55 protein-coding genes, 1 pseudogene and 2 other annotated features (2 of these 58 only partly in view) are annotated in these 57,671 nt (G+C 42.9%); of the genes and pseudogenes, 8 read left to right on the top strand and 48 right to left on the bottom strand.

All coding sequences use genetic code 11. The annotated features are described in order from the left end of the window. The 12 genes from uvrC to zapA all read right to left on the bottom strand — a co-directional run. On the bottom strand, nt 1-448 hold the start of the coding sequence (gene uvrC, locus ACYP5M_RS09840; RefSeq protein ID WP_230176777.1) for an excinuclease ABC subunit UvrC. The gene continues 1,325 nt to the left of window position 1, outside the view; only the first 448 of its 1,773 coding nucleotides appear in the window; its start codon is at nt 446-448; its stop codon lies off the left edge, out of view. A 103-nt stretch (nt 449-551) separates the two neighbouring features. Next, nucleotides 552-866, bottom strand: coding sequence for a thioredoxin (gene trxA / locus ACYP5M_RS09845; RefSeq protein ID WP_101222840.1), 315 nt, complete (start codon nt 864-866; stop codon nt 552-554). A 186-nt stretch (nt 867-1,052) separates the two neighbouring features. Beyond that, on the bottom strand, nt 1,053-2,030 hold the full coding sequence (locus ACYP5M_RS09850) for an electron transfer flavoprotein subunit alpha/FixB family protein (protein ID WP_098370029.1): 978 nt from the start codon (nt 2,028-2,030) through the stop codon (nt 1,053-1,055). Between the two features lie 71 nt (nt 2,031-2,101). Further along, complete coding sequence (locus ACYP5M_RS09855) at nt 2,102-2,875, bottom strand: electron transfer flavoprotein subunit beta/FixA family protein (RefSeq protein ID WP_101222842.1); 774 nt, start codon at nt 2,873-2,875, stop codon at nt 2,102-2,104. A 125-nt stretch (nt 2,876-3,000) separates the two neighbouring features. Then, nucleotides 3,001-3,774: an enoyl-CoA hydratase gene (locus tag ACYP5M_RS09860; RefSeq protein ID WP_427571797.1), complete on the bottom strand. Its 774-nt coding sequence runs from the start codon at nt 3,772-3,774 to the stop codon at nt 3,001-3,003. 125 nt (nt 3,775-3,899) lie between these two features. Further along, nucleotides 3,900-4,487 (bottom strand): TetR/AcrR family transcriptional regulator, encoded by a 588-nt coding sequence (locus ACYP5M_RS09865; RefSeq protein WP_101222845.1) that lies wholly within the window; start codon nt 4,485-4,487, stop codon nt 3,900-3,902. A gap of 200 nt (nt 4,488-4,687) precedes the next feature. Then, nucleotides 4,688-6,385 (bottom strand): long-chain-fatty-acid--CoA ligase, encoded by a 1,698-nt coding sequence (locus ACYP5M_RS09870; protein WP_427571795.1) that lies wholly within the window; start codon nt 6,383-6,385, stop codon nt 4,688-4,690. Nucleotides 6,386-6,909: 524 nt separating this feature from the next. Next, on the bottom strand, nt 6,910-7,317 hold the full coding sequence (locus ACYP5M_RS09875) for a DUF350 domain-containing protein (RefSeq protein ID WP_034309012.1): 408 nt from the start codon (nt 7,315-7,317) through the stop codon (nt 6,910-6,912). Between the two features lie 65 nt (nt 7,318-7,382). Continuing rightward, complete coding sequence (locus ACYP5M_RS09880; RefSeq protein WP_459734992.1) at nt 7,383-9,737, bottom strand: endonuclease MutS2; 2,355 nt, start codon at nt 9,735-9,737, stop codon at nt 7,383-7,385. A 35-nt stretch (nt 9,738-9,772) separates the two neighbouring features. Continuing rightward, entirely contained in the window at nt 9,773-11,491 is a 1,719-nt protein-coding gene (polX, locus tag ACYP5M_RS09885; protein ID WP_459734993.1) for a DNA polymerase/3'-5' exonuclease PolX, read from the bottom strand. 198 nt (nt 11,492-11,689) lie between these two features. Next, nucleotides 11,690-12,235 (bottom strand): CvpA family protein, encoded by a 546-nt coding sequence (locus tag ACYP5M_RS09890; protein ID WP_101222851.1) that lies wholly within the window; start codon nt 12,233-12,235, stop codon nt 11,690-11,692. Between the two features lie 4 nt (nt 12,236-12,239). Further along, nucleotides 12,240-12,500, bottom strand: a complete 261-nt coding sequence (gene zapA / locus ACYP5M_RS09895) for a cell division protein ZapA (RefSeq protein ID WP_048678967.1) — start codon at nt 12,498-12,500, stop codon at nt 12,240-12,242. Nucleotides 12,501-12,673: 173 nt separating this feature from the next. Between zapA and rnhC the strand changes: the two genes are divergently transcribed. Then, entirely contained in the window at nt 12,674-13,633 is a 960-nt protein-coding gene (gene rnhC / locus ACYP5M_RS09900) for a ribonuclease HIII (RefSeq protein WP_230176771.1), read from the top strand. A 175-nt stretch (nt 13,634-13,808) separates the two neighbouring features. Here the strand turns inward: rnhC and pheT are convergent, their stop codons facing one another. The 3 genes from pheT to ACYP5M_RS09915 all read right to left on the bottom strand — a co-directional run bounded on the left by pheT (nt 13,809) and on the right by ACYP5M_RS09915 (nt 18,396). Then, entirely contained in the window at nt 13,809-16,223 is a 2,415-nt protein-coding gene (gene pheT / locus ACYP5M_RS09905) for a phenylalanine--tRNA ligase subunit beta (protein WP_459734994.1), read from the bottom strand. A gap of 29 nt (nt 16,224-16,252) precedes the next feature. Further along, a complete protein-coding gene (pheS, locus tag ACYP5M_RS09910; protein ID WP_098370018.1) occupies nt 16,253-17,293 on the bottom strand; it encodes a phenylalanine--tRNA ligase subunit alpha in 1,041 nt (346 codons plus the stop codon). Nucleotides 17,294-17,351: 58 nt separating this feature from the next. Continuing rightward, nucleotides 17,352-17,594: a binding site (T-box leader), on the bottom strand. A 43-nt stretch (nt 17,595-17,637) separates the two neighbouring features. Next, nucleotides 17,638-18,396: a TrmH family RNA methyltransferase gene (locus ACYP5M_RS09915; protein ID WP_101222854.1), complete on the bottom strand. Its 759-nt coding sequence runs from the start codon at nt 18,394-18,396 to the stop codon at nt 17,638-17,640. A gap of 122 nt (nt 18,397-18,518) precedes the next feature. Between ACYP5M_RS09915 and sspI the strand changes: the two genes are divergently transcribed. Then, complete coding sequence (gene sspI / locus ACYP5M_RS09920; protein ID WP_057911488.1) at nt 18,519-18,728, top strand: small acid-soluble spore protein SspI; 210 nt, start codon at nt 18,519-18,521, stop codon at nt 18,726-18,728. Nucleotides 18,729-18,744: 16 nt separating this feature from the next. Here the strand turns inward: sspI and ACYP5M_RS09925 are convergent, their stop codons facing one another. The 7 genes from ACYP5M_RS09925 to ACYP5M_RS09955 all read right to left on the bottom strand — a co-directional run bounded on the left by ACYP5M_RS09925 (nt 18,745) and on the right by ACYP5M_RS09955 (nt 27,406). Further along, complete coding sequence (locus ACYP5M_RS09925) at nt 18,745-19,128, bottom strand: general stress protein (RefSeq protein ID WP_101222856.1); 384 nt, start codon at nt 19,126-19,128, stop codon at nt 18,745-18,747. A gap of 393 nt (nt 19,129-19,521) precedes the next feature. Continuing rightward, nucleotides 19,522-20,334, bottom strand: coding sequence for a YflT domain-containing protein (locus ACYP5M_RS09930; protein ID WP_459734995.1), 813 nt, complete (start codon nt 20,332-20,334; stop codon nt 19,522-19,524). Between the two features lie 169 nt (nt 20,335-20,503). Then, the gene (locus tag ACYP5M_RS09935; protein WP_459734996.1) at nt 20,504-21,433 is read right to left on the bottom strand and encodes a YsnF/AvaK domain-containing protein; all 930 of its coding nucleotides are present in this window, start codon (nt 21,431-21,433) and stop codon (nt 20,504-20,506) included. A gap of 245 nt (nt 21,434-21,678) precedes the next feature. Next, a complete protein-coding gene (locus tag ACYP5M_RS09940) occupies nt 21,679-23,004 on the bottom strand; it encodes a (Fe-S)-binding protein (protein WP_459734997.1) in 1,326 nt (441 codons plus the stop codon). Continuing rightward, nucleotides 23,001-24,413 (bottom strand): glycolate oxidase subunit GlcD, encoded by a 1,413-nt coding sequence (glcD, locus tag ACYP5M_RS09945; protein WP_434167522.1) that lies wholly within the window; start codon nt 24,411-24,413, stop codon nt 23,001-23,003. The genes ACYP5M_RS09940 and glcD overlap by 4 nt, the downstream gene beginning before the upstream one ends. Nucleotides 24,414-24,530: 117 nt before the next feature. Then, on the bottom strand, nt 24,531-25,643 hold the full coding sequence (locus ACYP5M_RS09950) for a PucR family transcriptional regulator (RefSeq protein WP_434167523.1): 1,113 nt from the start codon (nt 25,641-25,643) through the stop codon (nt 24,531-24,533). Nucleotides 25,644-25,717: 74 nt separating this feature from the next. Continuing rightward, nucleotides 25,718-27,406 carry an L-lactate permease gene (locus ACYP5M_RS09955; RefSeq protein WP_459734998.1) on the bottom strand — a complete coding sequence of 563 codons (1,689 nt, stop codon included), beginning with the start codon at nt 27,404-27,406 and terminating at the stop codon, nt 25,718-25,720. Between the two features lie 254 nt (nt 27,407-27,660). Between ACYP5M_RS09955 and ACYP5M_RS09960 the strand changes: the two genes are divergently transcribed. The 4 genes from ACYP5M_RS09960 (at nt 27,661) to ACYP5M_RS09975 (ending at nt 31,441) form a co-directional block, all read left to right on the top strand. Continuing rightward, nucleotides 27,661-28,380, top strand: a complete 720-nt coding sequence (locus tag ACYP5M_RS09960) for a FadR/GntR family transcriptional regulator (protein ID WP_101222867.1) — start codon at nt 27,661-27,663, stop codon at nt 28,378-28,380. Nucleotides 28,381-28,571: 191 nt separating this feature from the next. Continuing rightward, nucleotides 28,572-29,288 carry a (Fe-S)-binding protein gene (locus tag ACYP5M_RS09965; protein WP_101222868.1) on the top strand — a complete coding sequence of 239 codons (717 nt, stop codon included), beginning with the start codon at nt 28,572-28,574 and terminating at the stop codon, nt 29,286-29,288. A 24-nt stretch (nt 29,289-29,312) separates the two neighbouring features. Beyond that, a complete protein-coding gene (locus ACYP5M_RS09970; protein WP_230176764.1) occupies nt 29,313-30,743 on the top strand; it encodes a LutB/LldF family L-lactate oxidation iron-sulfur protein in 1,431 nt (476 codons plus the stop codon). After that, on the top strand, nt 30,737-31,441 hold the full coding sequence (locus tag ACYP5M_RS09975) for a LutC/YkgG family protein (RefSeq protein WP_434169704.1): 705 nt from the start codon (nt 30,737-30,739) through the stop codon (nt 31,439-31,441). Before ACYP5M_RS09970 ends, ACYP5M_RS09975 begins: the two co-directional genes overlap by 7 nt. 62 nt (nt 31,442-31,503) lie before the next feature. Here ACYP5M_RS09975 and ACYP5M_RS09980 read toward each other — a convergent pair whose 3' ends face one another. Both ACYP5M_RS09980 and ACYP5M_RS09985 read right to left on the bottom strand, forming a co-directional pair. Further along, entirely contained in the window at nt 31,504-32,589 is a 1,086-nt protein-coding gene (locus ACYP5M_RS09980) for a M42 family metallopeptidase (RefSeq protein WP_459734999.1), read from the bottom strand. Nucleotides 32,590-32,653: 64 nt separating this feature from the next. Then, nucleotides 32,654-33,142, bottom strand: coding sequence for a dUTP diphosphatase (locus ACYP5M_RS09985; protein WP_230176856.1), 489 nt, complete (start codon nt 33,140-33,142; stop codon nt 32,654-32,656). Between the two features lie 108 nt (nt 33,143-33,250). Between ACYP5M_RS09985 and ACYP5M_RS09990 the strand changes: the two genes are divergently transcribed. Continuing rightward, on the top strand, nt 33,251-33,631 hold the full coding sequence (locus ACYP5M_RS09990; protein ID WP_101222875.1) for a sigma-w pathway protein ysdB: 381 nt from the start codon (nt 33,251-33,253) through the stop codon (nt 33,629-33,631). Nucleotides 33,632-33,685: 54 nt separating this feature from the next. On the opposite strand, the gene ACYP5M_RS09995 is transcribed toward ACYP5M_RS09990, so the two are convergent. The 13 genes from ACYP5M_RS09995 to speD form a co-directional block, all read right to left on the bottom strand. Further along, nucleotides 33,686-34,255: a TVP38/TMEM64 family protein gene (locus ACYP5M_RS09995; protein ID WP_101222877.1), complete on the bottom strand. Its 570-nt coding sequence runs from the start codon at nt 34,253-34,255 to the stop codon at nt 33,686-33,688. A gap of 60 nt (nt 34,256-34,315) precedes the next feature. Next, entirely contained in the window at nt 34,316-34,591 is a 276-nt protein-coding gene (locus ACYP5M_RS10000; protein ID WP_101222879.1) for a DUF1294 domain-containing protein, read from the bottom strand. 68 nt (nt 34,592-34,659) lie between these two features. Continuing rightward, on the bottom strand, nt 34,660-35,019 hold the full coding sequence (gene rplT, locus ACYP5M_RS10005) for a 50S ribosomal protein L20 (RefSeq protein ID WP_034309067.1): 360 nt from the start codon (nt 35,017-35,019) through the stop codon (nt 34,660-34,662). Nucleotides 35,020-35,054: 35 nt separating this feature from the next. Then, nucleotides 35,055-35,255: a 50S ribosomal protein L35 gene (rpmI, locus tag ACYP5M_RS10010; RefSeq protein ID WP_034309070.1), complete on the bottom strand. Its 201-nt coding sequence runs from the start codon at nt 35,253-35,255 to the stop codon at nt 35,055-35,057. Between the two features lie 34 nt (nt 35,256-35,289). Further along, nucleotides 35,290-35,790, bottom strand: a complete 501-nt coding sequence (gene infC / locus ACYP5M_RS10015; protein WP_034309072.1) for a translation initiation factor IF-3 — start codon at nt 35,788-35,790, stop codon at nt 35,290-35,292. Nucleotides 35,791-35,888: 98 nt separating this feature from the next. Then, nucleotides 35,889-36,025, bottom strand: a sequence feature (ribosomal protein L20 leader region). Nucleotides 36,026-36,150: 125 nt separating this feature from the next. Next, nucleotides 36,151-36,645: an N-acetyltransferase family protein gene (locus tag ACYP5M_RS10020; RefSeq protein WP_459735000.1), complete on the bottom strand. Its 495-nt coding sequence runs from the start codon at nt 36,643-36,645 to the stop codon at nt 36,151-36,153. A gap of 53 nt (nt 36,646-36,698) precedes the next feature. Further along, nucleotides 36,699-36,869: a hypothetical protein gene (locus ACYP5M_RS10025; protein WP_157831018.1), complete on the bottom strand. Its 171-nt coding sequence runs from the start codon at nt 36,867-36,869 to the stop codon at nt 36,699-36,701. 106 nt (nt 36,870-36,975) lie between these two features. Further along, complete coding sequence (gene thrS, locus ACYP5M_RS10030; RefSeq protein ID WP_101222884.1) at nt 36,976-38,907, bottom strand: threonine--tRNA ligase; 1,932 nt, start codon at nt 38,905-38,907, stop codon at nt 36,976-36,978. Between the two features lie 389 nt (nt 38,908-39,296). After that, nucleotides 39,297-40,157, bottom strand: a complete 861-nt coding sequence (gene ytxC / locus ACYP5M_RS10035; RefSeq protein ID WP_101222885.1) for a sporulation protein YtxC — start codon at nt 40,155-40,157, stop codon at nt 39,297-39,299. Between the two features lie 121 nt (nt 40,158-40,278). Further along, the gene (gene dnaI / locus ACYP5M_RS10040; protein WP_101222887.1) at nt 40,279-41,217 is read right to left on the bottom strand and encodes a primosomal protein DnaI; all 939 of its coding nucleotides are present in this window, start codon (nt 41,215-41,217) and stop codon (nt 40,279-40,281) included. Further along, on the bottom strand, nt 41,204-42,622 hold the full coding sequence (locus tag ACYP5M_RS10045; RefSeq protein WP_230176760.1) for a replication initiation and membrane attachment family protein: 1,419 nt from the start codon (nt 42,620-42,622) through the stop codon (nt 41,204-41,206). The genes dnaI and ACYP5M_RS10045 overlap by 14 nt, the downstream gene beginning before the upstream one ends. Nucleotides 42,623-42,680: 58 nt before the next feature. Further along, nucleotides 42,681-43,142: a transcriptional regulator NrdR gene (gene nrdR / locus ACYP5M_RS10050; RefSeq protein ID WP_057911467.1), complete on the bottom strand. Its 462-nt coding sequence runs from the start codon at nt 43,140-43,142 to the stop codon at nt 42,681-42,683. A 270-nt stretch (nt 43,143-43,412) separates the two neighbouring features. Then, nucleotides 43,413-43,793: an adenosylmethionine decarboxylase gene (gene speD / locus ACYP5M_RS10055; RefSeq protein WP_034311443.1), complete on the bottom strand. Its 381-nt coding sequence runs from the start codon at nt 43,791-43,793 to the stop codon at nt 43,413-43,415. A gap of 566 nt (nt 43,794-44,359) precedes the next feature. Here speD and ACYP5M_RS10060 point away from each other — a divergent pair. Beyond that, nucleotides 44,360-44,572, top strand: a pseudogene (locus ACYP5M_RS10060) (IS5/IS1182 family transposase); the annotation flags it as partial. Between the two features lie 127 nt (nt 44,573-44,699). Here the strand turns inward: ACYP5M_RS10060 and ACYP5M_RS10065 are convergent. The 11 genes from ACYP5M_RS10065 to icd form a co-directional block, all read right to left on the bottom strand. After that, nucleotides 44,700-45,737, bottom strand: a complete 1,038-nt coding sequence (locus ACYP5M_RS10065) for a glyceraldehyde-3-phosphate dehydrogenase (RefSeq protein ID WP_034309085.1) — start codon at nt 45,735-45,737, stop codon at nt 44,700-44,702. Between the two features lie 158 nt (nt 45,738-45,895). Beyond that, entirely contained in the window at nt 45,896-46,495 is a 600-nt protein-coding gene (gene coaE / locus ACYP5M_RS10070; RefSeq protein WP_452444565.1) for a dephospho-CoA kinase, read from the bottom strand. A gap of 21 nt (nt 46,496-46,516) precedes the next feature. Further along, nucleotides 46,517-47,149 (bottom strand): sporulation membrane protein YtaF, encoded by a 633-nt coding sequence (gene ytaF, locus ACYP5M_RS10075; protein ID WP_034309090.1) that lies wholly within the window; start codon nt 47,147-47,149, stop codon nt 46,517-46,519. Between the two features lie 79 nt (nt 47,150-47,228). Then, nucleotides 47,229-48,059, bottom strand: coding sequence for a DNA-formamidopyrimidine glycosylase (mutM, locus tag ACYP5M_RS10080; RefSeq protein WP_230176758.1), 831 nt, complete (start codon nt 48,057-48,059; stop codon nt 47,229-47,231). Nucleotides 48,060-48,078: 19 nt separating this feature from the next. After that, nucleotides 48,079-50,703: a DNA polymerase I gene (polA, locus tag ACYP5M_RS10085; RefSeq protein ID WP_434167527.1), complete on the bottom strand. Its 2,625-nt coding sequence runs from the start codon at nt 50,701-50,703 to the stop codon at nt 48,079-48,081. Between the two features lie 127 nt (nt 50,704-50,830). After that, complete coding sequence (gene hflC, locus ACYP5M_RS10090; protein WP_459735001.1) at nt 50,831-51,763, bottom strand: protease modulator HflC; 933 nt, start codon at nt 51,761-51,763, stop codon at nt 50,831-50,833. Continuing rightward, nucleotides 51,760-52,794, bottom strand: coding sequence for an FtsH protease activity modulator HflK (gene hflK, locus ACYP5M_RS10095; protein WP_230176855.1), 1,035 nt, complete (start codon nt 52,792-52,794; stop codon nt 51,760-51,762). The genes hflC and hflK overlap by 4 nt, the downstream gene beginning before the upstream one ends. 447 nt (nt 52,795-53,241) lie before the next feature. Continuing rightward, nucleotides 53,242-55,020 (bottom strand): two-component system histidine kinase PnpS, encoded by a 1,779-nt coding sequence (gene pnpS, locus ACYP5M_RS10100; protein WP_230176755.1) that lies wholly within the window; start codon nt 55,018-55,020, stop codon nt 53,242-53,244. Beyond that, nucleotides 55,017-55,736, bottom strand: a complete 720-nt coding sequence (locus ACYP5M_RS10105) for a response regulator transcription factor (RefSeq protein ID WP_101222903.1) — start codon at nt 55,734-55,736, stop codon at nt 55,017-55,019. Before ACYP5M_RS10105 ends, pnpS begins: the two co-directional genes overlap by 4 nt. 242 nt (nt 55,737-55,978) lie before the next feature. Then, a complete protein-coding gene (gene mdh, locus ACYP5M_RS10110) occupies nt 55,979-56,914 on the bottom strand; it encodes a malate dehydrogenase (RefSeq protein WP_101222904.1) in 936 nt (311 codons plus the stop codon). 122 nt (nt 56,915-57,036) lie between these two features. Further along, nucleotides 57,037-57,671 carry the 3' end of an NADP-dependent isocitrate dehydrogenase gene (gene icd / locus ACYP5M_RS10115; protein ID WP_402940129.1) on the bottom strand. It continues 682 nt past the right edge of the window, so the window shows 635 of its 1,317 coding nt (coding positions 683-1,317); the start codon falls outside the window, past its right edge; its stop codon occupies nt 57,037-57,039.

Here is a 57,671-nt window from a genome sequence, read left to right on the forward strand (position 1 = left end):
TTCTTAGGGGATAGATGCGGTCGAGCAATTTTTTCGTTTCGTTAGCTGCAAATGCATTCGGATAAGGACCGAAATATTTACCTTTGTCTTTTTTGACTTTTCGCGTAATGATTAGACGTGGGTGGCGTTCCGCAGTCAGCTTTATGAAGGGATACGTCTTATCATCCTTCAGCATGACATTATATTTTGGGTCATGTTTTTTGATTAAGTTCAACTCTAAAATAAGAGCCTCGATATTGGAAGAGGTGACAATATATTCGAAATCCTCAATTTCATTCACGAGCCGGAATGTTTTTCCGTCATGAGATCCCGTGAAATAAGAACGGACACGATTTTTCAACACTTTCGCTTTGCCTACATAGATGATCGTTCCCTGACGATCTTTCATTAAATAACAACCAGGTTGATCGGGAAGAAGGGCAAGTTTATTCTTTATTTGTTGATTCATGCATTCAGCCTCCTGTTCTCCCTTTTTTACAATTATTATATATCAAGATAGCGAAAAAAGCTTCAAGTCCGCAGACTTGAAGCTTTTTTTAGCTAACCTACTATTACGCGTGTTTTGAAATAAGTTCAGCAAGTGCTTCTTTAGGTTGGAAACCAACAACCTTATCAACCACTTCACCGTCTTTAAGCACGATTAATGTCGGGATGCTCATCACACCAAATTTTCCAGCTGTTTCTTGGTTTTCATCCACATCCACTTTTACGATTTTTGCTGTATCGCCAATTTCAGTATCAAGCTCTTGAAGAACAGGAGCGATCATTTTACAAGGTCCGCACCATGGAGCCCAAAAATCTACAAGAACGACACCTTCGCTAGTATCTGTTGTGAACGTTTGGTCAGTTGCATTTATAATTGCCATATATATTTCCTCCTCAAATTTACTCAAATAACTAAAGACAGTATATCATTGTTGCTCGAATCGATGCTAATATTTTGCTTCAGTGGTAGGATGTCCAAAAAAAGAGTAAATATGCAGGCCAAATAAAGGGGCAAGACATGTATCGGCTTATGCCAAATGTCTTGCCCCTCATCTGTATTATTTCTATTACGCGTTAACTTTAAGTTTTTTGAATTCTTCCGTTAGTAACGGAACGACTTCGAAAAGGTCTCCGACAATTCCATAATCCGCCACATTGAATATGTTAGCTTCCGGGTCTTTATTGATCGCAACGATAACCTTGGAGTTGGACATCCCAGCTAAATGCTGGATCGCACCGGAAATTCCGCAGGCGATATAAAGGTCAGGTGTTACGACTTTACCCGTTTGCCCGATTTGCAGAGAGTAATCGCAATAATCCGCATCACATGCTCCGCGGGAAGCTCCTACCGCTCCGCCAAGAACTTGTGCCAGTTCCTTTAATGGTTCAAAACCATCTTCACTTTTCACGCCGCGGCCACCAGCGATGATTACTTTCGCTTCTGAAAGGTCGACCCCTTCACTGGCTTTTCTTACAACATCTTTAATGATTGTACGTAGATCCTTGATATCCACACTTAATGTAGAAACATCACCAGAGCGGGACTCATCTTTCGCTAATGGTTCGATATTGTTCGGACGGATTGTCGCGAATATCACGCCATCTGTTACAATTTTCTTTTCAAATGCCTTACCGGAATAGATCGGACGGGTGAAAACGATATTTCCGCCTTCTTCTTCAATGGATGTAACGTCAGAGATCAATCCTGATTCAAGCTTTCCAGCCAATTTTGGTGCAAGGTCTTTTCCTAGGGCCGTATGTCCAAAGAATATTCCTTCTGGTTTTTCCTGTTCGATGACGGCAAGCAAGCTTTGCGCATAACCATCTGAAGTATATTGTTTCAATTGATCATTTTCGACTGCAACAACCCGGTCTGCCCCATACTGGATCAATTCATTTCCGAAATTTTGAACACTGTCACCAACCAAGACACCTACTATTTCCCCGCCATCTGCAGCAAGTTTAGCCGCACCGATAGCTTCAAATGATACATTTCTCAGTGAACCGTCACGAACTTCGCCCAATACAAGAAACTTTCTAGCCATTTATAAAAACCTCCTGTGCACTATTTTATCTTTTTGTCGTGTGTTGTTATTTTGAAAAAGTACCGTTTCGATTAAATCACTTTTGCTTCGCTTCGTAATAATTGAACAAGTTCGCTTACTTGATCACCGATTTCGCCGTTTAATACTTTTCCAGCTTCTTTTTTAGCAGGAAGGTAAATTTCAATCGTTTTTGTTTTTGCCTCAACATCTTCTTCTTCCAAATCCAGGTCATCCAATTCCAATTCTTCAAGCGGTTTTTTCTTCGCTTTCATGATTCCCGGCAATGATGGATAACGTGGTTCGTTTAGCCCTTGCTGAGCCGTTACCAACAACGGAAGGGATGCTTCGATCGTTTCAGAGTCCCCTTCGACATCACGGATAACGCTTACATTTCCATTTTCGATGTCCAGCTTAGTAATGGTAGTAATATAAGGAATTTCTAAAATTTCGGCCACGCGTGGTCCCACTTGACCAGAACCGCCATCAATTGCAACGTTCCCTGCAATGATTAAATCGGCATTTTTATCTTTTAAGTATTCGCCTATAATTTTGGCAGTCGTGAATTGGTCGCCATTTTCAATATCGTCTTCTATATTTATCAATACGGCTTTGTCAGCACCCATTGCCAGCGCCGTACGTAATTGCTTTTCAGCCTCTTCGGTTCCGACGGAAATAACCGTTACTTCGCCGCCTTGTGCATCACGCACCTGGATTGCTTCTTCAACTGCATACTCATCGTATGGATTAATGATGAATTCTGCTCCATCCTCATTAATTTTCCCGTTGGATAGAGTAATTTTTTCTTCTGTATCAAATGTTCTTTTCAGCAGTACATAAATGTTCACGATAATACCTCCCGAATGATTTGAGTTTTGAAGATTATGAATTTTATTGATATATAGTATTGTATTCTACAGATTTCATCAAAATCCTGCATGATATATAAAAATAGTTATTTATACTCGAATCATCATTTCCCTGTGAATACAGCTTCCCTTTTTTCAATGAAAGCGCCGATTCCTTCTTGTGCATCAGCAGTATCGAAAGCTTGGCCAAAGAGGGCTGCTTCCCTTTCCACACCTTTATGGTAGGCATCATGCTTGGAATAATTTAATAACTCTATGGCCGACTTTAAAGCAAGCGGGCTTTTCTTGGCAATTTTATTGGCTAGTTCTTTAGCTTTCGGAATCAATTCTTCATCCGTGAAGGCATGATTCGCCAATCCGCATTGTACAGCTTGGGTACCTGAAATCGGTTCACTTGTAAACAGCATTTCAGCTGCCTTTGCCATGCCCACATAACGAGGAAGACGTTGGGTCCCAGCAAATCCAGGGATTAAGCCCAACTGCAGCTCAGGCAAACCCAGTTTAGCCCTTTCGGTTACCAAACGGATGTGACAGGCCATGGCCAGCTCCAATCCTCCGCCAAGGGCCGCTCCATGGATGGCTGCAATGACCGGTTTTGGGAAAGATTCGATTTTCTCAAAAACAGATTGCCCGTTCTTGGTCAGCTTCTCGAAAGCTTTCCCGTCTTTCACTTCCGTAAACTCCTTAATGTCTGCTCCTGCAGAGAAGAATCTTCCTTCACCATGAAGAAGGACAACCCGTACGGCGTCATCATTCTCAATTTGGTCGAAGGCCTGTGACAGCTCTCCGATGATAGCCGAAGAAAGTGCATTTGCAGGTGCATGATCAATCGTTATAAAAGCCACATGATTTTCGACTGAAAGCTTAAGATATTCCATTTCAATCCCTCCAGGCATACTAGTCAAACTTTTTCGAAAATTAAATATGTATCACTTCCCGATAAAGCTGGAAGCAGAATTAACCGATTCTTTCGAGGATGGCTCGCCATCCTCTATTTAAATCGTTAACTTTTCAGGCCACAGCCGCCAATCAGAAGGCGGTGAACATCAGGTGCAAGGTCTGGGAGCGAATACTTTTGCTCGTTCATGACCCAGGTCGTCACTGTTTCGTCAATCGTTCCAAAAATCATCTGCCTGGCAAGTAAATTATTTAAATCAGGCAGGAATTCGCCGTTTTCTTTTCCTTCTATAATGATTTGATCGATTAAATTTAAATACCCTCTTAACACATCATTAATTCTTAGGCGCAATTCTTTATTCGACTGTCTTAATTCCAACTGAGTGACAATTGCTAAATTCACGTCTTCTGAAAGGTTTTTAAAATGTTTTTGGATGAGCACATGCAGTTTATCCGAAGCAGTGGTCTTTCCTTTTAGCTCTTCTTCGATCTGTTCCACAAAATAGCCCATCTTTTCATGGAATAATGATATTAGGATATCTTCTTTATTTTTAAAATAAAGATATATGGTGCCATCCGCTACCCCTGCCTGCTTGGCGATTTTGGATACTTGGGCTTGATAGTAACCGTTTTGGGCAATGACGATAACGGCCGCATCAATAATTTGATTATACTTAGGTCTGTTGCTTTTCACTGGATGTCCCCTTTCAGAAAATGAATGAACCATCATTCATATTTCTATCATAAAATGATGACCCTTTACTGTCAAGCAAAACTTCTAAGGGGCCTGACATTCCACTTCTGTTCATTGTACAGTCCCCATCCATAGGTTGTCCAGCCGTTTTGCAAAACACGGAGCTCTCTTCCGCTGCTCCGTTAAAAGGGGGTGCATGTTTAAGCTTCTTTTCTTTCCTCGGATATTTTTTTCTTTTCCTCCTCGATTAGGACCCTTCTCAGGATTTTTCCTATCGTCGTTTTTGGAAGTTCATTCCTGAATTCATAGCTGCGCGGCACCTTATAGGAAGCCAGGTTCTTTCTGGCAAATTCATTCAATTCCTCTTCTGTGACCCTCGCATTTTTTTTCAGTACGACATAGGCCTTGACGGTTTCCCCGCGATATGGGTCAGGGATACCTGCCACAACCACTTCCTGTATGGCCTCATGCTCGTATAGCACCTCTTCCACCTCACGTGGATATATATTGAAACCGCCTGCAATGATTGTATCCTTTTTCCTCTCGACTACATAAAAGAACCCCTGCTCATCCATGTAACCCAGATCGCCAGTAAGCAGCCAGCCATTTTTAAAGGTTTTTTCCGTTTCATCCGGACGATTCCAATATCCTTGCATCACCTGTGGTCCTTTTATTGCAATCTCTCCAATTTCATTCGGAGGAAGCTCTTCAAAGTTTTCCAGGGACAGAATCACCGAGTCGGTATCTGGCCAAGGCAGTCCAACGCTTCCTTTTACACGCGGCTGATCCCAAATGAAATTAGCATGTGTCACCGGTGAGGTTTCTGAAAGCCCATAGCCTTCAACAAGCTTTCCGCCAGTAATTTTCTCAAACTGCTCCTGGACCTCTAAGGGCAATGATGCAGAACCGCTTATACAGGCATTGATGGAAGAAAGGTCATATTTGGCGATATCCGGATGGTTCAAGAGGCCAATATACATCGTGGGTGCTCCTGGAAACATGGTCGGTTTCTGTTTTTGAATGGTTTTAAGCGTCGCTTCGACATCAAATTTTGGCATGATGATCATGGTGTTCCCTTCCATGACGGATAAAACCAAAACTGTAGTCATACCGTATACATGGAAGAAAGGCAGAATCGCAAGGATCCTTTCCTCACCACGCTTATTTTTATAAAGCCATGCATTGCACATTTTCGTATTTGCCAGCATGTTCTTATGGGTAAGCATGACCCCTTTGGGAAAGCCTGTTGTCCCACCTGTATATTGCAAAAGCGCAAGGTCATTATCCACATCGATTGGCACTGTGACTTCTTCAGTGATCTTTCGTTTCATGATTTCGGAAAATAAATGATGATTCCCTTCATGCTCCACATTGATGACAATGCCGTATTGCTTTTTTTGGATAAAAGGATAGATAAGATTTTTCGGGAATGGTAAATATTCCTTGATAGCGGTTACAATTATATGTTCTATATCCGTTCTTGATGCCACTGCTGTGACACGGGGAAATAAAATATCCATCGCTAAAATTATTTTCGCTCCGGAATCTTTCATTTGATATTCTAATTCACGTTCCGTATAGGTTGGATTCGTTTGAACCACGACTCCGCCGGCCATCAAAATCCCAAAAAAGCTTATGACACCCTGAGGGCAGTTTGGAAGCATGACGGCAACGCGTTCACCTTTTTGAAGACCGATACTTTTTAAATAGGCTGCAAACTTTAAAGCCGATTCATGCACTTCCCGGAAAGTTAATTCTTTTCCCTGGAAATGAATCGATACTTTATCAGGGAATTCTTCAGCTGATTCCTTCAAAAAAGAATAAAGAGGTTTATCTTCGTACGACAAAACAGCGGGTATCTGTTCCGGATAAATAGCTTGCCATGGCTTATTGCTCATTTGCCCCCTCCTTCTGAATATTCTCAATACTCTTAATCATTATAATACAATCGGGATTTTCTTACAATTGCCGAATTTCAGAGTATAAAGACCTTATGATGAGAAGCAGACCAGTATATATCCTATGCCAACCACAGGGAACGAAATACATTAAAAGAGAGAAAAAAAAGGAGTGGATCCACTCCTTACAGACTGTAGACAAATTAGGGTAGAACCAGTTTACCTTCAATTCTAGTGAAGGTTTCATCTCATATAAGTTTGCATGCACGGTAAAGCATTAAGCGATAATGCTTCAATCTTTTGTATCAATTTGGAGTGAGCCATATTTCTCTTCCTTTGCCGTAAAGTCTATTTGACCAATGTTATTTCTAACTTTTGTAAGAGTTCAAATAAAAGAAGCGGCACAATGGCCGCTTCAATTGAAGAATGTCATATAAATGATTCCAAACAGAAAAAAGATACCGCAACAAACAATTAATACTTTTGCAAGTTTCTCCACAGCTTACTCCCTCTCATGAAGGGCATTAAGAAATTCCGGCGCCGATGACAAAAGATAATGCGATTGATATGATCATCGATAGGAATCCAACTGCCCGATTATCTTTTTGTATTTCTTCATCTATTTTAAATCCAGGAGTCATAAATTCAAAAATGAAATACCCGATTAACAGCAGGACAAATCCGTATACGCCCCAGCCAATCATGGTAAGAAGCGAATTCTGATGGAGAATGGACTGTTGGAATACATAGGCGATCCCAAATATTTTACCACCTGTTGCCAATGCGACAGAAAGGTTTCCCTGTTTGATTTCCTCCCAGTTCTTGTACTTTGTGACAAGTTCAAAAATGGCTAAAAAAACAATCATGCACAAAATAACGACACTGTAACGAGCAGCTATATATACATATTCATTTTCCCACATGTTCTCCATGGTCCAACTCCCGAATGGTAACTAGCCACCCGGCTTGGCTAAATAGCCGGAGTGACCGCTTTCCTTTATTTAAATTCCACCACCGTAACACCTGTTCCGCCTTCACCGGCTTCCCCGAAGCGAATCCTATTGACAGAGCGGTGATTTTTCAAGTATTCCTGGACTCCGGACCGAAGAGCGCCCGTTCCTTTACCATGAATGATGGAAACACTCGAATAACCGGCCAAAAGAGCATCATCAATGTACTTTTCCACTCTTGAAATTGCATTTTCAAAGCGTTCTCCACGGAGGTCAAGTTCCACGCTAACATGATAATCGCGGCCTTTGATTGTGGTAAGCGGCTTTGTTTCTTTTACTTTTGTGCTCTTGATGAATTCCAGGTCAGACTCCTTCACCTTCATCTTCATGATGCCGATCTGAACCTGCCATTCATTATTTGAGACCTTCTCAATCAAGTGACCTTTTTGACCAAAGCTTACTACCTTAACTTCATCTCCAGGTTTCAAGCTTTTATCCAGCGGCTTAGCAGCTTTATTTGACGTTTTTTTCACTTTAGGCGCTGCTTCTTCAAGCCGCTTTTTGGCATCGATCAGTTCATGCTCTTTAACATCGGCATGCTTTTCCAGTCGCAGTTTACGTAAATCGGCAATGATCGCTTCCGCTTCCTTTTGTGCATTTTCAACGATTGCTGCTGCCTGTTTTGCTGCCTTTTCGACCATCGCATCCCGTTCTTCATGGTACTCATCAATTTGCCTTTGAAGGTCTTTATGAAGAATTTCCGCCTCTTTCAGGTGATTCTTGGCTTCCAGCTCCTCTTCTTCAGCCTTCTTGCGGCTGTCCTCAAGGGATGCTATCATATTTTCAACTTTATTCGTGTCCTCACCAATATGACTGCGGGCGCTGCTTATCACGCTTTCTTCCAAACCAAGACGCTTGGAAATTTCAAAAGCATTACTCCGCCCTGGTACACCGATCAAAAGTTTGTAGGTGGGACTCAAGGTTTCCACATTAAATTCGACGCTTGCATTAATGACGCCTTCCCGATCATATCCATACGCTTTTAATTCCGGGTAATGTGTCGTTGCAATTACACGTGCTCCGCGCTTATACACTTCATCCAAAATGGAAATCGCCAAAGCGGCACCTTCCTGTGGATCTGTTCCCGCTCCAAGCTCATCGAATAAAACAAGGCTGTCATAATCGACATGCTTAAGGATATCGACAATGTTGACCATATGCGAAGAGAATGTACTTAAGCTTTGTTCAATCGACTGTTCATCGCCAATATCGGCATAAACAGAAGAAAACACAGCCGTTTCGGAACCATCCAGCGCAGGGATTTGCAGACCCGACTGGGCCATTAACGTACAGAGGCCTATCGTTTTCAGGGTAACCGTCTTCCCTCCTGTATTCGGACCGGTGATGACGATTGTCGTAAATTCATCACCAAGAAAAATATCATTGGCTACGACAACATCACTCGGAATGAGCGGATGTTTCGCTTTGAATAATTTCACGCGTCCCTCATTATTCAGAATCGGCTTGGATCCTTTTATCGCTTTTGCATATTTTGCCTTGGCAACAAGGAAATCGATTTGTGCAAGCACTTTGACATTATGAAGCAATTCAGGGGTGAACGCACCGACTTTTTCCGATAGTTCAACCAATATCCGTTCTATTTCCTGCGTTTCCTTCACACGGGTTTCCTGCAGGGCATTATTCAGTTGAACAATTGCTTGCGGTTCAATGAACAACGTCTGCCCTGATGATGATTGATCATGAATGATCCCGCCATATACACTGCGGTATTCCTGTTTTACCGGGATGACGAATCGATCATTCCGGATGGTGATGATGGCATCGGATAACATTGTTGATGCATTTGAAGAACGGATCATACTTTCTAGTTTTTCCCTGACGCGACTTTCGTTCGTCCGAATTTGGTTTCTTAGGGTACGAAGCTTGTCGCTGGCAGAATCCATCACTTCGCCATGTTCGCTTACTGCAAACGTAATTTCCTGTTGCAAATCTATCAACGGATGAAGGGAATCGATATATTCAGCTAATAGCGGAACATCAATTTCCTGCTCTGCGAGTTCTTCGAAAAAACGGCTGAGGATCCTGCCGGCACGAATCGTACTCGCAAGTTCCATCAGTTCCATCGGTGAGAGCATTCCGCCAATCTGTGCCCTTTTTGCATGTGGACGGATATCGAAAATCCCGCCCAATGGCAAGTTACCTTTCAACCGGACGATTTTGGCTGACTCATCTGTTTCTTCCTGCCATCTCGACACTTCTTCAAAATCCGTGGAAGGCATTAATTGCTCTGCCTTCTCTTTTCCTATGGATGAGGATGCGTGTGAGATTAATTGTTCTTTTATTTTATGAAATTCCAATGTCTTTAAAGCTTTTTTATGCATGGAGTTAAAGCTCCTCCTTATTTATGGGCAAATAGTTAATCATTTCTCTTTAAAAACGCCAATAATCCATCCGTATCCCTTGCATTAAGAACCGTTGATTCTTTAATCCAGCCCTTTTTGGCTGAGGAGACCCCAACAGGCATATGTTCAAGCATGTCGATGCTGTGGGCATCCGTATTGATTATGATAGGAACTCCCGCTTCTTGCGCCTTGCGCAGATGGGGAGGTGCCAAATCCAATCGGTTCGGATTCGCATTCAATTCCAAGGCGGTATTCGTTTCACGAGCCAGTTCGATCAGCATCTCTATATCCACATCATATCCGGCGCGTCTGCCAATGATCCTTCCCGTTGGATGGGCGATGATATCTACATGCGGATTATTCAGAGCCGTTTTTAAGCGCTCCATGATCGTTTCCCGCGGCTGTGAAAAGCTTGAGTGAATCGATGCGATCACCAAATCCATCTCTGCAAGCAGCTCATCGTCATAATCAAGTGTCCCATCAGGAAGTATATCCATTTCAATCCCTGAAAGAACGGTAAAGTCAGCGTATTTTTCATTAAGTTCATGGATGATTCGTTTTTGTTCTCGTAAACGTTCCGCGGTCAAGCCGTTCGCCACTTTCAGATATTGCGAATGATCGGTGATGGCCATATATCGATACCCTTTTGCACGGCATGCTTCAATCATTTCTTCAATCGTATGAGCCCCATCACTCCATGTGGTATGCATATGCAGATCACCTTTAATGGCCTCTAAAGATATGAGAGATTCATTAGCATCATAATGCTCGACTTCCGTTCCATCTTCACGTATTTCTGGCGGAATGAAAGGAAGGCCAAAATGGTTATAAAATTGTTCTTCCGTTTCAAACGTCAATACATCACCGGTTTCAGTCACTTCCACCCCATATTCGCTGATTTTCTCTCCGCGATCTTTAGCAAGCTGGCGCATCCGCACATTGTGATCCTTCGAACCTGTAAAATGATGGAGTGTCGTGATGAATTCCTTATCCTTAACGATTCGGAAATCAACAGAAATATCATATTCATAATCAAGCACGACCGATACTTTTGTATCACCGGCCGCAATTACCTGCTTTATCCCTTTTATTGCTAGCAGTTGATTTTTAACCTCTTCGGGATGATCTGTCGAAATGATGAAATCTAGGTCCTTGATCGTTTCCCTCATGCGCCGGATGCTGCCGGCCCTGGAAGAACGGATGATGTATTCCATGTTAGCAAGGGCCGTTTCAATATCAGCCGCAATCGGCCTCATGAAGGCAAGGGGGAGTCGATCGGGCCTTGAACCCGCCTCGGCAATTGCAGACAGGATCTTCTCTTCCGTTTTTTTGCCGAAACCGGCAAGCGCCGCGACCCTGCCTTCTTCACAGGCGATTTTAAGATCATTCACATCTTTGACATGCAGCTCTTTATGAAGCTTGGCAATTTTCTTCCCGCCCAAACCTTGAAGCTGCAAGAGCGGAATCAATCCTTTTGGCACCTGCTCCTGAAGCTCTTCAAGTACAGTCGATTTCCCCTCATTTATATACTCTTCGATGACGGATGCCGTTCCTTTCCCGATTCCATTTAAAGCGGTAAAATCTTCGATCTCCGACAGGCTCCGGTCATCCGTTTCCAAGGCGCCTGCTGCCTTTCGGAAAGCTGAAACCTTGAACGGGTTCTCTCCTTTTAATTCCATATATATTGCAATTTTTTCTAATAATTTAATGATATCTTTTTTATTAATAGTCATTTAATTCACCGCCGGAAAAATTAGTAGGGTCTCCCATGTTCACTTTCTTAAAGATACCTTTCTTGGAGGTAAAGTACAAGCAGTCCGATTCTTAACTTAGGGGGAATTACATGCTGCTACATAAAAAGGGGCCTCCCCCGTTCAAAGTATAGGAATCCAGGACTTTGAGAAAGGGAGGCAGGCCCACTTATACTGACATTAAGATTGTTTTAGATCATGAAACCAAAGTTCCTTCACCTGCTCGGATAGGAACGGCGTATGTTTCACGATCGATTCTGCCAGAAACGAGCCCGTTAATGGTTTCTGGATTGAATCCATTGGCAGCATGGCAGCTATATATAATATAATAAACATGATAAGATAGACTTCGAGAAAGCCCAATATCCCTCCACCCCAGCGATTCAGCTGCTTTAATATCGGAAGATGGGTAATGAAGTTGAGCATGGATCCTATCATTTGCCAAAGAATCTTGGCAGCAAAGAAAATGATTGCAAAGGCAATTGCATTGTAATACGCCGTATCAAGCCCGACTGTATCGAAAAACATATTAAGGGTCGAGGAATCTCCCATCGTTGGAAAAGGAATCCACAATTTCAAATTGGGAGCAAGATCTCCGTAAAATACATAGGCGACGATGAAGGCTACTATGAACCCTGTCATATGAACCGTTTGTAAAATGAAGCCACGCTTTAAACCGATTAATAAACCGATTAAAAGAATGGCCAGAATTGCTAAATCAAGCATGTACTCAGTCCTTCTCTCTCTTTAATTCCAGTTGAAGCTGGTCTAATTCATCTTTTAATTTAATATATTCGTGGATGGTATTCACGGCCGTTAGCACCGCTAGCTTACTTGTATCCAAGTATGGATTTTTCATCCTGATCTCTCTCATTTTTTCGTCAACCATCGAAGCGACCAGGCGCATATGACTTGCGCTTTCTGTGCCGACGATTGTATATGGTTGTCCGTATATATCAACTGTTGTTTTATTTCGTTTATCGTCTGACAAAATGATGCCCCCAATCTAAACAATCCTAATTCTATCATATCACGAAGTTTTTCGTCATGAAAGAGAGTACATCGTCATTTCTCGCATAAAAATTTCAATAATTTGTCAAACGAAAACGAATTTTAGGAAGAGGATTACCTAATAAACAAAATGAAGTTAGGAGCTTACCCATTATGTCCCATGTTGTTTTACTTATCAGCCCTGAACAAATAAAGGCTATGAAGTCCCACTATTCTTCATCCTTGGCCGCCAAGCTGCCGCCCGGGAGCATCTTTTCCGCCAAACCGCCGTTATGTACGGTGACCGCCTATAAATCTGGAAAGGTGCTTTTTCAGGGTAAAAATGCCGAGCTAGAAGCAGTAAAATGGCAAAATGGCACCACTGCTGCTGCTCCAAAGAAAAAAACGACATCCTCTGCATCAGTCAATGTCCATCGATATTCGCCGCCTGCAAATATCGGAACCATGTCTGTGATTGGATCCGATGAGGTCGGAACAGGAGACTATTTCGGCCCGATCACCGTCGTAGCCGTATATGCAAAAAAGGAACAACTAGCCCTATTAAAGGAGCTTGGTGTCCAGGATTCCAAAAATCTCAAAGATCCACAGATCATCGAAATCGCCAAACAGATTAAGGATGTAGTGCCATTCAGCCTGCTCACATGCGACAACCCGAAATATAATGCGCTCCAGGCAAAGGGAATGTCACAAGGAAAAATGAAGGCACTCCTCCATAACCAAGCAATCAAGAATCTCATGCAAAAAATCCACCCGGAACAAGCGGAAGCGGTCCTTATTGATCAATTCGCCCAACCAGAGGTATTTTTCAATTACCTTAAAGGGCAAGAACTATTTCAAGCCAACGCCACCTATCTATGCACAAAAGCGGAAGGCATACACCTTGGAGTAGCAGCCGCATCCATCCTGGCCCGATATGCATTCGTGAAACGCTTTGACTTGCTGAGTGAAAAGGCCGGATTCAAAATCCCTAAAGGAGCCGGATTTGCAGTCGATGAAGCGGCCGCAAGATTGATTCATGAAAAAGGAATCGATTCATTAAACGAATTCACGAAAACCCACTTCGCCAATACAGAAAAAGCGAAGCGACTATATCAACAGAAATATCATAAATAGAAGAAAGCGGCTGATCTTTTGGAAAAGCCGCCTTTTTCTCATGAGTTCGCGCTTTTTACTGTGAGTTTGCGCCATTTACTCGTGAATTATCGCAATTTACTCGTGAATTTGCACTATTTACTCGTAAAATCCTAAAAGACAGCTCCCCAAGATTCAGGGAGCTGTCTTTTTGGTTTTATCCTCTTAGCTCTGCGCCAGCTTTTTCTTTAACGGCTTCAAGCACTTTATCATGTGCTTTTGTAATGTCCTCGTCCGTTAGAGTACGTTCCGGGTCGAAGTATTTCAGTGAGTAGGCAATGGATTTCTTGCCTTCCTCCATTCTTTCACCTTCGTATAAGTCGAAGATGCTTACTTCTTTCAGCAATTTGCCACCGGCTTCTTCAATAATTCCCTGAATGTCCCCGGCTTTCGTAGCTTGATCCACAACGAGCGCGATATCGCGTGTGGTTGATGGATAGCGCGGAATGGTTTGATAAGCAATCGGCGCGACTTCGGCTTCTGCCAATGCTTTTAAGGAAAGTTCGAAAATGTATGTTTCTTTAATATCCAAGTCTTTTTGGACAGTTGGGTGCACTTGGCCGATAAAGCCAATCACTTCACCATTCAATAGTACTTCCGCTGTCCGTCCTGGATGCATGTCGTTGATTTCCGCTTGGCGGTAACTGATTTGATCAGCTAATCCAAGTGTGTCGAATAATGCTTCGATCACGCCTTTGGCTACAAAGAAATCCACTGGTTTCTTTTCACCTTGCCATAGATGTGACTCCCATAGGCCTGTGATTGCTCCAGCAATATGTTCTTTTTCTTCAGGCAGCACTTGTTCGTCACGCTTAAAGAATACCGAACCGATTTCATACAGTGCCAGTGAATCAATTTGGCGGGCATTGTTATATTTCACGACTTCCAGCAATTGAGGCACGATGCTTAAACGCAGCTGGCTCCGTTCTTCACTCATTGGCATTGCTAATCGTATGGATTCTCTTGCTTCCAATGCAAATTGGGACGCTTTTTCCTGGCTTGTCAGTGAATAGGTCACCGCTTGATAAAGGCCTGCGCCTTCAAGTGTACGGCGTGCCTTCCGCCGTTTAATTTGATAGTCAGTCAATTGGCCTGGGGTAGCAGAGCCGATTGGAAGTGTAGCGGGAATGTTATCATATCCATATAAACGTGCAGCCTCTTCGACTAAATCAGCTTCAATCGTAATATCACCACGGCGCGTCGGGACTGTGATTGTGAATGTTTCATTGTCAAGTTCAACGCCGAATTGCAGACGTTTGAAGATTGATTCCACAACTGATACGGTCATGCTTGTGCCAAGAAGTGTGTTGATTTTTTCAAGAGTGATGCTAATGACTGCAGGTTCCATTGTCAATTCGTCAACTTCTGCTGCTCCTTGTAAGACTGTTCCGCCTGCATATTGCGCAATCAATTGTGCAGCACGTTCTCCAGCTTCACGTACACGTGCTGGGTCGACGCCTTTTTCAAAGCGGGCACTGGCTTCACTGCGTAATCCATGGTCCTTCGATGCTTTACGAACTACTGTACCTGCAAAATATGCACTTTCAATAATGATGTTCGTCGTATCATTTTTAACTTCGGAATCAGCTCCGCCCATCACACCAGCTATCGCAACAGGCTCGCTGCCATTTGTGATCACTAAATGGTCAGGTGTCAAAGTGCGTTCAGTTTCATCCAATGTTACGATTTTTTCAGCATCCTTCGCTCTGCGGATGACGATCTCCTTTGAACCAAAGCGGTCATAATCAAAGGCATGGAGCGGTTGGCCGTATTCAAGTAAAATGTAGTTCGTGATATCCACGACATTATTATGAGGTCGGATACCTGCAGACATCAACCTAGTCTGCATCCAAAGCGGTGAAGGGCCGACCTTTACATCCTTGATGATTTTAGCCATGTATATCGGGTTATCTTCTTTCGCTTCCACTTTGACACTGATATAATCAGTTGCTTTTTCAGGTGCCTCTTCTTTCTCGACAACCGGCCATTTCACTTCCCGGCCTAGAATGGCTCCCACTTCGTACGCAACACCAAGCATGCTCAAAGCGTCGGAACGGTTTGGAGTCAGCCCAAGTTCCAGCACTTCATCACTTAAACCAAGTTCCTCCAATGCATCTTTCCCTACTTCCACATCATTAGGAAAGACGAAGATACCTGTAGCATAGTCCTTGGAAACGAGCTTGGATTCGAAGCCCAATTCCTGAAGCGAGCAAATCATCCCGTGCGATTCCTCTCCGCGAAGTTTCGCTTTCTTGATTTTGAAATTACCTGGAAGGACCGCGCCAACAGTAGCGACTGCGACTTTTTGGCCTTTATCGACATTCGGTGCTCCACAGATGATCTGAACGGGATTTTCAGCCCCGATATCAACTTGGCATTTATTCAATTTATCCGCATTTGGATGCTGTTCACGTTCTAGGACATGCCCGATGACGACCCCTTTTAGCCCTTCACTTTTCTTTTCTACCCCTTCAACCTCAATGCCGCTTTTCGTGATTTTGTCAGCTAGCTCCGTCGCATTGATGCCTGAAAGGTCAACATAATCTTGTAACCATTTATATGACACAAACATGGTAGGTCCTCCTTTTTAAAATAAAAAATTTATGCTTCGTGATGGTTGAATTGTTTTAAGAATCGGACATCATTCGTATAGAAATGACGGATATCGTCCACGCCGTACTTCAACATGGCAATCCGTTCCACACCGATTCCAAATGCGAATCCAGAGTATTTCTTGGAATCGAAGCCAGCCATTTCAAGGACGTTCGGATGAACGATTCCACCGCCAAGCACTTCGATCCAGCCTGTTTGTTTACAAACGCTGCAGCCTTTACCGCCGCAGATTTTACAAGAAATATCGACTTCGACGGAAGGCTCGGTAAATGGGAAGAAACTAGGGCGAAGACGGATTTCACGGTCTTGCCCGAATACTTTTTTCGCAAATACGTCTAGTGTTCCTTTCAGATCGCTCATGCTGATGTTCTCATCGATGACCAAGCCCTCAATTTGCTGGAATTGATGGGAGTGTGTCGCATCATCGTTATCACGGCGGTATACTTTTCCTGGGCAAATGATTTTAACAGGACCTTGACCTTTATGTTTTTCCATCGTTCTTGCTTGAACAGGTGACGTATGCGTACGCATCAGGATTTCATCCGTGATGTAGAAGGAATCCTGCATATCACGTGCCGGATGGCTTTTTGGCAAGTTAAGTGCCTCGAAGTTGTAATAGTCGCTTTCAACTTCAGGACCTTCCGCGACGGTATAACCCATACCGATGAATAAGTCTTCGATTTCTTCCACGACACGCGTTAAAGGATGAAGGTTCCCCTTGTTTACCGGACGTCCTGGAAGTGTGACGTCAATCGTTTCAGTTGCTAGCTTTGCATTGACTGCCGCAGTTTCAAGTGCTTTTTGTTTCTCCTCGATCTTTGTTGCGATCGCTTCCCGTACATCATTGGCAAGTGCCCCGATTTTCGGGCGTTCTTCGGCAGATAATTTACCCATGCCGCGCAATACCTCAGTGATTGGCCCTTTTTTCCCTAAATAAGCAACACGGACTTCATTCAGTTCTTTTAATTCGGAAGCGGCGGCAACTTTTTGCAACGCTTCTTCCTGCAGTTCTAGTAAACGTTCCTGCATCATGTCTTCCTCCTTTATTTTCCTTTTGTAAAAATGAACACAAAAAAACCCCGATCCCTAAAGGGACGAGGTTTATGTATCGCGGTACCACCCTTATTAGTGCACAAAACAAAAAAACTTCTGCACTCACTTCATTAAAAATAACGGCTCTTCACCGGAACATTTTTCAGACATCCTGTCTTCCCAATGCCAACTCGAAAGGTGAATTCACTTAAGCAGTGCCATAAAAATGCTTTCAGTCAAGGCATTTTCTCCCTGGATATGGTTAACTAAAGCTACTAGTCTTTGTCATCGTCGTTTCATTATAAAATTCTGTTTTATTATATTATAATTCTTCGGCCGTTTCAAATCGATTTTCGTAAATGGTACATTAAAATCCCGGCAGCAATACCCACATTCAATGATTCGCTTTTTCCGTAGATGGGAATATAAAGGTTTTTAGTCGTTTTCACCAATAATTCCTTTGATACCCCTTGGCCTTCATTACCGACCAGGAGGGCAAAACGAGAAGACTTTTCCACTTCCTCAAATGGCGATGCGCCTTCTAATGCCGTGCCATAAACCGGTGTGCCACCTTGCTTCAGCTCATCGATGATTTCGGAAAGGTTCCCTTTAATGACAGGCATATGAAAGAGGCTTCCTTGCGTCGAACGGACCACTTTGGGATTATACAAGTCGGCACACCCTTCGCCAAGTATGACCGCATCGATTCCAGCAGCATCCGCTGTCCTGATCATCGTTCCAATATTACCCGGATCTTGAACGGCATCGATCAACAATAGCTTATCCGGATTGATGGACGCCATGCTCGTTGATTTCTGTTCACAAACCGCGGCAATTCCCTGCGGGGCTTCGGTATCGCATATCGCCTTCATAATATCATTTTTCACATAAATGAGTTCTGTGCCTTCCACCTTAAAATGGGCAGGCATTTCAGTTTCTTCATTTATTATCACTTCCAAGACGATTTCTTCTTTTAAGGCTTCTTCAACTAAGTGAAAACCCTCGATTAAATATTTACCTGTTTTATCGCGTTCTTTTTTGGTCAAAAGTTTTTTCCAATGCTTAACTTGCGGGTTTTTTACGGATTCGATATATTTCAAGGGTAAACGCTCCTTTAACTTCACACTGATTTTCCTATTATAACGCAATTCGCATACATATTGCATGCGAGTTTGTGAAATGCTATTAATGTCAGTCATTATGTGTTAGAGGAGGAATAATTATGAATTTAAACTTACGTAATGCGATCATCCAAAATGTATCTGGAAATTCGCAAGAGCAGCTGGAAGACACGATTGTCGATGCCATACAAAATGGCGAGGAAAAAATGCTTCCTGGATTGGGAGTATTATTCGAGGTCATCTGGCAAAATTCATCCGAGCAGGAAAAACAGGAAATGATCACTGCCCTCGAAGCAGGATTAAAAAAATAACAGCCTTAGCAGGCTGTTATTTTTTTGATTTCGCTTCGCCAGCCTTAAGTTTTTCGATGGAGACTTCTTCATCAAGCAGCAAGATGAGTTTTTTTGAGCTCACTTCTTCAAGCATCGCTTTTGTCTCAGCAAAAGAGTAGCCATATTTCGTGAAAAAGCTGCGTAAATCTCCAGATCCTTCATCTGTGAAGTAATGGAAAATTTTCAAGAAAAGAGTGTCCTCCTTATCCTGATTGGCAATGATCAGTATATCCGTATGTTCATTTCCAAGCTGCACGTGATTTTTTATATCAGCTGCCACTGTCATTTGGGTGCCAGATATGCCTTTAGCTTTTAAGTCTTGAATTGCAGCAAGTATTTCCGGATTAGAGTCAAAAACACCATATACGTTTTTTTCCATGTTTCTCCCTCTCCTTGTTACTCTACTAAAAATAAAATTCCTTAGTCATTATACCTTGTGGCTTTAACATTAAACAAGCAAATAGTATAGCGGAAATTCGCAACTAATGAACGGGAAAACCCTTTGCCTAAAGGATTTTTAAAAAAAAGCCTGTAGACAAACTAGATGAAGAATCGAGTTTGCCTGCAATTTCTTTATGGCTTGTACAACTTGGACGTTGATTTCCATTCCAGGCACCCGCTCGCTCCAATCAACTATATCAAACCGGAGGATATAAGATGTTGCTTTGGGTCAGATTTTTCGGGAACATAATTTGATGAAAGATATATTTTCCGAAACCCTCTTTATCCACAAACTGAAGAACAGCCTTGTGCAGGCTGTTCTTTTTGCGTATTACAGATTGTCGGTATTGATTCTATTTTTGATGTATTCTTCTTGCAAGCCTTCCTCTTGCTGTCCGCTCGCATTCGGGCTCAGAGTCTGATCCAGTGATCCTTGGGCATCGAGGGCTTTGTCAGTATCGGCAGAAAACGGGTCTGCATGAGGGTCGCTTGCCAGTGTTCCTTCATGATTACCTGGTTTTTGCTTCTTGAATTTTTCCGTGGAGTTCCCCCAGATTTCCCTTTCTTGAGCTCGCTTCGTACCCAGTTCTTCATTTTCAAAGATGTTAGCTGAATTCCCGTGAAGCTCTTCATTTCTTCCTGGCTGTGCTTCCACTTCTCCTGATTGATAGGCATTCGCTGTTGTTTCAGGAAAAAGGTTAGGGTCCGGATTGTTCACCACTCCTGTTTTAAGCGGATTCTCTGCAGGTTCGTCCGTATCCTCGATGTGGTTGGAAGTTATGTTCTCTCGTGCTGATACGGTTTTCGATTCATCTAAAAGAATCAGGAATTTTCCAGCCTCCACTTCATTTATATAAGCAGTGGCTTCACTATCGGCAAGCCCTAACTCACCTAGTCGGTTCCTTATATCTTCAGAACCCTCGTTCAGGAAAAAATGTTTCATCTTATCAATGAAGGAATCCTCATTTAAGTTAGTAACGACTTCGACATCCGGATCACGCTTTTCATTGACGAAATCCAAATCTTCTTTCCTATCAGCCATTACCGTTATTTCTCCTTCATGGACCCCCTTTCCCTTGAGGGATTGTATAGCCTGGATTAGTTCTCTTTCCGTATTAAAAACACCATATAATGTTTTTCCCATGCTTCTTCCTCCTCCTATTATTCCGATATTTCTTCTTATGTGTATTTATACCCTGATGGGTGCTAATTAAACAAAAAGGTTTGCCTTCCCTAGGCTCGAACCTTTAATAAGTCTCTAAAAATCAAAAAGAAGCCTGCAGTTTTAAAACTGCAGGCTTTTTCCTTCAAGCTTAGAAGCGGTCGGTTCTATGTTCAGTTGCCTTTTTCTCATTCACGATCGAATCATCTGTACTATCAAGCTGAATATCTTCCTTTTTAAGAGTATCCTGAACTTGTTCCGTTTCTTGTACAGCATGTTTCTTGATGACAATTTCATCAGTGACGACCGGTTTTTTCGAAACTTCCAATTTTTCTTCAACAACAGGGATCCTGATTGTTTCCCCATCTTCAATGCTCCCGGTTTCCAGATTCGCTTCACGTCCTGAAACTGATCTATGCTCGACTGTCACTTCTTCGTGTTCAACAGGGACATTTATCGTTTTATGCTGTTCATTGACTTCTTTGTTAATGACGACTTCACCTGTCTGAACTTTTTCTTTATCGATGTTCAGCTGTTCTTCGCGTAGTGTAAGCGTCCTTTCATCCTCTGGCAATTCACGGCCGTATCCGTTGACTCCATATACATCTTCTTTATTTAATGCATCGGTTTTTTCAGTGCCGTTAAATAGTTGGTTAGTGGAGTTTGTATCAAGCCTTGTACCGGCAGTGTCCATTGTTCCGGTCGTGAATTTATCTTTTGCCGTTCCAAGATGGCCTTCACCTTCTTCAACCAGAACCAGGACTTTTCCGTTCTCTACATCAAAGACATGTTCAGCCGCTTCACTATTCGAAAGGCCTGCATTCGCCAATCTTGTTGAAAGATCTGCCGTATCTTCCGGCATGAAGAAACGTGCCACCTTGTCCATAAAAGATTCGTCGTTAGGAACATTCGTCATTGTATGAACATCCGTTTCGCGTTTGTGGTTCGTGAAATCCAATGTTTCTTCCTTGTCCGCGACGACAGTAATATCGTCCCCTTCAAAACCCTTTGCCTTAAGTGCATTAATTGCTTGGATCACTTCTGCGTTTGATTCATAAACTCCATATACTGTTTTATTCATTTTACATTCCTCCTTAGGTTTTGTTGTTTCGTTTAGTGGATGCTATATATAAACACTACCCGCCATGGTCCTAAGTAAACGAGGAATCAATATTTCTTTTTTGTTATAACATTTACAATTCGTTCTCAGCACAGAACGCATTTTTTTCTAAAATCCAGACTTTACAAGGGATTCCTCATTTATTAAAATGTAATGTTTAACCAAATAATTACATTTATTTTCTATTTACATTCTTTTTTCTTCTATTATAAAGCCACAGCCTTTATTAGCAGGTCTGCAATATGCACTGCTTTCGTACAATCCCCCAAGTTTTCCCTCTCGATCCCCAATTGCATTTGTAACAAACAGCCAGGGTTTGCCGTTACAACAATATCGGCGTGTGTCGATTTCGTGTTCTCCATTTTAGAGTCAAGAATATTCATGGACATCTCTGATTCAACAATATTATAAATCCCTGCGGATCCGCAGCACCGATCCGCATCCTTCATTTCCCTGAAGTCGATTCCTTCTATCGATTGAAGGAGAACTCGCGGAGCCAATGAGGTGTTCATCACATTCCGTAAGTGACAGGAATCCTGAAAAGTTACCGATTGAGCCGGCAATTTCAAGCGAATCTTTTCCTGGAAACGCAAATCAACAAGTATCTCGCTGATATCTTTCAACTTATTTTTAAATGCGATTGCACGGTCGTGCCATTCTGGTTCAGCTTGGAGCAGATGGTCATAATCTATGAGAAAAGCTCCACAGCCGCCGGCATTCGTAATAATATAATCAACTTCCTCTGCTTCAAAAGCTTCTATATTACGCTTGGCCAGTTGCTTAGCACCTTCTTTTTCGCCACTATGCCCGTGCAGCGCCCCGCAACATGCCTGGGATTTCGGAATCACGATATCACATCCGGCCAGTTGAAGAAGCTTTAATGTGGCCTTGTTCGTTTCCAAAAACATCGTATCCATCAAGCAGCCGGAAAAGAAAGCCACCTTTTTGAGCGGCGTTCCGGTTGCAGGCAGCTTGGTCGGCCTATTTTTCATTTCTGATTTTTTCGGGACTTTCGGCAGCACTTTTTCCATGGTTGCCAAATTTTCCGGAAGCAGGCTGAGGACTCCCGTTTTACGGGCAATGTATTGCAGTCCTGATTTCTGATAGAAGCCAAGCAAACTCGTCATGGCCTGCATTCGCTCCTGGTGTGGGAATAACCCACTAAAGACGGCCTTGCGAATCGTTTTTACAGGGTAACTGTGTTTTTTATTCTGATGGATGATATCCCTTGCTTCTTCGAGAAGATGTCCATATTTGACACCTGAAGGACACACAGGCTCACAAGCCCTGCAGCCGAGGCAAAGACTCAACGAACGTTCTACATCCTCATCAGGCTCAATCACACCATCCGCCACCGCTTTCATAAGTGCGATCCGGCCCCTTGGTGAATGGGATTCCTTTAGCCCCGATTCTATGTATGTCGGGCAATGGGGTAAGCAAAAGCCGCAGCGCATACAATTCAACAATTCATCTTCATTCATTTTTTCCGCGAATTGAATGGCAATGGTTTTCCTTTCCTGAACTGTCGTCATGAAGTAACCACCACTCTTTTCCTGGTTTCCTTGGCAAATACTTTGCCGGGATTCATGATGTTATTGGGATCGAAAGCTTGTTTAATCGCCCTCATTGCGTCAATCCCTTCTTTCTTCAGCTTCCATTCAAGATACGGGGCCTTCATCGCTCCTACACCATGTTCACCGGTAATCGTCCCGCCAAGGTCGATAGCCGCGGCAAAAATGTCGGCAAAAGCGAGCTCCACCCTCTCCATTTCCTCATGATCACGAGCGTCGGTAATGCACGTTGGATGCAGGTTCCCATCCCCAGCATGACCAAAAGTGCAAATATCCACGTCATGCTTGTCTGCGATTTCATTAATTGCTTTAACCATTTTGGCAATTTCCGAGCGGGGAACGGTGGCATCTTCCAAAATGGTTGTCGGCTTGAGGCGTGCCAGTGCGGAAAGGGCTGTCCGTCTTGCTGTTTTCAAGGCGACAGCGTCAGATTCCGTTTCGGCAATTTCCACTGAAACCGCCTTCTCCTCTAGACAGATATCGGCCATCCTTTTCATATCACGTTCCACCACTTCAGGCGGCCCATCCTGTTCAATCAGCAGGACCGCTTCCACATTGGTGGGCAAACCGATTTTCGCGAAGTCTTCAACAACTATCAAAGTCGGCCGATCCAGAAATTCCAATGTAACAGGAATGATTTTATTTGAAATGATCTTGGCCACTGACTGGGCTGCAGCATCCAGATCTTGATATAAGGCAAGCATCGTCTTTGTCGTTTCCGGCATGGGGATCAGCTTTAGGATCGCTTCCGTAACGATTCCCAAGGTCCCTTCCGATCCGACAAATAGTTTCGTTAAATCATATCCGGCTACGTCTTTGGCAAGCTTGCCCCCTGTTCGAATGATGTCCCCTTTCGGAAGGACAACTTCAAGCCCGATGACATAATCACGGGTGACTCCGTACTTTAATCCTCGCAGTCCGCCAGAGTTCTCATTAATGTTGCCGCCAATCGTGGAGATTTTCATCGAACTCGGATCCGGCGGATAAAACAATCCTATCTCTTCAACTGCTGAAATCAAGTCCAATGTGATGAGCCCAGGCTGTACGGTAGCCGTTAAGTTCTCCTCATCTATTTCAAGTAATGAATTCATTCGATTGAATAAAAGGACAAGCCCACCCTCTGTCGGGCAGGTGCCTCCGCTCAAATTCGTCCCAGACCCACGTGGAACGATCGGAACATTATATTCGTTACAAACTTTGACGATGGCTGCGACTTCAGCTGTGCTGCCCGGTTTAATGACAGCATCCGGCATCGCTTGAAAGCCTGGCGTTGCATCATATGAATAGACTAGACATTCCACTTTCGAGTCATCGTAATTCTCCTGACCGACGATGGTAAGAAGTAGCTGCTTAACCTGTTTTGTTAACATGTACATCCTCCTCATAAACATAGGAAATTTCGAGATTTTTTATATGTTGTAAGTATAAGAAAAAAAACACTTGGCCTTCTATGTATGAATATATAGAATTTAGTGCTTTCCAGAGAATTATTTTGTATGTTTATCCAATACTCTTACCGCTAGATACATAGTGACTAAATCGGCTAGCTTCCTAGGGTTCAGTCGGGTCAAATCTTCTATGCGCTTAAGCCTGTAATGAAGGGTATTGATATGGATGTGCAGGGCTGCGGCTGTTTCCTTCAAAGATAGATCACATGCAAAATACATGGAGAGGGTTTTAAGCAGCTCCTCATTAGGAAGCAGCTCCTGAATTGTCCTGGATAAATATTCCTGTTTTGTTTCAGCGGTAACTTCATCAAACAGGACCTCAAGCTTCAAGTCCTCGTCAAATATGATCCCTGATGAAGGACACGCGATTTTCAAGGAACGTTCCGCTTTAAAAAACGCCGACCTGAAAGCGGATCCTGATGCACGCGAACTAACTCCTGCACACACTTTATAACCCGAACTCTCCTCCAGCTTTTTTTGCAGTTTACTTAGTTTCTTATATTGCTGGTTTTTTGAACCGATGAAATCGGCTATTGAAAGAATGACGAATTGGTTCCTCCCCCAACGGACTGCGATGTCATTGGGATGCTGCTGGCTTATGTAAATCTGAAGCGTTCTCCATACATGAGGTTCAATGATTTCCTCAGTCTTGAATTCCCCAAGAGTGATGATTCGGTCTGCATGAACATCGACCCCAAGCAACTTGGCCTTCTGAAGGAAATGTTCATTGAACGTCTGCAGCTGATGCCATTCAAATACAAAGAATTCCATCAGACGTGATTGGGATTCTGCTTGTTCGAAATGATAGCTTTCCTGAATGAACATCTCCGTCATCTTTTTTAATAGTTCCGCATAAGGGGAAACATGTTTGGGGTCACCTGTAATTCCAATGACACAAACGGCTTCCTGGTTGAAGAAAATAGGTAGGTTTATACCTGCCTTCACTCCTTTCCAACTTCGTTCATCCTGTTTGTTGATGATCAATTTCTCACGATTGTTGAAAGCGTGGATGGCTCCTTCATGATAAGATCCAATACGGCTGCTGTCGGTGCTGGCGATAATTGTGCCAGCATTATCAATAATGATGATTTCCTCTTCAATCAGTTTCCGAACCTCATGAACCAATTTCCCTGCCACAGCTGCCAATTGCATTATATGTCCTCCTTTTTTGTATGGGCTTGAAAAATATTTCGAGGCTCCCCTATGAAAAGGGAGCCTCATTCTACTTATGGAATCATCCAGGAAAGGACGCCATTTTGCAAGAAGGTAATCACACAAACAAGCAGCAATAAGAAAAGACTATGTTTGAGCGTGAATCTCAATAATTCCGATTCCCTGCCCGCCAAGCCTACGGCAGCACATGCAATCGCTATCGATTGTGGTGAGATCATCTTTCCGGTGACCCCTCCGGAAGAGTTCGCCGCCAGCGCCAGCACCGGTTCCATTCCAACTTTTAGAGCGGTCACTTTCTGCAGACTGCCAAATAAGAGGTTGGCTGATGTATCCGATCCGGTAATGAACACCCCTAGCCAGCCGAGAACCGGTGCGAAGAACGGAAATAAATCACCCGATTTTGCAAGGGTCATCCCTAATGTTGTCGACATTCCTGAAGAATTCGTCACGTAGGCAAAGGCCACCACGGTAGAAATCATCAAGATTGGCTTTGCCAACTCTTTCATCGCTTCAACAAAGGTGCTATAAAAGTCTTTTGCAGACATGTGTGCGATGAACTTCGTTACGATTGCAGCCAGTAAAATGGCAGTCCCGGCTGCCCCGAGCAGTTCTATTTTATAGAAAGCCGCAATCGGCAATCCATTGCTTCCGATTATCTCATTATGCAGACCTGGGACTTCGATTTGGAAGGTTAATAGCTTCCCGATTTCATTGATTGCGCCAAGCAGCACATTGTTGCCTTCATAATGTCCGGAGAGAGCCGGCTTTATTGGGTTCATCCCCCATATTGTTATGAAAAGCGTTAACAGAAGGAATGGTGACCAAGCATGGAATATCTGCCATTTCGTGTATTTTGTCTCCGCTTCGGCTGTATATAAAGGTTCGACAGTGGCTGCCGTTTCCTCGGAGGCAAAGCGAAAGATCGTTTTAGGTTTCCAGAATTTAAGGAAGATCGCCAATGCAAATAGTGACACTAACGCGGAAAGGATGTCCGGTAGTTCGGGCCCAAGAAAATTTGAACTTAAGTACTGTGTGATGGCAAAGGAAAATCCGGAAACCAAAATTGCCGGCAGGACTTCAAGCGACCTTTTCCACCCAGTCATTATTAAAATGAGATAAATCGGAATGAAAGCCGAAAGGAATGGCAATTGGCGGCCGACCATTTTTGAGATCTCCATGGCGGCTATGCCAGTAGGGCCTTCCATGGCGATAATCGGTATTCCAACTGCCCCGAATGCTACCGGAGCGGTATTCGCGATCAAACAAATTCCGGCTGCATATAGCGGGTTAAATCCGAGACCGACCAAAAGCGCAGCCGAAATGGCGACAGGTGCTCCAAATCCCGCGGCACCTTCTAAAAATGCCCCGAAAGAAAATGCCACCAATAATGCCTGGAGACGGCGGTCTTCCGTAAGCGAAAGCACTGAAGAACGAATGATATTGAATTGTCCGCTTTTAACAGTCATTTTGTACAAAAATACGGAAGTGATGATTATCCATCCGATTGGGAGCAGCCCATATACGGCTCCCTGTGAAGCAGACATCACTGCTTTTCCTGCAGGCATTCCATATATCAATACAGCCACTGCAAGAGCTACAAGCAAAGTGGTTATACCTGCAATGTAACCTTTCATACGTTTGATGGTAAGTGCCCAGAAAAAGTAAAGAATTGGAATGAGTGCGGCAAGAGATGATAAAACTAAATTATCGGTGATCGGCGTAAAGTTTTGTGTCCATGTCATTCATTTCGACTCCATTTTCTATAGATTTTTTAAAAAATTCAGAAATCAACCGCTAATTGAAACCCCTTACATACCGAAATATTCAAAGTCATCAGATGACTTGATGAGTACTCATTAAAATTAAATGATTGAAAATATAAAATCAAGATTTTTTTTATTTTTTGTTGATTTTTCACCCTTCTGGAAGTGTCATATAGCATTTGTGTTATATAATATTAATCAGAGAAACTCATAGAAAATAGAGGTGCTACTACTTGGTATATAAAAAAATAAAGCCGAAAAAAATTTATGAAGAAGTCAGCGATGAACTTTATGAAATGATTCGGTCAGGCAGCCTGAAACCAGGTGAACAACTGGATTCGATTCAGCAGCTTGCGGAAAATTTCCAAGTCGGGCGCCCGGCCATCCGTGAAGCATTAAGTGCATTGAGTTCAATGGGTCTTATTGAAATAAAACAAGGTGAAGGAACATTCGTTAAAACCTTCGACCCTGCCATCATGAACCACCCCTTGTCTGCCGCCCTTTTGATGGATCAAGACAATATCAAGCATTTACTGGAAGTTCGGAAAATACTTGAGTCCGGTACGGCAGAAGTGGCAGCGAAAAAAAGAACGGAAGAAAACCTTATCGAACTCAAGGACAGGCTTTTTAATATGGAAAAGGTATCAGATGATGAAGAACTCAGTGATAAAGCGGATATCGCCTTCCATGTTGCAGTGGCAAACGCATCACAAAATGAGCTGCTGATTACATTGATGAACCATGTTTCAGAATTAATGACGGAAAAGATGCGTGATATCCGTCGGGTTGCGCTTTATTCCGAAGAGATGACACTTAAGCAGCTTTATCAGCAGCATGTCAGGATTTATGATGCAATCTTGGCACAGGATGAAGACGGAGCCCGCAGTGCCATGCTGTTTCACCTTCAAAGCGTCGAGGAATCACTGGACCGGGTCATCCAAAAAAATCAGTAAAAGCATAGTTGACCTTTCATTAATTTCAAAAATACCCTATACAAAAAAGGATAAAATTGATATATTATTTTGAAAACGATTATCTCATTTAAAAAATCATGGAAATTGGTATATTCTCTAAACCATTTCCTTTTTCCATTTTCTAGTCATCAGATGACCTGTTAACTTATTTGAAATAGGAGGAGTTCAGATTGAAAGTTACTCTCTTTGCAACATGTTTAGTCGATTTGTTTCAATCCAATGTCGGCAAAGCGACAGTGGAGCTACTCGAGAGATTAGGCTGTGAGATCGATTTCCCGGAATCCCAGATATGCTGCGGACAGCCGGCATATAATAGCGGGTATACGAAGGAATCGAAGGAAGCCATGAAAAAGATGATTAAAACGTTCGCGGATGCTGAATACATCGTAACCCCTTCCGGTTCCTGTGCAGCGATGTTCAAGGAATATCCGGCCCTATTCAAAGGGGATGCCGAATGGGAAAAGAAAGCGGCATCATTAGCGGCTAAAACATATGAATTGACCCAATTCATCGTGGATGTCTTAAAAGTGACCGACGTCGGGGCGACCCTTAAGGGAAAGGCCACTTATCATACTTCATGCCATATGACACGGCTGCTTAAGGTCAAGGAAGCACCTGCCATTTTGTTAAGCCATGTCAGGGGGCTGGAAATGACACCACTTCCGGATGCCCAAAACTGCTGTGGGTTCGGGGGAACCTTTTCGGTCAAGATGGGTGACATTTCCGGGCAAATGGTCGAGGAGAAAGTCTGCAATATTGAAGATACCGGGGCAGATTTTTTAATCGGCGGGGATGCAGGATGTTTGATGAATATCGGCGGGCGGATCCAAAGGAAGGGGCAACCGGTGCAAGTGCTTCATATTGCGGAAGTCCTGAATAGTATTTAAAGAAAGCGAGGAGGGGAAAAAATTATGGCTATGAAAACCAGCTCTGCCAAGTTTAAAGACCGGGTGGATGAAGGAATACATAATGATTTTATGCGATTGGCCGTATCGAGTGCCCAAGAACGATTACACGGACGGCGGCTGACTGCCGTTGATGAATTGGGAAGCTGGGAGGATTGGCGTTCCCTTGGGGAAGAAATCAGGCAGCATGTGCTTAGTAACCTTGATTTCTATTTGCACCAGCTCGCAGAAAATGTTTCGAAAAGAGGCGGTCATGTCTTCTTCGCTCAAACGGCTGAAGAAGCAAGCGGTTACATCAAGGATGTTATTGTAAAAAAGAATGCCAAAAAGGTCGTGAAATCCAAATCGATGGTCACTGAAGAGATCAATTTGAATGCCACTCTTGAGGCAGTTGGCCTCGATGTCGTTGAAACGGACCTTGGTGAATACATTTTACAAGTGGATGATCATGATCCCCCTTCCCATATCGTCGCACCTGCTCTCCATAAAAATAAGGAGCAGATTAGGGATGTTTTTAAAGAAAAGCTTGCATATACGCAAACTGAAAAGCCGGAAGAGCTTACCGCCCATGTCCGGGGCATTCTGCGGAAAGATTTCTTAAGCGCCGATGTGGGCATTACCGGCTGTAATTTTGCGATTGCGGAAACGGGCTCGATCGGTTTGGTGACGAATGAAGGAAATGCAGATTTGGTCACCGCCCTCCCAAAAACGCAAATCACCGTGATGGGAATGGAACGGCTTGTACCTACATTCGATGAATTCGAAGTCCTTGTCAGCTTATTGACAAGAAGCGCTGTCGGCCAAAGATTGACCAGTTACATCACCGCACTTACCGGTCCGCGTGATGAAGGTGATGTAGACGGACCCGAGGAGTTTCACCTTGTGATCGTGGATAATGGACGCTCCTCCATCTTGGGAACTGAGTTTCAATCCGTTCTTCAATGCATTCGCTGTGCTGCCTGTATAAATGTCTGCCCAGTCTATCGCCAGGTTGGCGGTCATTCATATGGTTCAATATACCCCGGACCAATCGGTGCTGTGCTTTCACCTTTACTCGGAGGATATGATGATTTCAAGGAACTTCCATATGCCTCCACTCTTTGTGCCGCCTGTACAGATGCCTGTCCGGTAAAGATTCCTCTCCATGATTTACTGAGGAAGCATCGGGAAGTCATCGTTGAAAAGGAAAAAATGGCGCCGTTTTCAGAAAAGATGGCCATGAAGGCCTTCGGAATTGGTGCGGCATCGCCTATGCTTTATAAATTCGGCTCCAAAATCGCACCATCAGCGATGTCCCCTTTTAAAACGGGGGATATCATCTCGAAAGGACCGGGACCGCTCAAAACTTGGACAGAAAGCCGCGAGTTCCCTGCTCCAGGGAAAGAGAGCTTTCGGGACTGGTTCAAAAATCGGGAAAAAGGAGGGAAACCATCATGAATGGAACCATCCATAATGAAGGGACATTTTTAAACAATATAGCAAAAAACCTGGGAAGGGGTCCTATTACGGAAGGCATCTCCGTTCCGGAATGGAAGCACGCCCCCCAAAAAGAAGTTTTGAAACATGCGACACCAAATGAGCTTGTCGCGGAATTGGAGGAGCAATGTAAACGAGTGCATACTCAATTTCACGTTACCGACTCCAAGGAAGTGATGCATTGTTTAACACAGGTGATCGAGGAGCTTGGAAACGGTCCCTTGATCATCCCTAAGGACGATCGGTTTTCCGACTATGGGTTAGAGGGTATCTTAAAGGAAAAAGATGTCCATATATGGGATCACCAAGCCGGGAAAGAAAATATCGAAAAAGCCGAAAGTGCTAACATCGGAATCACATTCAGTGAGATGACATTAGCAGAATCAGCGACCGTCGTCTTGTTCAGCGACAAGGATCACGGCCGTTCCATCAGCTTCCTTCCTTCTTGCCATGTTTCCATCATTCCAAAAAGCACCATCGTACCGCGAATGACTCAGGCTGCTGCGGCCATCCGTTCAAAAGTTAAACGGGGCGAGGTCGTTCCTTCCTGCATCAATTTCATAACAGGCCCGAGCAACTCTGCTGATATCGAAATGGACCTTGTCGTCGGAGTCCATGGCCCCATCAAAGCGGTCTATATAATCGTCGAAGATAAGTAGAAATAAGAAATAGAAAATGGAGAGGACCTAAATTAGGCCTCTCCATTTTTAATTTCACTATATTATTCGTAAATGATCCGATCAACCGCTTCGCGATCGAGGCGTTTAATCACTTCGACAATGAGCTTAACTGCATTCTCATAATCATCCCTGTGAAGCATTGCTGCGTGTGAATGAATGTAGCGTGTGGCAATCGTGATCGCCAGAGCGGGAACACCATTTGCCGTTAAATGGATGGAGCCGGCATCCGTCCCGCCGCCTGGAATCGATTCATATTGATAAGGAATATTCATTTCATCAGCCGTGTCGGTGACGAAATCGCGCAATCCCTTATGTGCCACCATCGATGAATCATAGATGACGATTTGCGGGCCTTCCCCCATCTTACTCATCGCTTCTTTTTCGGAAACCCCCGGTGTATCACCAGCAATGCCGACATCGACGGCAAAGCCGATATCCGGCTGAATTTTGAATGTGGATGTTTTGGAGCCACGCAGGCCGACCTCTTCTTGCACTGCGCCAATTCCATATACTACATTAGGATGGTCGCTTTCTTTCAGCTGTTTAAGCACATCAATGGCGATTGCACAGCCAATTCGATTGTCCCAGGCTTTGGCGAGAAGCATCTTTTCATTATTCATGACCGTGAATTCAAAATATGGCACAACCATATCCCCTGGCTTGACGCCCCATTCCTTAACCTCTTTTTTGCTGGATGCACCAATATCAATAAACATATCTTTAATATCAATCGGCTTCTTCCTTGCATCGGCTGACAGGATATGTGGCGGCTTGGAACCGATAATGCCAGTTATATCACCTTTACCTGTAACGATCGTCACGCGCTGGGCCAGCATTACCTGTGACCACCAGCCCCCTACCGGCTGAAAACGCAAAAATCCTTTATCATCAATTTGGGTGATCATGAAACCGACTTCGTCCATATGCCCGGTAACGACGATTTTCGGTCCGTTTTCATCTCCCGTTTTCTTGGCAATCAAACTCCCCAGGCCATCTGTCGATATTTCATCCGCAAATGGTGTTATGTATTCGGTCATCACTTTTCTTACTTCACTTTCATTTCCTGCAATGCCTTTAGCATCCGTTAAGTCCCGAAGCATCTTTAACGTTTCATCCAATTGAGTCATTCTTTTACCTCCCTATAACTTACATTACAAGAATAATTATACAGACAATCGATTACATAAACAATCAGTAGCCTTGCTTTTGCCTTTCGTAATTCACTTCATTTTTGCTTACATAAGCTTTTTCCACATCCATTGCCGAAAATCCAAGCAACTCCCCTAAATGTAAATACGCAGCAAATACCTTTTGGAAAGATGACTCTGTCAACTGTGTGCGAAATTCACTGATGTAGCCGTAAATAGCAGTAAATTGAACAGTCAAATCCTCCTGATGCATGGTTGGGGCAGATGGAACTTCCGGTACAAATCCCCGTTCGATCCCGAGTGACAAAATGAAATGAATGCCATCCACGTATTCAGCCAAAATCGTTTCTTTATCAGAGGGGCCTTTAAGACTCCAGAATTTAAAACATCTCGTTTCATTGGCTAGCTCACCAAGCTCCACTAAAAGAGCAAGTATCTTCCGTTCCACCAAGTCTTCAGAACCCAATTCATGCTTTGATTGTATATGCTCATCCAAAGCTGCCTGCATTTCCATTAATTTACCTATGTTCATTTTCATCACTTCTTTCCTTGTCTTCCCCTAAATTATATCAAATAAATGAAACTTATTAAAAACCCATACGTAAATGAAGGGAATCACTCTGTTTAAGGAGGTAGCTCCATGGTATTGATCATGCGGTTCATTCTTTTGGCTCTCATCATTTTCTTAATATATACAGTCATCAAATATCTATTTAATCCGAAAAGAAAATTAGAGCTGGCACATGAACAGAAAAAGTTCTTTCTGCTCGACGATACAGCCAATATACGAAAGAATTTTTTATTGACGTACAACGGGGTGATGTTTGAAGGGGAAAAGTATCTAGGGACGACGGAACGCTCCTTTGAGGTCATCTCCATCTTCATATGGCCCAAGAAAGTGGCCGGCCTAAAAGGCTTGAAGCGAAATGACTTTTTAAAAATCGAGGAAGCCATAAAAAAACAATATCCGGATGCCGTTATTGATTGGAAAAGCCCTGTTAAGGAATTTTTACAAAAATGAAAAAAAATCACACGTAATGAAGAGCCTTGAGAAAAATGTACTCAAGGCTCTATATTAATCATCTGAACGAAAAAATTCCTTCCAGGGAACGACCGTCTGTTTCTCTCTCAATAAATAGAGCAATAAGGTTAAGGATAATAAAATGATGACGATCAGGGTTGGACTGAAATCTGCAATATAGTGGCCAAAAACCGTATATACGAATGCTACAGGGAGATTGGTCATGAAGGATAGATAAAAATAATTTTTCAGCCCTTTATTGGATTCCAATAAGCAAAGCGACAGCAAGTAAAAGTGAATGAACGGTATTAGCCTCAGTACTGCAATTTGCCGGCTGTTTAGCTTTCGGTTTCCAAAAAGCTTATTCTTAAGCCGCAGCAGCCTATCCTTTGTTTTCGGAAATTTGCCTATCACGAAATAAAAGGCCATACTGGACAACGTCAAACCGATTACCGAATAGATGGTTCCAAAAGCTGCCCCGAATAATACTCCTCCAGACATGCAAACCACAATGACGGGAATGAATAAAAATTGCCTTAATAAATGAAAAGTGATAAAAATCAACGGTGCAAACACGCTTCCTGATTGAACGTAGCTCATCACAAGTGTCAGTTTATCATTCATGCTCTCCCTCCAGCTACTCTTTGCTGCTTCTACAAGCATATACATTATAGCGGCTACATATTACAATTGAATGAATATCTTAATCAATAAGCCTATCTGAAGAATCATCAATATCGGCAGGCCCCACTTAAAAGCGGCATGCTTCGTCTTATGGCGGAATTGCTTCATCCCCAAAAAGGACCCAGTCCCTCCGCCTATAACCGCCCAAAACCAAAGTGTCTTTTCACTGATCCGGTACTCCCCATTACGCGCTTTCCTTTTGTCGATTCCCATTAAGGCAAACCCGATGATGTTTGTGATGATCATATAAGCAGCAATGAACCATACTCCTTGCATCCTTATTCCCTCCTTTAAATATGTAAAAAGCCACCCTCTTGAAAAGAGAGTGGCTGTATCAGTCAGACTTATTTGTCTAATTGTTGTTTAGCAGCAGTTGCTAATTGAGCAAAAGCTTGTTCGTCAGCAACAGCAAGATCAGCAAGCATTTTGCGGTTCACTTCGATACCAGCAAGCTTTAGACCATGCATTAAACGGCTGTAAGAAAGACCGTTGATGCGTGCTGCAGCGTTGATACGAGTGATCCAAAGTTTGCGGAAATCACGTTTCTTTTGACGACGGTCACGGAAAGCATAGTTTCCTGACTTCATTACTTGTTGGTTAGCTACTTTGAAAAGAATATGTTTCGCGCCATAGTAACCTTTAGCTAATTTTATTACCTTTTTACGACGTTTGCGAGTAACAGTACCGCCTTTTACACGTGGCATGTTATTTCCCTCCTATTTAACTCGATAAATCGAACTTATTTAATGTTGTCTAGCATATGACGAATACGTTTGAAGTCACCTTTGCTTACAAGGCTAGCTTTGCGAAGCTTACGCTTTTGCTTAGTAGATTTGTTAGCAAATAAATGGCTTGTGTAAGCGTTAGAACGCTTAAGTTTGCCGGATCCAGTCTTTTTGAAACGTTTAGCAGATCCGCGGTGAGTTTTCATTTTAGGCATAAGGTATTCCTCCTCATTACAAATTACTTTACAATTACTTTTCGTTTTTCGGTGCTAAGATAATGAACATGCTGCGCCCGTCCATTTTTGGGTGTTGCTCGATTGTAGCCACTTCTTTACATGCTTCAGAAAAACGAACGAGTACACGTTGACCAATTTCCTTATGCGTAATGGCACGTCCTTTGAATCGGATAGAAGCTTTTACTTTATCGCCTTTTTCAAGGAATTTAATACCGTTGCGAAGCTTCGTATTGAAATCGTGTTCTTCAATCGTCGGGCTCAAACGAACCTCTTTCAGACTGATGACTTTTTGATTTTTACGTGCTTCCTTGTCTTTCTTTTGCTGCTCGAAGCGGTGTTTTCCGTAGTCCATGATCCGGGCTACCGGAGGCTTTGCATTTGCAGCAACTAAAACTAGATCAAGATTTACACGAGCGGCAATTTCCAATGCTTCGAATTTCGTTTTAATTCCAAGTTGTTCTCCGTTTTGGTCAATAAGACGAACTTCACGGGCTCGGATGCCCTCGTTTACCATCGCGTCTTTACTAATAGTTAGCCACCTCCAAAGATATTGGCGAATACGAATATTTGAATAAATTCGGTCACGCTCACAACTCGCTTACAGGATATAATCATAATAAAAAAGTGTGGATGCATGCTGCACCCACACTGATAGACTCATTCAGAAAGATCCAAATAATCAAATCATGACCTGTTAACTGCATTGTTTGCGTCAACCAGGTGAGAAGCGGGTGCTTCTTCTTTTCATCAAACACGTATTCAATTCACTTTAGAAATATATCATAAACACTGATGACTTGTCAAATGCTAATTTATTCGTTTTTCACAACAAAATTAATATTATCAGACATTCAGTTATTTGACAATACGTTTTTTAAAGTAATTTGGACAAAAAATATTCATCATGATACTTCCCATCAAAAAACAATGATTCCCGCTTTATTCCTTCCTTTTCAAAACCCATCTTTCGATATAAGGAAAGCGCAGGGGCGTTGTTTGCAATCACGGACAATTCCAGGCGCCGGATTCCGTTTGTCCGTGCATGCTCCTCCATTTTTTGAAATAGCTTCGTACCAATGCCTTTTCCCCGGTCAGTTTCATTGATGCCGATGACGATTTTGGCTGAATGCCTCGTTCGGCCCATTTGATTGCCCAATAAGATCAGGTAACCATACAGTTCATGGCCGCTAGCAGCAACGAGGAAAACGGAAAGGGGATTTTTTTCGATTTGCTCCATTTGCTTCTCCATTTGTTTCGCTGTCGCTTTTCTTTCCCCAGGGTTGAACAGCATATACCCGGAATCTTCAACATGATTGAACAGAGCAGCCAAGTTATCCGCGTCTTCCCTTGAGACCTTTCTAATCTCCATTTATCCCCACTCCCCCTTTGGTTACAGTCCATACTGACAGAAGCCATCAAATGTTAAGAGTTTTCTTTCGCCTTTTTCTTTTTCTCAATGGCATCCCAAGAAAATAGGGCTATCCAAAATAACAGGACCGGGACGATGGCATATTGTCGATAACCATCCAATAACAATAAGATGATGATGACAAGGAATGTCGGTCCGAATAGATAAGTAAATTTCTTTTTCATGCTGCCCCTCCTTTTCATTGCTGTACATATTTTCACATGATGGTTTCATTTTATCATGCCATAATTAAAAAGAGGGACACAACTATATGTGCCCCTCTTTTTGATGTTAACGGCTTACTTCAGCCTTAATCGCTGAAACGAAATCTTCAAAAGCGATCGTTTCGGATTTTTGTTCACCGTACTTACGTACATTCACGCTGCCTTCTTTGGCTTCGTTGTCTCCAACAACCAGCATGTACGGGATTTTTTGCATTTGCGCTTCACGGATTTTGTAACCGATTTTCTCGTCACGTGTATCCAGGTCGACACGAATGCCTTGCGCCTTAAGTTTTTCCTGTACTTCTTTCGCATAATCCAAGTGCACTTCAGGTGAGACCGGGATCACTTGTGCTTGGATAGGTGCAAGCCAAGTCGGGAATGCCCCCTTGTATTCTTCGATCAAGTAAGCGACAAAACGTTCCATTGTGGAAACGACACCGCGGTGGATAACAACCGGACGATGCTGCTTGCCGTCCTCACCGACGTAATTAAGATCAAAACGTTCAGGAAGCAAGAAATCAAGCTGAACAGTGGAAAGCGTTTCATCTTTCCCTAAAGCAGTACGTACCTGAACATCAAGCTTAGGACCGTAGAATGCCGCCTCACCTTCCGCTTCAAAGTAATCCAGACCAAGTTCATCCATGGCGCCTTTTAACATGCTTTGCGCTTTTTCCCACATGTCATCATCATCGAAGTATTTTTCTGTATCTTGCGGATCGCGATATGACAGACGGAATGAATAATCCTTGATATCGAAATCTTTATATACTTCCAGAACCAGGTTCACAACGCGCTTGAACTCTTCTTTGATTTGGTCGGGGCGGACAAAAATGTGTGCATCATTCAATGTCATCCCACGTACACGCTGAAGGCCTGAAAGGGCACCTGACATTTCATAGCGGTGCATCAAGCCTAGCTCGGCAATCCGGATTGGCAGTTCCCGGTAGCTGTGGATGCTGTTTTTATAAACCATCATGTGATGCGGGCAGTTCATCGGACGCAGGACAAGCTGTTCGTTTTCCATCTCCATGACAGGGAACATGCCGTCCTGGTAATGATCCCAGTGTCCAGAAGTTTTATAAAGGTCCACGCTACCCATTACAGGTGTGTAGACATGGTCATAACCCAACCGTTCTTCCTTGTCCACGATATACCTTTCGATTGTCCGGCGGATGGTCGCTCCTTTTGGCAACCACATCGGCAGCCCTTGCCCCACTTTCTGTGAGCTCATGAACAAGTTCAATTCTTTACCGATTTTACGATGGTCACGTTCCTTTGCTTCTTCAAGGAAACGCAGGTGTTCGGCCAAATCTTCTTTTTTATAGAAAGCCGTACCGTAAATGCGTTGCAGCATTTTGTTTTTGCTATCGCCTCTCCAGTATGCTCCAGCGATGCTCAATAGCTTGAATTCTTTGATTTTCCCAGTTGATGGAACATGAATTCCACGACAAAGGTCAAAAAATTCACCCTGCTCATAAAGCGTTACCTGCTGATCGGCAGGAATTGCATCGATCAACTCCAATTTATACTCGTCGCCTATTTCTTTAAAACGGGAAATCGCTTCATCACGACTTACTTCGATGCGGGAAATTTCCAAGTTCTCGTTGACGATTTTCTTCATTTCTTTTTCAATCAATGGAAGGTCTTCGGGAGTCAATGATTCCTCCAGATCCATATCATAGTAAAAGCCGCCCTCGATGACTGGACCCACGCCGAATTTAGCGTTTTTGTACAAACGTTTGATCGCTTGTGCCATCAAGTGCGCTGTACTGTGACGCAATACTTCAAGAGCATCCGCTGTGTCCTGTGTGACGATTTCGATTGAACCATCTTGTTCAATCGGCCGTTTCAAATCATATAATTCACCATTGAATTTTCCGGCAATGGATTTTTTCCTTAAACCAGGACTGATGGATGCAGCGATGTCTTCAGTTGTTGTGCCTTTAGCAAACTCCTTAACCGCTCCGTCAGGAAAAGATATTTTCAGTAATTCTGACATTGAGTTTCACTCCTTCTTATTGTTCGAACAAATTACAGGTATTTGATTCCATTACAACACAAAAAAGCCCGTCCCTGTATAAAACAGGGACGAGCTTAGTAATAAATATCATTAACCCGCGGTTCCACCCTCGTTCCAGCTTGCTTTTCACGGCAAAATGGCACTTGTAACTTGGTAACGGCAGCTTCCCGTCAGCTCATATTCACAGGATGCCTGCTTTCCGAGCCGAAGTTTAAAGGTGGTAAGTGTTCCATGCGAATAGGAAGCTTACAGCCTGTTGGCTCCCCTCTCTGATAATCGGCGACTAGAATACCCTTGTCCTCATCATAACTTTTAGTTTTTTAATAGTATGTAGGAAATTATAATTTGTTATACGGTGAAAATCAAGGTTAATTTTCTTTTTTCCACGAAAGATCATTCAAATGCATAGAAAATGACGAAAGTGGCAGGATAGTGGCCCGTTCTTCGAAAATCCTTGAAATGGTCTGGATCAGCCCCTCATCCTTGTCATCGGTATAGATACACAAGTTTTCAGGAGCAATCGATAAAAGCGGGGCAAGTATCACCGTATCGAGAAATAGTGAACTTTTGGCAAGAAGCCTCCTGTCGATCATACTATTGATTTTTGGGCGGTCGAGCTTGCTGAACTTCTGATCATAGAAATGAAAACCATCCCGGTTGACCAGGTGAAGCTTTCTTAATTTCGACTCCTGCCCTTGAAGGCAATCACGGAGCGTAGCAATGAAATTTTGATAGTCCTGTTCCAGCTTGTATTCATCAATCGCCTTGACGACATACTTTTCCAACGTGTGCTGAAATGATTTCAAACGGAAGGTCGTAAAAGAATCGAATGAAAAAGATACCTTTCCAGCCAAGATGCTTTGAAGTCCCTCCTCAATCAATCGTTTCTCCGTACTGAATGCTTCATCTTGACTCCTGGTTCTTTCCACCTCGATGATTGATGATGCAATTTCAATGATGGCTTCAATTTCTTCCCGTTCCCTATAAAAAAATTTACCGACTATTATTTGCTCCAGAACAGGAAGCGTCTTTTCTTCCAATAAAAAAGAATGAAATGCATCACGAAGCAGAATTAGCCATTCATCACCTGAAGACTCCGTCATATCCACATACATGCCTTGTTGCGGAAGAAATCGAATATATGCTTGAAATTCTGCCCCCAGTGGATGGACAGAAACGAAATTCAGTAATTTCAATGCCTCTGAATCGTTTTGAAACGAAATTTGCACTACGACATCCCCCCTTCCCCCTTGCTTCTTTTTTCATGTATATGGGGATGGGGACGTGTTTAGAAGTAGGATGAGCCTTGTAAGATGAAAAAAGTGACCTCCATTAAGAGACCACTTTTCTTCATCTTCTCCGATTCATGCCATCAAGCTTGACCGGCTCAGCTAAATATTGAATTCTTTCCAGTACCCTGGCCGCCTTCACTTCTTCCTTCTCACCACGCTGTGAAAAGGTCAGGTGGTTCTCCAGGCCATTCAAGTCAAAATTCGAAGTGAAAAACGTTGGCAGGTTTTCCAGCATCCTGAATTGTAAAATTGGACCAAAAACCTCATCGCGTCCCCAGCTCGTCATGGACTCCGCTCCAATATCATCAAGCATGAGGACAGGTGCCGTTTTCACCATTTCAATTTTTTCATTGACCGTATTATCACCTATCGATCCCTTAAGTTCCCTCAAGTAGTCAGGTACATAGACAATAAGGGAGGAAATTTGCCTTTTTGCAAGTTCATTGGCAATCGCACCTAATAAGTACGTTTTCCCAACGCCGAATTTCCCATAAATATATAAGCCTTTTTGCCTTTTACCTGGCTCATATTCCATAATGAACGACATCGCTTTACTTAAGACAGACAAGCGTTTGTTTTCATTATCCGTTTGGGTAAAGTCTTCAATGCTCGCCTTTAAAATATCCTTCGGTACATACAGGCTGCGGATCAACTTTTCCCGTTTCCGCTTTTCATCCTCTGCCAATTTCCGCGGGCAGACTTCATAATGCAGGTTCAGGGCTTTCCCTTGAACCACCAATTTGGGATAATACCCCTGCATCATATTGATGCAGCCATCCAAGCTCGGACATTTATCACACTTATTGCTTTGTGAAGTGAACTCATAAAGCTTCCCCAAGTTTTTATCAATCATTTCCTTCGTGACCGTCGAGCTGTTGGCATTCATAAATAACCGCACTTGTTCGTTTTCAAAAATCTCCTGTTTCAGCTTTTCATAACGCTGTTGAAATTGATTTGTATTCGCCAATTTATTAAGGGACCTATTAATCTTTTCCATCGTTCATTTCACCTCCTGCTTTCCACTGCTTCCATTTCTCCAGAAGCTCGCGTTTCTGGGCATCCAATTCAGGCTGATCTGCATTCTGCTCCTGCTGTGCTTCTTCTTTTTTCTCAAGCCACTCCGGAACCACTTCTTCACGTATCGCCTTTTTCCGGCCGCCCTTCGCAGCATTCCTGCTTCCTTGAGCCCAGTCCTGATATTTCCTATGTTCATTTTTAGCCAGCTCCATCGCCTCGACCACCGTGGAGACCTTCAGTCGTGCCCAATGGCCTGCCAGCTTTTCGACATAGCCCTTCGTGAACTTCATATCCGTTTTGAGCATGACATATTCAATCAAGACATTGACGACACCCGGATTCAGCTTTTGATTGATCATCACGCCCTCAACGACTTTCAAATCACCGCTTGATGGCTCTGCACCGCCAGACAATTGCATCAGCCGCTCCCTTGGGGAAATCGTCTCCAAATGGCGGATTAACTCTTGTTCCTGTGTTTTCGGTTCCTCTTTTTGCGTCCGTTCACGAATCGGCTGCACCCGATTGACAAGGGAAGGCATATCGGCCTGTCGTTCAATCTGATACCAGTCCCTTGCCGCCTTTCTGAGCACTTCCTCATCGATCTCATCATCCAATGAAACGGCATCCATTACTAGTTTTTGCATTTCAAGCGGATCGATGCCATATAAAAAAGCAAGTTTGGCAATCGTATTTTTTATTTTCGGAGTAAATGCCTTTTTCGGTACGATCGAGGATTTTATCCCGGCAAATAAAAGGTCGAAATCAAATAAGTCATCAAACCCCGATGGCTCGACGCCTTCCGTCCGATCGATGTATTGCTGTTCAGGCATCGGCTGCCATTCATTTTTCGCTTCATCCGTTACATATAAAGAGTCCAAATGATCTGATGAGAATACTTCCGCAAAAGATTTAGTCACACCTTCATATTGATCGGTTAAGATATGGTCATCACAAAAGAATCTCTTTAACCGGTTGAATTGCGCTTTACCGATTTTTTTGTATAAGTAAATATTCAGCATTCCATCCGTGAAAAACTGCTGGGGGGAAAGCGGCGGGTTTAACTCATAGATGAATTCCTTCGTTTCATTTTTCGATTTCTTATATACATTCAACAGACCGATTCCCTCAAGTAAAAGCCGGGCTTCGTAAATATCAGCTAACTTAAGGCCGATGGTATTCATTAATTGATAATGTGAGGAGGTTTCCGACCATAGCCTGTTCTCCTCCAACTCACTCCATAACGTCATATATAGGCTAATGCATATAGGTCCAATAAGAGGTTGATATAGTCGGGTAAGTATTTTCCGATCATAGTCATGAAGCAGCCCCGCAGATGAGACCAAATATGAATCAGCTGGGAGCAATTCTTGCCAATGCTTTGACATCTCCATTCAAACCTTTCAAAAGATGTAGTGAAAAAAGAGCCAAAGTGAATCTTCAGCTCTACTTTCTTTCTTTATTTATCAAATCTTTCAATTCATCGATAAAGACATTGATGTCTTTAAATTGTCGATAGACGGATGCGAACCTTACATAGGCAACCTCATCGACTTCTGCCAGCTTGTCCATCACCATCTCGCCGACATTGTCGCTTTTCACTTCCGATATGCCCTGGTTTCGTAGTTCTTTTTCTACATAACTGGTAATTTGCTCTAGTTCTTTCAAGGGAACCGGGCGTTTTTCGCAAGCCCTGATTAAGCCACGCAGGATTTTATCACGACTGAACTCTTCCCGCGTCCCGCCCTTTTTCACTACAATAAGCGGTGTTTCCTCCACCTTTTCAAATGTCGTGAATCGAAAACCACATGCCTCACATTCACGGCGTCGTCGAATCGATTTACTTTCATCGACTGGCCTGGAATCGAGCACTCTTGTTCCGTTATATTGACATGATGGGCATTTCATCATTATCAGCTCCGTATTTTATGTAGGACTCCCCTATCTAAATGTTCCCCAAGGAATTACTTCTCTATCTTAATCTTATATTAAATGGAACGGCCAGTACAAGTAAAAAGTGTAACTTCCGGCAGCAGGCACTTTTTGTTCTGCCGTTGAAGCACCGTTGTCAAAGTCTTTATGCTGCAAGGGCATCCTCCCCTATAAAGGGAAGCAGACTGCCGATTGATTGCATTAAAAAAGAGATGCACCCATGGCATCTCTGTGTATACGTGTTTTTTATAGGGCACTTATATTGGCTTTTTTCATTTGTACAGGACCTAATCCACGTGGTAATTCTATGTTTTCACGTGTTTGCGCATTCAAAGCTTCTGCAATATAATCTGCCGCAATATTCGGATCCAAGTTACCGCATGTATAGACATCAATGCTCGCATAGCCGTGTTCTGGAAAACTGTGAATCGTTAAGTGTGATTCAGAAATGATGACAACCCCGCTGACTCCTTGTGGAGCAAATTTGTGAAAGGCAACTTCTCGTACCTCTGCACCTGATTTCAAAGCAGCATCAACAAAAATCTTTTCAATTAAATCGATATTGTTCAGTTTTTCAAAGTCACAACCCCAAAGTTCAGAAATGACGTGTCTACCCATAGTTTCCATAGTGTAAGCTGTTTCCATATTAAGCTTCCCCCTTACCATGATTTAAAAATAAGTTCTGATAACTACCACGGGGGAAAGTTAGTCCAAAGAGGTCCTAACCCTTTAAGTAGCCATCATGCAAACCGCTATTGAAGAAGTTCACGATTCATAGTATATATGGTTTGAATTTTTTTTGCAACTCCAAATTGAATTTTTGGAAAGATAAACTTTATATGTAATGGGGATATAGCGAAGGTTCAAATGTGGAGCAAATTCCGTCTTCGGTTTATTCAGCGCCTTAAAGCAGCAAGGAATTAATTGATCACTGTATTAAAAATAGCCCCTAAAAAAATTTAGCAGGCTCTGACTGTAGACAAACTCAATAATTGAGTTTGTCTACAGTATATTAGGCCGTTGATTTCCACTCCTGGCACTCGCTTTCCGCGGGCGGTCCGGGAGCCTCCTCGGCGCCATAGCGCCTGTGGGGTCTCCCTTGGACGCACTTTCCCCGCAGGAGTCTCGTACCTTCCGTTCCAATCAACTTTGTTTTAACAGTAAGATAGAACTCTTTTACCTACAGTCTATTTAAGGAAGAAACCAAGGAGATTAAGGGCAGTTCAACTGATACTGAGAGTAGCTACTATTATGTGAATGATGAACGAACAAAATAAGTTTGCCTATTCGTTTCATACGGCATCATACGCAATGGATTTGTTTTAGGGACGATAGTAACACCCGGAAATACGCATGATAATCATATCTTAGAGCTTCTAGTTGAACTAGTGATGAGAAAGTTGGAAAACCAGGAGCAGATGCAAAAGAAAAGTATGGTATGCGTTAGGTCACCATTCTCTATAACTGCTTCAAATCCGATAAAAAATCAAAAATAGCCCGCTAAAAAATTTTAGCAGGCTCGGTTTTTTCATTTTATTTTACTGATAATTCGACTTCGGACATTTTTTTCAACTCGGAGCCAACCAATTTTACAAGGTCCACTACACGGTTGGAGTAACCCCACTCATTATCATACCAAGCAAGGACCTTCACTTTCCTGTCCCCGATCATCATCGTCGTCAATCCATCGATGATTGCAGAGTGTGGATTCGTTTTGAAATCACTGGAAACTAAAGGTTCCATCGTGAATTCCATGATTCCTTTGAGTTCATTTTCTGAAGCATCGATGAAGGCTTGGTTCACTTCTTCAATCGTTACGTCACGGTTTAAATCCACAACAAGATCGACTAAAGATACGTTTGGTGTCGGTACGCGTATCGCCATTCCATGAAGCTTGCCTTTTAATTGCGGCAACACTAGTGAGATGGCTTTTGCAGCTCCTGTAGTCGTAGGAATCATGCTTTCCGCAGCGGCACGGGCACGTCTCAAGTCTTTGTGCGGGTTATCGATATTATTTTGATCATTTGTATAAGAATGTATCGTTGTCATTAAACCGTTGTTTATGCCGAATTTTTCATCAAGCACTTTTGCAACAGGTCCAAGGCAGTTCGTTGTACAAGATGCATTGGATATGACGAAATGCTTGTCAATTTCCAGCACCTCCTGATTCACTCCCATTACAATGGTAACGTCTTCATTTTTACCCGGCGCTGATAATATAACTCTTTTTGCCCCTGCGTCTAAATGAAGAGCCGCTTTAGAACGATCATTGAATTTGCCAGTGGCTTCAATTACAATATCTATGTTCATCTCTTTCCAAGGCAATAGCTTTGGATCGCGGTTATTTATTAGTTTTACTCGGCGGCCATTCACTACTAGTGAATCATCTTCAGCTATAATGATACCGTCGAATTTACCATGTATCGTATCATATTTTAGTAAGTGTGCTAAAGTTTCAGCTGGATAGCTTGCATTTATGGCAACAATGTCCAAACTCTCATCTAATATGGCTTTTCGGAAAACCATTCTTCCAATTCTCCCAAATCCGTTAATCGCTATTCTTGAATTCATTGTTCGGACCCTCCAGAAATATTAGTGTTATACTTATTACCCTTCACATGTAATTAGTATAACATAATTCAGAGGAATTGTGCTAATAAAAATGCGGATTGTTCTTATTTTTTCAACATAAAAAGAAGAAACCGGGCGGTTTCTTCTTTTTATCATGATTATATGACATACCATTCGCTTAGTATGGCCTTCACTTGCCGCTTCGTTTCATTAATGTCACCATTATTATCGATGACGGCATCCGCTAAAGCCTTTTTATCGGCCAAGGGCATTTGCGAATTGATCCTGGCAAGTGCCTCCGTCTCCGAAAGACCATTCCTGTTCATTAATCGCTGCAATTGAACTTGCTCATCCACATAAATCAAAAGCGTCTTATCCACCATGAATGTCAGCTTGCTTTCGAATAGGAGCGGAATATCCATGAACACCGTTTCTTCTCCTGATGATAGTGCCGCTTCCGTTTTCACCCGCATCCAATTCCTGACGGCAGGATGCACGATGCCATTCAATAGCAATCTCTTTTCTTGATCATTAAATATGATCGACCCAAGCTTTACGCGATCTATATTCCCATCCGTCAATAAGATATCTTCTCCAAATGCCTTCACAACTTGGTGATAGGCTTCTTCACCTGGCTCAACGACAGCACGGGAAGCCAGATCTGCATCGACAATCGTGAATCCGAGTTCCTGTAAATAGAGGCTGACCGTGCTTTTCCCACTGGCAATGCCTCCGGTGATTCCGATGATTTGTCCCATAAGCTCCCCCTTTTAACCTTATCATAACTTGAATAAACCGATGATAATCAATAGTACACCTGGAAGAAAGGTCAAATGCTGGACAACTTTATTATTTGAAAGCAATTTTCCGCTTTGAATTCCGCTCCAAATGAAAATCGAACTCATAACAGCGATGCACCCTGCGAGGATGATCGGTGAAATCCCGATCATAGCCGCTCCAACTCCAGCCCCGAACGCATCCAGCGAAAGTGCAAACCCGAGAACAAGCGCTTCAACACCTGTAATCGTACCTGATTTATCAAAATCGGCATTCAATGGTTTTTGTAAAATATTAATGACTACCCCAAGTGATTTAATTTCAAAATTAAAAATGATCTTTTCATGATATCTATCATCTTTCAAATCTTTTTCAGGCTTAAAATACTGGTATACCATCCAGGCACCAAGAAAAATGAGGATGATGCCACCCGTTTTTTCAGCCGCCCCGATAGATATGAGCTGACTGATGAATTGTCCGATGACCATCGCTATACCTAAACTCAATGCAGAGCAAAATGAGATGACCGCTATTGACCTTAAGGGGATTTTCATCTTCCGCATACCGAATGTCAAACCTACGCCAAATCCGTCAATACTAACTGCAAAAGCAAGAAAAATAATTTGTAGCCACATCGGAATATTACTCCTTCCCTACTCGTTGCTACCCTAGTATATGGAAGGAGCCCATCCGATGTGTTTGAAAAAACATTACCTATTTAAGCGGCTGGCATAACGGGCAAATATGTGTACCGCGTCCTGCAACAACCAGTTTCTCAAGGGGCGTGCCGCATGTTTTGCAGTTCTCGCCCTTTCGTCCATAAACATTCAATTCCAACTGAAACATGCCGATTTGCCCTTGGGAATTAATGTATGAACGAATCGTACTTCCGCCTTTTTCCACAGCTTCCCCTAAAGTCGCAATGATTTCTCCATGCAACGTCTTGATTTCCTGCAATGAAAGTGAAGAAGCGATTCTCTCTGGATGAATACGGGAGCGGAATAACGACTCATCCACATATATATTCCCAATCCCGACGACAACCGTTTGATCAAGGAGAACGGGCTTGATTTTTCTGTTGGTTCTTGCCAGCTTCCTACTTAGCCCCTCGACAGTAAAATCTTCAGACAAAGGTTCCGGCCCTAAATGCAAAAGGGGAAGCCGATCCAGTTCTTCCCCTTTGGCAAATAGATGCATCGTTCCGAATTTCCGGACATCCCTGTACCGAAGTTCACTGCCATCAGTGAATGTGAAGATCACATGGGTATGCTTATCATACGGCTCTTCTTTTGGATGCACGCCGTATTTCCCTTCCATTCTTAAATGCGAAACCATCGAATAATCATCCAAGGTGAAAATGAGGAACTTGCCCCGACGGCCTATTCCCCTTATCGTCTGTCCCCTTAAAGCATCTTGAAACTGTTCGACAGGTTCAGGCGCTTTAATGATCTTTGGCCAAAAGACGGACACTTCCTTGATCTCTTTTCCGAGTACGAGCTGCTCTAACGTTCTTCTGACTGTTTCCACTTCTGGAAGTTCTGGCATTGCAATCACCTATCTTTTATTATTTGGCATCAAACCATGTTGGCCCGAAAGCATAGTCCACTTTAAGGGGCACGTTCAATTCAATGGCACTTTCCATTTCCTCCGGAACGATCACTTTAAGGATTTCCAGTTCCTCAGGAGGGGTTTCAAAAATCAATTCATCATGCACCTGAAGAAGCATTCTCGTTTTAAGCCCTTCACTTTTCAGGCGCTTATTCATGTTTATCATGGCAAGCTTGATGATATCCGCGGCGCTGCCCTGAATCGGCGTGTTCATTGCTGTCCGTTCGGCAAAGCTCCTTATGTTGAAATTCCTGCTTGTTATCTCAGGTATATAGCGCCTTCTTTGCATCAGAGTCGTGCTATATCCTTTTTGACGGGCCTCATGTATGCTTTCTTCCATATATTCCTGAACACCAGGAAAGCTTCTTAAATACTTCTCGATGAACTCTCCAGCTTCTTTTCTTGTGATGCCAAGACTTTGCGATAGCCCGTAATCACTTATACCATAAACGATTCCGAAGTTGACCGCTTTGGCATGGCGCCTCATGTTCGAAGTGACTTCCTCTGCCGATACATGGAACACATCCATGGCTGTCTTTGTATGGATGTCCATCCCGGCCTGGAATGCTTCCACCAATCCGCTGTCATTGGCGATATGCGCCAGAACGCGCAATTCGATCTGGGAGTAGTCGGCAGCAAAAATGATCCAATCCTTTTCGGAAGGAATGAAGGCCTGCCTGATTTTCCTTCCTTCTTCCAGTCTGATCGGGATATTCTGAAGATTGGGATCTGTTGAGCTTAACCGGCCGGTCTGGGTCAATGCTTGGTTAAACCGGGTGTGCACCTTGTCCGTTTTGCCATTGACCACCTTAAGCAACCCCTCAATATAAGTGGATTGCAACTTACCAAGCTGGCGATACAATAGTATCTCCTTAACGATATCATGCTTGCTCTCCAGTTTTTCCAGCACATCGGCTGACGTCGAATAACCTGTTTTGGTTTTCTTCATGACAGGAAGCTCCAACTTTTCAAACAGGATGGCCCCAAGCTGTTTAGGTGAATTGATATTGAACGCCTCACCAGCCAAATCAAAAATTCGTGCCTCGATGTTTCTTAAGCGAATGGCTAATTCCTGTCCCATGTTTTTCAGTCGGTCTATATCCACCTTGATTCCCTGCCATTCCATATTGGCCAGGATTATCGATAGTGGCAGCTCCAGTTCCGTAAATAGGTGAAATTGCTCGAACTCTTGCAGTTTATCGATCATCGGTTCTTTCAGGGACGAAATCGCCTTCGCTTTTCTGGCGATATGCTCCCTCAATTCCGCTTCCTCAGGTATTTTGCGTTTTGCACCTTTTCCATAAAAAACATCATCCGTTTCAAGGCGGATAGCACCTTGAGTTTTCGTGATTTCAGCCACTTCGTCCACTGACTCTGCCGGATCCAGGATATAGGATGCCAAAAACACATCAAAATCGATGCCTTTTATTTCGACTCCTCGATGGCGAAGTGCCACAACCGTACGCTTCGCATCGAAAACCGTTTTCTTTTTTGTTTCATCCTCTGCCCAGGATTTAAAGGTCCCGGAATTCAGGGCATCATCTCCATGGAAGTAAAAATGACCTTGTTCATTACTGATGGCGATCCCTATTATATCGGCACGATGATAATTATCTTCTAAAATTTCAACATACAAAGCACTTTCATCGGCAAACATTCCTTCTGTCATTTCAGCCGAGTGAACCTCAATCTTCTCCTGTTCAAGCGGCGCACTTTCCGTTACATCCAATTTATCGAGCAAAGTCGAAAAGCCAAGCTCTTTATAGAATGAGATGACTCGATCCTGATCCATGCCAGTATACTCAGTCTCGTTTACGGAAACTTCAAGCGGCGCTTCCCTCGTTATTGTAGCCAACTCTTTGCTTAATAGGGCCAAGTCTTTATGTTCTTCTATTTTCTCTTTCAATTTCTGTCCGCTTACCTCATCAATCGACTGCAAAAGGTTTTCAACTGTTTCAAATTGATGCAATAATTTAAGGGCAGTCTTTTCACCAACTCCCGGAATACCGGGAATATTGTCAGAGGCATCTCCCATCAGCCCTTTTAAATCAATGATTTGCAAAGGGGAAAGACCGTATTTTTCATGTATATGCTTTGGAGTGTATTCCTCAATTTCAGTAATCCCCTTTTTCGTGATGGAAACCGTCGTACTAGGGGAGGATAATTGCGTTAAATCCTTATCACCGGAAATGACCTTCACTTCAAAACCATCTTTTTCCGCTTGCAAAGAAAGCGTACCGATAATATCATCGGCTTCGTAGTTCTCCAATTCATACCTTTTTATTTGAAAACAATCAAGCAGCTCGCGAATGAACGGGAATTGCTCCGATAATTCTGGCGGCGTTTTTTGGCGCCCTCCCTTATATTCTTTAAATGATGCATGTCTGAATGTCGTTTTACCCGCATCGAATGCCACAAGTATGTGCGTTGGCTTTTCTTCTTCAAGAATGCGGTTGAGCATCATGGTGAATCCGTACACGGAATTGGTATGGACCCCCTTATCATTATTCAAGAGCGGAAGCGCAAAAAATGCACGGTATGCTATGCTGTTTCCATCTATTAGTACTAGCTTTTTATCCAAATCCGTCTTCCTCCAGTCATACAGGTTTATGTAGTTATAGCTTCTATATAAAAACGCAAAAAGCCGTTCATTTTCCTTCTCTATTCTACCATGAGTAGAAGCGGAAAGAAAAATGACGGCATCAAGGTTATTTAGTATTTCCCATTAACAAGCTGGCATATGGGGAATCCGAAGGAAGAACGATTACAGTTTGATCTCCGATCGTTTTTTTGTAGGATTCTAGAGTCCGGTATAGTTTATAGAATTCGGGATCTTTGGAAAACGACTTATTATAGATTTTCGCTGCTTCCCCTTCTCCTTCAGCCCTGATCACTTCTGCATCAGCCTCTGCAGTAGAGAGCAATTCTTTCACTTTCCTATCAGTATCCGCAATGATCCGGTTTTTCTTCGCATCACCTTTGGAAAGGTATTCTTGCGCTTTCGATTCCCGCTCTGAAATCATCCTCTTGAAGACAGACGCTTCGTTTTCGGCGGGCAGGTCAGTCCGCTTTATCCGGACATCCGTCAAGCTTATGCCATAACTGTCCTTTTGCAGCAGATCGTTGACTTTTTCGGTTATGCGGTCGTTTAAACTTCCCCTGGATGACTTCTCATCATTGATGATCTCATCATAATTCAGCTGGCCCAGCTCCGAACGAACTGCCGAATAGATGAACTCTTCCATTTTCGTTTCAGCATTCTCAAGTGTCCTTGCATTTGTAATCAATTTCTTCGGATCTTCTATTCTCCAAACGGCATAGTTGTCAATCAGCATCCGCTTTTTATCTTTCGTATTGATTTCCGCTTCTGAAACATCAGAACTCATCTGATACTTCGGCAATGTCACGACACTCTGAATGAATGGCACCTTCGCTTTCAATCCCGGGGTCTTATCGATCCTTACCACCTCACCGAATTGGCGGACGACTTTATATTCTCCCTCTTTGACGATATATACATTGGTGAAGATGATTAGCAGCAGCGCGATGATAATAATCAGGAAAATGCCGAATCTCACATAGCCCCTCCAATGAAAATTACTTTTTTTGAGTTCAGAGAAATCTACTATTTTTCCGCTCATTGTTTAGCGCCCCCTTCCCCTGTCGCTTTTTCTTCCGATCCATTCCCTTTTTTCGTTTCTTCTTCAGGTATAGCGGCTTCATCAGGGGCAGGAGTTTTTTTCGTTTCCTCCTTTTCAAGCGAGCGAAGCGGCAAGTACTTCATTGTGTTTCCATCATCATTCATAATATAAATCTCTGCATTCGGCAATACTTCCTCAAGGGTCTCAATAATAAGGCGGTCCTTCGTAATCCCCTTATTGCCCTTATACTCACTGAGTAATTTTTCAAAGACCGCTACATCCCCGCGGGCAGCTTCCGTACGGGCAGCTTTATCCCCATTAGCCTGAGAAATGAGGGCATCTTTTTCCCCTTCCGCTTCATTCATACGCTTATTTTCATATTTATCCGCTTCGTTGATTTTCGTATTCGCCGTTTCCCGGGCATCCGTTACATTGGTAAATGCTTTCCGCACTTCTTCATTCGGTAACTCCACGTCCTGGAGTTTAACCGCAGATATGGAAATCCCGACATCATATTTCTCCATTAGCTGTGACAATAAATCGCGTACATCCGCTTCGATTTGCGCTTTTCCAGATGTAAGGGCATCATCGATTTTCGTGCTGCCGATAATGCTCCGTAATGCAGCTGAAGTCGTATCATATAAAATTTTTTCCGGGTCATCTGCATTGTATAGATATTTTGGAGGGTCGGTGATTTTCCACTGAACCACTAGGTCGGCAAGGACAATATTTTCATCACCCGTAATCATTTTGGTTTCACTCGGGTAATTCGTCACCTCTCCATCCTCTTCTTTATATCCAAATTTAAGACTGAATGTTTCTTTAGATAATTTCTCGACCGATTGAATGGGCCAAGGCAGTTTAAAGTGAAGTCCTGGTTCCGTTATCGTCTCCTCCACTTTACCAAACGTCATTATGACAGCTTGATCGGATTCATCAACCGTGTACCAGGTCGATATCGCAACTACACCTAAAATTAAAATAAGAAAGACAAGACCTGTGATCGTATATATCCTTTTTAAGCTAACGATATGTATCACCCCTTCTTTGCAGTTATATCTTATTTACGCAAGAAAGGGCCTAAAGTTTCATGAAAATCAAATATTTTCCTAGAAAAATAGGAAAGAGGAATGGTTCCCGGGGAATATAGCCAAAATTAAAAGACAGAGACTATGTCTCTGTCTAAAGTTTTTAAGGGTTTTGTACAATTGGAACGTTGGGCACTCGCTTTCCCGCGGCCGGTCCGCCCTTTGCGCTTAAGGGGACTCCTTGGACGGGCTATTCCTACAGGAGTTTCGCTCACCTGTTCCGATTATCTTTGCTTTAAAATTTAGATTGAACTTATACAAAAAAATCAAACAGAGACTATGTCTCTGTCAATGTTTAACTCCTTGGATGAGGGGTTGTACAACCATTGTACCCCTTCATTATGAAGTCCGTTTTAAGGAATTGTAAAGGACTTGTAAATAAGAAACCCGCTACATTTTCCCTTTTAAGCTTTTATTTAAAGTGACTGTAAAAGTCGTCCCTGTTCCAGGTATGCTTTCGACGTTGATTTTACCTTTATGGACTTCAATTATATGCTTGACGATTGCCAGTCCAATGCCCGTTCCTCCAGAATCGCGGCTCCTCGCCTTATCAATTCGGTAAAATCGTTCAAAGATCCTTGGCAGTTCTTTTTCTTCGATGCCGATCCCGCTGTCTTGAACTGCAATATCGACCGTCTGTTCATTTTCAATGATATCAACGCTGACCCTGCCGCCATTTGGTGTATAGGTCAATGCGTTCGTAATCAAATTGATGAAAACCTGTTTGATCCTGTCAGATTCCCCTTCAATGAATACTGGTTCCGGTGATGTTTTAATTTCCAGGGATACTTCTTTTTCCTTCAGCTTGCCTATAAGCATCTCTTGTATTTCGCCAAGCACTTTGGTAATATCCACGACCCCTGCGTTTAAAACGAATTCCTGTTGCTCCATTTTGGATAAATTCAGAAGCTCCTGAATGAGTTCTTGCAGCCGGTCACTTTCTTTCAGGATAATCGATAAAAAGTGCTTTAGGGTCTTTTCGTCTTTTAGTGCGCCATCTAACAATGTTTCAGAAAAACCTTTAATGGATGTGATCGGAGTCCTCAATTCATGGGACACATTAGCGACGAAATCCTTTCGCATCTGCTCGAGCCTTTTCAATTCGGTGATATCATGAAAAATGAGGAGGATCCCCTTCCATTCATCATGATTCCCGATAATGGGAGCCCCGTAAATCTCAAAATGCTTACGTTCTATGGCAAGCGGTATCTTCACCTGTCGTTTTATCGTTTTTTCCGTTCGAAAGATCTCTTCGATGATGGCTATCACTTCCTGATCTTTAATGACCGAATAATATTCCTGAAACAAAAACGTAGCGGCGTTCACATGGAAGCTTTTCTTGAATTCCCGGTTGATTAAGGTCGTATACCCTTTACTGTCTATCAGCAAGACTCCACTACCGATATTTTCAACAAGCGCTTCCAAACGATCCTGATTCATTTCCCTCGCTACCTCTGTTTCCTGAAGGTTCCTCGCCAATATGTTCAAGGAAGTTGTCAGCATTCCCGTTTCATCGGAATGCCGCCCGAATGTCCGGGTTCCGTAATTCCCTTTTGCCAATTCAATGGCTGCCATCGTCGCCTCTTCGATCGGACGGGTATAATATGAAGTGATTTTGCTCGCAAGCATGAGAATGATGATCAAGGCAACCCCTAAACAAATGATCAATATTTGCCACATTTGTTTATTCACTTGATGGATGGCCTCTATTTCATTGCTATGGACGACAAAGCCTTCAATTTCGCCGTCCTTTTCAACCGTCTTCCAATAATAATGGAGGTCCGATTCCCCTTCGACCACTTCATACCCTTCCCCATGCTTAAGCCCTTTTTCCAATGTTATTTTGCGAAGGACATTAGCGTGGCTTTTAAGTATTTCATTGGATGATGTGGAATCGTATAATATTTCCCCACTCTTGGAGAGAATGGTTAAATTCGAATCTAAAAGGGGTGTCAATTTTGCCGTCTTCCCTTTTTCCAAAAAGGACTCGATTCCGCCATGCTCCTGAATATATGTAGAAATGAAAAATGTTTCGTTCTGTATACGCTCATTGAACGTTTTAATATAATAACTTTTGAACAAGTGTCCTAATAAAAAGCCCACGGCCATCAGGACGACCATCACCAATGTGATGAGGGTATATAAGAGCTTTTTACGATAGGTCGTCATTCTTTTTTAGGCTCCTCAAGCTTATACCCCAAGCCCCTTATCGTTTTAATATAGAGAGGTTTTTTTGTATCTTTCTCTATTTTTTCACGAAGATGGCTGATATGGACATCGACGATCCGTGAGTCTCCCGCGAAATCATAATTCCATACCGCACTGAGCAGTTGATCCCTGGTCAGTACTCTTCCTTTATTCTTCGCCAAGTATAAAAGTAATTCAAATTCCTTTGGAGTCAATTCTAATTGCTGTTCATCAAAGAATGCTTCGTACCGTTCCGGGAACACTTTCAATTCCCCTAATTTCAAGAGACCATCTTCCTGATCCTGACTTGACTCACTTCCGTTCGATTGCAACTGGGATCTTCTTAAAATGGCTTTAATCCGGGCCACTACCTCCCTGGGACTAAATGGCTTGGTCAAGTAATCATCCGCACCTAGTTCCAGTCCCAGCACCTTGTCAAATTCATCGTCCTTAGCTGTCAGCATCAAGATCGGTATATTGATTTTTTGCTGGCGAAGCTGCTTACATACTTCAAGCCCGTCCATTTTAGGCAGCATCAAATCCAATACCACTAAATCGGGGCGTATATCCACGGCAGCCTCCAGCCCTTGTTCTCCATCCAAAGCTGTGATAACCGTATAGCCTGATTGTTCTAAATTGTACTGAAGTAAGGTAACTATTGATTGCTCATCATCCACTACGAGAATTTTCTTTGACATTAGATCCTCCTGAATTATGTATTACCCAAAAGACCAATTCCTTGGTCTACTCATCCAATTCCATTATAAAGAATATTATATGAAAATTACACATAAAAAAAACTGAAATAAAGTTATTCCTATCTTCAGCAGGGAGATTATAAGTTACAGAATTCTTTTGAAGCGGATTAAAAAACTGCCCGGAGTCGGAAAAGGCCTTGGCCTGTTATTCCAATATCCGGGCAGTCTATAGATAATCTCTCTTATTGAAGGACTTGCATAACAGCTTTAACTGATTCGACTGATTTCGAAAGTGCAGCCTTTTCATCTTCAGTCAAATCAAGTTCGATGATTTGTTCAATACCGTTTGCACCAAGTACAGTCGGCACTCCTAGGTAAATACCTTCAAAGCCGTATTCACCTTCAAGATAAGCGATGGATGGAAGAACGCGACGTTGGTCTTTAAGTATTGCTTCAGCCATTTCCACAAGAGATGCAGCTGGTGCATAATATGCGCTTCCGTTTCCAAGAAGGTTTACGATTTCTCCGCCGCCAGTGCGGGTACGAGCTACTATTGCTTCTAAACGATCTTGAGGGATCAATGTTTCCAAAGGAATTCCGCCTGCATAAGAGTAACGCACTAGAGGTACCATATCGTCTCCGTGTCCGCCAAGTACGAAACCAGTTACATCTTTAACGGATAAGTTTAATTCTTGAGCTACGAAAGTGCGGAAACGAGCTGTATCAAGTACACCTGATTGACCGATAACGCGTTCTTTAGGGAAACCAGATTCTTTGTATACAGTGTAAGTCATTGCATCTACAGGGTTAGTCAAAACGATGATTGTTGTATTAGGGGAATATTTAACTACTTCTTTTGTTACTGATTTCATGACCTTTTGGTTAGTTTGAACTAAGTCGTCACGGCTCATGCCGGGCTTACGGGCAATTCCGGCTGTGATGATCACTACGTCGGAATCAGCAGTTTCTGCATAGTCGGATGTACCGGTGATATTAGCATCGAAACCTAGAACAGGTCCTGCTTCCGCCATATCAAGGGCTTTACCTTTTGTAGGGTTTTCAGCTTGCGGAATATCAACCAAAACGATATCACCAAGTTCTTTTTGAGCTGCCAGGAATGCTGCTGTAGCGCCAGTGAATCCGGCACCTACCACTGTGATTTTTTTACGTTTAGACATGTTATTTCCTCCTTAAAATATATAAATACTTTTGGAATACTTTTAACATTCTCTTGAAAATATATATAAGCCTCCTGGAAAAGCAGCCCGTTCAGGCACTTTTCCAGAAAGCATACAATGAATTATTTAAGGTTTTTAATAAGCTCGTCTGCGAACTCAGAACATTTAACTTCTGTTGCACCTTCCATTAGGCGGGCAAAGTCGTATGTAACAACTTTAGAAGCGATTGTTTGTTCCACTGATTTCGTGATGCTGTTTGCAGCTTCGTTCCAGCCAAGGTGCTCAAGTAAAAGAACGCCTGAAAGAAGAACTGAAGATGGGTTAACTTTATCAAGACCAGCATATTTAGGAGCCGTTCCGTGAGTTGCTTCGAAGATGGCATGTCCAGTTTCGTAGTTGATGTTTGCTCCTGGAGCGATACCGATTCCGCCAACTTGTGCAGCTAATGCATCAGAAATGTAATCTCCGTTCAAGTTCATTGTTGCAACAACATCAAACTCTTTAGGACGAGTCAGGATTTGTTGTAAGAAGATATCAGCAATGGAATCCTTAACGATGATTTTGCCTTCAGCTTCAGCAGCGGATTGTGCTTTGTTAGCAGCTTCAGTGCCTTCAGCATCTTTAATTTTGTCATATTGGTTCCATGTGAACACTTTATCGGCGAATTCTTGTTCTGCAACTTCATAACCCCAAGTTTTGAATGCACCTTCCGTGAATTTCATGATGTTACCTTTATGAACAAGCGTTAATGACTTAC

The organism is Peribacillus sp. N1, from assembly GCF_054600815.1.

Excerpts from the sequence above, each read along its gene's own strand:
- ACYP5M_RS09995 (WP_101222877.1), bottom strand. The coding sequence starts at position 34,255 with ATGAATGATAAACTGACACTTGTGATGAGCTACGTTCAATCAGGAAGC.
- ACYP5M_RS09970 (WP_230176764.1), top strand. The coding sequence starts at position 29,313 with ATGGCTATGAAAACCAGCTCTGCCAAGTTTAAAGACCGGGTGGATGAA.
- hflC (WP_459735001.1), bottom strand. The coding sequence starts at position 51,763 with ATGAGCGGAAAAATAGTAGATTTCTCTGAACTCAAAAAAAGTAATTTT.
- ACYP5M_RS09940 (WP_459734997.1), bottom strand. The coding sequence starts at position 23,004 with ATGACGACAGTTCAGGAAAGGAAAACCATTGCCATTCAATTCGCGGAA.
- trxA (WP_101222840.1), bottom strand. The coding sequence starts at position 866 with ATGGCAATTATAAATGCAACTGACCAAACGTTCACAACAGATACTAGC.
- nrdR (WP_057911467.1), bottom strand. The coding sequence starts at position 43,142 with ATGAAATGCCCATCATGTCAATATAACGGAACAAGAGTGCTCGATTCC.
- ytaF (WP_034309090.1), bottom strand. The coding sequence starts at position 47,149 with ATGTGGCTACAAATTATTTTTCTTGCTTTTGCAGTTAGTATTGACGGA.
- ACYP5M_RS09930 (WP_459734995.1), bottom strand. The coding sequence starts at position 20,334 with ATGGGAAAAACATTATATGGTGTTTTTAATACGGAAAGAGAACTAATC.
- ACYP5M_RS09880 (WP_459734992.1), bottom strand. The coding sequence starts at position 9,737 with ATGCATAAAAAAGCTTTAAAGACATTGGAATTTCATAAAATAAAAGAA.
- rpmI (WP_034309070.1), bottom strand. The coding sequence starts at position 35,255 with ATGCCTAAAATGAAAACTCACCGCGGATCTGCTAAACGTTTCAAAAAG.
- ACYP5M_RS09990 (WP_101222875.1), top strand. The coding sequence starts at position 33,251 with ATGGTATTGATCATGCGGTTCATTCTTTTGGCTCTCATCATTTTCTTA.
- coaE (WP_452444565.1), bottom strand. The coding sequence starts at position 46,495 with ATGGGACAAATCATCGGAATCACCGGAGGCATTGCCAGTGGGAAAAGC.
- ACYP5M_RS09925 (WP_101222856.1), bottom strand. The coding sequence starts at position 19,128 with ATGGAAAAAAACGTATATGGTGTTTTTGACTCTAATCCGGAAATACTT.
- mdh (WP_101222904.1), bottom strand. The coding sequence starts at position 56,914 with ATGTCTAAACGTAAAAAAATCACAGTGGTAGGTGCCGGATTCACTGGC.
- ACYP5M_RS10065 (WP_034309085.1), bottom strand. The coding sequence starts at position 45,737 with ATGAATTCAAGAATAGCGATTAACGGATTTGGGAGAATTGGAAGAATG.
- rplT (WP_034309067.1), bottom strand. The coding sequence starts at position 35,019 with ATGCCACGTGTAAAAGGCGGTACTGTTACTCGCAAACGTCGTAAAAAG.
- glcD (WP_434167522.1), bottom strand. The coding sequence starts at position 24,413 with ATGTTAACAAAACAGGTTAAGCAGCTACTTCTTACCATCGTCGGTCAG.
- ACYP5M_RS10025 (WP_157831018.1), bottom strand. The coding sequence starts at position 36,869 with ATGAAAAAGAAATTTACTTATCTATTCGGACCGACATTCCTTGTCATC.
- ACYP5M_RS09955 (WP_459734998.1), bottom strand. The coding sequence starts at position 27,406 with ATGACATGGACACAAAACTTTACGCCGATCACCGATAATTTAGTTTTA.
- ACYP5M_RS10045 (WP_230176760.1), bottom strand. The coding sequence starts at position 42,622 with ATGTCAAAGCATTGGCAAGAATTGCTCCCAGCTGATTCATATTTGGTC.
- mutM (WP_230176758.1), bottom strand. The coding sequence starts at position 48,059 with ATGCCAGAACTTCCAGAAGTGGAAACAGTCAGAAGAACGTTAGAGCAG.
- thrS (WP_101222884.1), bottom strand. The coding sequence starts at position 38,907 with ATGTCAGAATTACTGAAAATATCTTTTCCTGACGGAGCGGTTAAGGAG.
- dnaI (WP_101222887.1), bottom strand. The coding sequence starts at position 41,217 with ATGGAAAAGATTAATAGGTCCCTTAATAAATTGGCGAATACAAATCAA.
- infC (WP_034309072.1), bottom strand. The coding sequence starts at position 35,790 with ATGGTAAACGAGGGCATCCGAGCCCGTGAAGTTCGTCTTATTGACCAA.
- pnpS (WP_230176755.1), bottom strand. The coding sequence starts at position 55,020 with ATGACGACCTATCGTAAAAAGCTCTTATATACCCTCATCACATTGGTG.
- ACYP5M_RS09850 (WP_098370029.1), bottom strand. The coding sequence starts at position 2,030 with ATGGCTAGAAAGTTTCTTGTATTGGGCGAAGTTCGTGACGGTTCACTG.
- ACYP5M_RS09875 (WP_034309012.1), bottom strand. The coding sequence starts at position 7,317 with ATGGAGAACATGTGGGAAAATGAATATGTATATATAGCTGCTCGTTAC.
- ACYP5M_RS09985 (WP_230176856.1), bottom strand. The coding sequence starts at position 33,142 with ATGAACATAGGTAAATTAATGGAAATGCAGGCAGCTTTGGATGAGCAT.
- ACYP5M_RS09860 (WP_427571797.1), bottom strand. The coding sequence starts at position 3,774 with ATGGAATATCTTAAGCTTTCAGTCGAAAATCATGTGGCTTTTATAACG.
- speD (WP_034311443.1), bottom strand. The coding sequence starts at position 43,793 with ATGGAAACTATGGGTAGACACGTCATTTCTGAACTTTGGGGTTGTGAC.
- ACYP5M_RS10105 (WP_101222903.1), bottom strand. The coding sequence starts at position 55,736 with ATGTCAAAGAAAATTCTCGTAGTGGATGATGAGCAATCAATAGTTACC.
- polX (WP_459734993.1), bottom strand. The coding sequence starts at position 11,491 with ATGACTATTAATAAAAAAGATATCATTAAATTATTAGAAAAAATTGCA.
- rnhC (WP_230176771.1), top strand. The coding sequence starts at position 12,674 with ATGTCCCATGTTGTTTTACTTATCAGCCCTGAACAAATAAAGGCTATG.
- ACYP5M_RS09950 (WP_434167523.1), bottom strand. The coding sequence starts at position 25,643 with ATGCAATTGGCAGCTGTGGCAGGGAAATTGGTTCATGAGGTTCGGAAA.
- ACYP5M_RS10020 (WP_459735000.1), bottom strand. The coding sequence starts at position 36,645 with ATGGAGATTAGAAAGGTCTCAAGGGAAGACGCGGATAACTTGGCTGCT.
- pheS (WP_098370018.1), bottom strand. The coding sequence starts at position 17,293 with ATGCAGGAACGTTTACTAGAACTGCAGGAAGAAGCGTTGCAAAAAGTT.
- ACYP5M_RS09890 (WP_101222851.1), bottom strand. The coding sequence starts at position 12,235 with ATGCTTGATTTAGCAATTCTGGCCATTCTTTTAATCGGTTTATTAATC.
- ACYP5M_RS09870 (WP_427571795.1), bottom strand. The coding sequence starts at position 6,385 with ATGAGCAATAAGCCATGGCAAGCTATTTATCCGGAACAGATACCCGCT.
- ACYP5M_RS09980 (WP_459734999.1), bottom strand. The coding sequence starts at position 32,589 with ATGACTCAATTGGATGAAACGTTAAAGATGCTTCGGGACTTAACGGAT.
- pheT (WP_459734994.1), bottom strand. The coding sequence starts at position 16,223 with ATGTTTGTGTCATATAAATGGTTACAAGATTATGTTGACCTTTCAGGC.
- ACYP5M_RS10000 (WP_101222879.1), bottom strand. The coding sequence starts at position 34,591 with ATGCAAGGAGTATGGTTCATTGCTGCTTATATGATCATCACAAACATC.
- ACYP5M_RS09935 (WP_459734996.1), bottom strand. The coding sequence starts at position 21,433 with ATGAATAAAACAGTATATGGAGTTTATGAATCAAACGCAGAAGTGATC.
- sspI (WP_057911488.1), top strand. The coding sequence starts at position 18,519 with ATGAATTTAAACTTACGTAATGCGATCATCCAAAATGTATCTGGAAAT.